This is a genomic window from Plastoroseomonas hellenica (assembly GCF_018129085.1).
Taxonomy (GTDB): domain Bacteria; phylum Pseudomonadota; class Alphaproteobacteria; order Acetobacterales; family Acetobacteraceae; genus Plastoroseomonas; species Plastoroseomonas hellenica.
Genome location: NZ_JAAGBB010000011.1, coordinates 1 through 54451, shown reverse-complemented (window position 1 = coordinate 54451; position 54451 = coordinate 1). Strand labels below are relative to the sequence as shown.

56 protein-coding genes (1 of these 56 cut by a window edge) are annotated in these 54451 nt (G+C 69.6%); 22 read left to right on the top strand and 34 right to left on the bottom strand.

What is annotated here, in order from left to right:
* From GXW71_RS10870 to GXW71_RS10860, 3 genes are all read right to left on the bottom strand, one after another.
* Positions 1 to 203 carry the start of a hypothetical protein gene (locus GXW71_RS10870; RefSeq protein ID WP_211852524.1) on the bottom strand. Its footprint begins 1735 nt before the window's first position, so the window shows 203 of its 1938 coding nt (coding positions 1–203); it begins with the start codon at positions 201 to 203; its stop codon lies beyond the left edge, outside the window.
* A 218-nt stretch (positions 204 to 421) separates the two neighbouring features.
* Positions 422 to 1054 (bottom strand): Vgb family protein, encoded by a 633-nt coding sequence (locus GXW71_RS10865; protein ID WP_211852523.1) that lies wholly within the window; start codon positions 1052 to 1054, stop codon positions 422 to 424.
* 40 nt (positions 1055 to 1094) lie between these two features.
* Complete coding sequence (locus tag GXW71_RS10860; protein WP_211852522.1) at positions 1095 to 2306, bottom strand: helix-turn-helix domain-containing protein; 1212 nt, start codon at positions 2304 to 2306, stop codon at positions 1095 to 1097.
* Positions 2307 to 2389: 83 nt separating this feature from the next.
* Between GXW71_RS10860 and GXW71_RS10855 the strand changes: the two genes are divergently transcribed.
* The 3 genes from GXW71_RS10855 to GXW71_RS10845 all read left to right on the top strand — a co-directional run bounded on the left by GXW71_RS10855 (position 2390) and on the right by GXW71_RS10845 (position 4173).
* The gene (locus GXW71_RS10855) at positions 2390 to 3157 is read left to right on the top strand and encodes a DUF899 domain-containing protein (RefSeq protein WP_246526467.1); all 768 of its coding nucleotides are present in this window, start codon (positions 2390 to 2392) and stop codon (positions 3155 to 3157) included.
* Between the two features lie 64 nt (positions 3158 to 3221).
* Entirely contained in the window at positions 3222 to 3527 is a 306-nt protein-coding gene (locus GXW71_RS10850) for a hypothetical protein (RefSeq protein WP_211852521.1), read from the top strand.
* Between the two features lie 82 nt (positions 3528 to 3609).
* Positions 3610 to 4173 carry a hypothetical protein gene (locus GXW71_RS10845; RefSeq protein WP_211852520.1) on the top strand — a complete coding sequence of 188 codons (564 nt, stop codon included), beginning with the start codon at positions 3610 to 3612 and terminating at the stop codon, positions 4171 to 4173.
* 191 nt (positions 4174 to 4364) lie between these two features.
* Here GXW71_RS10845 and GXW71_RS10840 read toward each other — a convergent pair whose 3' ends face one another.
* Positions 4365 to 5819: a CYTH and CHAD domain-containing protein gene (locus GXW71_RS10840; protein ID WP_211852519.1), complete on the bottom strand. Its 1455-nt coding sequence runs from the start codon at positions 5817 to 5819 to the stop codon at positions 4365 to 4367.
* Between the two features lie 216 nt (positions 5820 to 6035).
* Here GXW71_RS10840 and GXW71_RS10835 point away from each other — a divergent pair, with 216 nt between their 5' ends.
* Positions 6036 to 6761: a hypothetical protein gene (locus GXW71_RS10835; RefSeq protein ID WP_211852518.1), complete on the top strand. Its 726-nt coding sequence runs from the start codon at positions 6036 to 6038 to the stop codon at positions 6759 to 6761.
* Between the two features lie 21 nt (positions 6762 to 6782).
* Here the strand turns inward: GXW71_RS10835 and GXW71_RS10830 are convergent, their stop codons facing one another.
* A complete protein-coding gene (locus GXW71_RS10830; RefSeq protein ID WP_211852517.1) occupies positions 6783 to 7169 on the bottom strand; it encodes a DUF488 domain-containing protein in 387 nt (128 codons plus the stop codon).
* Positions 7170 to 7221: 52 nt separating this feature from the next.
* Positions 7222 to 7572: a GNAT family N-acetyltransferase gene (locus GXW71_RS10825; protein WP_211852516.1), complete on the bottom strand. Its 351-nt coding sequence runs from the start codon at positions 7570 to 7572 to the stop codon at positions 7222 to 7224.
* 349 nt (positions 7573 to 7921) lie between these two features.
* Between GXW71_RS10825 and GXW71_RS10820 the strand changes: the two genes are divergently transcribed.
* Positions 7922 to 8452 (top strand): DoxX family protein, encoded by a 531-nt coding sequence (locus GXW71_RS10820; protein ID WP_246526465.1) that lies wholly within the window; start codon positions 7922 to 7924, stop codon positions 8450 to 8452.
* 382 nt (positions 8453 to 8834) lie between these two features.
* Here the strand turns inward: GXW71_RS10820 and GXW71_RS10815 are convergent, their stop codons facing one another.
* The 3 genes from GXW71_RS10815 to egtB are packed head-to-tail and all read right to left on the bottom strand — an operon-like array spanning position 8835 to position 12081.
* Entirely contained in the window at positions 8835 to 9914 is a 1080-nt protein-coding gene (locus GXW71_RS10815) for a flavodoxin family protein (protein WP_211852515.1), read from the bottom strand.
* 5 nt (positions 9915 to 9919) lie between these two features.
* Entirely contained in the window at positions 9920 to 10879 is a 960-nt protein-coding gene (egtD, locus tag GXW71_RS10810; RefSeq protein WP_211852514.1) for an L-histidine N(alpha)-methyltransferase, read from the bottom strand.
* Complete coding sequence (gene egtB, locus GXW71_RS10805; RefSeq protein WP_211852513.1) at positions 10876 to 12081, bottom strand: ergothioneine biosynthesis protein EgtB; 1206 nt, start codon at positions 12079 to 12081, stop codon at positions 10876 to 10878. Before egtB ends, egtD begins: the two co-directional genes overlap by 4 nt.
* A gap of 238 nt (positions 12082 to 12319) precedes the next feature.
* Between egtB and GXW71_RS10800 the strand changes: the two genes are divergently transcribed.
* The gene (locus tag GXW71_RS10800; RefSeq protein WP_211852512.1) at positions 12320 to 12706 is read left to right on the top strand and encodes a DUF427 domain-containing protein; all 387 of its coding nucleotides are present in this window, start codon (positions 12320 to 12322) and stop codon (positions 12704 to 12706) included.
* 26 nt (positions 12707 to 12732) lie between these two features.
* Here the strand turns inward: GXW71_RS10800 and GXW71_RS10795 are convergent, their stop codons facing one another.
* Positions 12733 to 13437 carry a glutathione S-transferase family protein gene (locus GXW71_RS10795; protein ID WP_211852511.1) on the bottom strand — a complete coding sequence of 235 codons (705 nt, stop codon included), beginning with the start codon at positions 13435 to 13437 and terminating at the stop codon, positions 12733 to 12735.
* A gap of 116 nt (positions 13438 to 13553) precedes the next feature.
* Between GXW71_RS10795 and GXW71_RS10790 the strand changes: the two genes are divergently transcribed.
* A complete protein-coding gene (locus GXW71_RS10790) occupies positions 13554 to 14429 on the top strand; it encodes a LysR substrate-binding domain-containing protein (RefSeq protein WP_211852510.1) in 876 nt (291 codons plus the stop codon).
* Between the two features lie 19 nt (positions 14430 to 14448).
* Here the strand turns inward: GXW71_RS10790 and GXW71_RS10785 are convergent, their stop codons facing one another.
* On the bottom strand, positions 14449 to 15786 hold the full coding sequence (locus GXW71_RS10785; protein WP_211852509.1) for an aminotransferase-like domain-containing protein: 1338 nt from the start codon (positions 15784 to 15786) through the stop codon (positions 14449 to 14451).
* Between the two features lie 102 nt (positions 15787 to 15888).
* Here GXW71_RS10785 and GXW71_RS10780 point away from each other — a divergent pair, with 102 nt between their 5' ends.
* A complete protein-coding gene (locus GXW71_RS10780; RefSeq protein ID WP_211852508.1) occupies positions 15889 to 16125 on the top strand; it encodes a DUF1127 domain-containing protein in 237 nt (78 codons plus the stop codon).
* 208 nt (positions 16126 to 16333) lie between these two features.
* Here the strand turns inward: GXW71_RS10780 and GXW71_RS10775 are convergent, their stop codons facing one another.
* Positions 16334 to 17149, bottom strand: coding sequence for an AraC family transcriptional regulator (locus tag GXW71_RS10775; RefSeq protein ID WP_211852507.1), 816 nt, complete (start codon positions 17147 to 17149; stop codon positions 16334 to 16336).
* A gap of 120 nt (positions 17150 to 17269) precedes the next feature.
* Here GXW71_RS10775 and GXW71_RS10770 point away from each other — a divergent pair, with 120 nt between their 5' ends.
* The 5 genes from GXW71_RS10770 to GXW71_RS10750 all read left to right on the top strand — a co-directional run bounded on the left by GXW71_RS10770 (position 17270) and on the right by GXW71_RS10750 (position 20739).
* Positions 17270 to 17638: a VOC family protein gene (locus GXW71_RS10770; RefSeq protein WP_211852506.1), complete on the top strand. Its 369-nt coding sequence runs from the start codon at positions 17270 to 17272 to the stop codon at positions 17636 to 17638.
* Positions 17638 to 18039 carry an SRPBCC family protein gene (locus GXW71_RS10765; protein ID WP_211852505.1) on the top strand — a complete coding sequence of 134 codons (402 nt, stop codon included), beginning with the start codon at positions 17638 to 17640 and terminating at the stop codon, positions 18037 to 18039. Before GXW71_RS10770 ends, GXW71_RS10765 begins: the two co-directional genes overlap by 1 nt.
* Before the next feature lie 75 nt (positions 18040 to 18114).
* Positions 18115 to 18732 carry a YceI family protein gene (locus tag GXW71_RS10760; protein ID WP_211852504.1) on the top strand — a complete coding sequence of 206 codons (618 nt, stop codon included), beginning with the start codon at positions 18115 to 18117 and terminating at the stop codon, positions 18730 to 18732.
* A gap of 123 nt (positions 18733 to 18855) precedes the next feature.
* On the top strand, positions 18856 to 19923 hold the full coding sequence (locus GXW71_RS10755; protein WP_211852503.1) for an alkene reductase: 1068 nt from the start codon (positions 18856 to 18858) through the stop codon (positions 19921 to 19923).
* Positions 19924 to 20079: 156 nt separating this feature from the next.
* Positions 20080 to 20739: a 2'-5' RNA ligase family protein gene (locus GXW71_RS10750; protein ID WP_211852502.1), complete on the top strand. Its 660-nt coding sequence runs from the start codon at positions 20080 to 20082 to the stop codon at positions 20737 to 20739.
* A 46-nt stretch (positions 20740 to 20785) separates the two neighbouring features.
* On the opposite strand, the gene ggt is transcribed toward GXW71_RS10750, so the two are convergent.
* Positions 20786 to 22474 (bottom strand): gamma-glutamyltransferase, encoded by a 1689-nt coding sequence (gene ggt, locus GXW71_RS10745; protein ID WP_246526464.1) that lies wholly within the window; start codon positions 22472 to 22474, stop codon positions 20786 to 20788.
* 278 nt (positions 22475 to 22752) lie between these two features.
* Complete coding sequence (serA, locus tag GXW71_RS10740) at positions 22753 to 23997, bottom strand: phosphoglycerate dehydrogenase (RefSeq protein WP_211852501.1); 1245 nt, start codon at positions 23995 to 23997, stop codon at positions 22753 to 22755.
* 177 nt (positions 23998 to 24174) lie between these two features.
* Between serA and GXW71_RS10735 the strand changes: the two genes are divergently transcribed.
* On the top strand, positions 24175 to 24387 hold the full coding sequence (locus GXW71_RS10735) for a hypothetical protein (protein WP_211852500.1): 213 nt from the start codon (positions 24175 to 24177) through the stop codon (positions 24385 to 24387).
* 182 nt (positions 24388 to 24569) lie between these two features.
* Here GXW71_RS10735 and GXW71_RS10730 read toward each other — a convergent pair whose 3' ends face one another.
* Positions 24570 to 25700 (bottom strand): branched-chain amino acid ABC transporter substrate-binding protein, encoded by a 1131-nt coding sequence (locus GXW71_RS10730; RefSeq protein WP_211852499.1) that lies wholly within the window; start codon positions 25698 to 25700, stop codon positions 24570 to 24572.
* A gap of 226 nt (positions 25701 to 25926) precedes the next feature.
* Between GXW71_RS10730 and GXW71_RS10725 the strand changes: the two genes are divergently transcribed.
* The 3 genes from GXW71_RS10725 to GXW71_RS10715 all read left to right on the top strand — a co-directional run bounded on the left by GXW71_RS10725 (position 25927) and on the right by GXW71_RS10715 (position 31602).
* On the top strand, positions 25927 to 26919 hold the full coding sequence (locus tag GXW71_RS10725; RefSeq protein WP_211852498.1) for a hypothetical protein: 993 nt from the start codon (positions 25927 to 25929) through the stop codon (positions 26917 to 26919).
* A 3-nt stretch (positions 26920 to 26922) separates the two neighbouring features.
* Positions 26923 to 29922 carry a caspase family protein gene (locus GXW71_RS10720; RefSeq protein WP_211852497.1) on the top strand — a complete coding sequence of 1000 codons (3000 nt, stop codon included), beginning with the start codon at positions 26923 to 26925 and terminating at the stop codon, positions 29920 to 29922.
* A 357-nt stretch (positions 29923 to 30279) separates the two neighbouring features.
* On the top strand, positions 30280 to 31602 hold the full coding sequence (locus GXW71_RS10715; protein WP_211852496.1) for an LLM class flavin-dependent oxidoreductase: 1323 nt from the start codon (positions 30280 to 30282) through the stop codon (positions 31600 to 31602).
* A gap of 113 nt (positions 31603 to 31715) precedes the next feature.
* Here the strand turns inward: GXW71_RS10715 and GXW71_RS10710 are convergent, their stop codons facing one another.
* The 7 genes from GXW71_RS10710 to GXW71_RS10680 form a co-directional block, all read right to left on the bottom strand.
* Positions 31716 to 32480: a metallophosphoesterase family protein gene (locus tag GXW71_RS10710; RefSeq protein WP_211852495.1), complete on the bottom strand. Its 765-nt coding sequence runs from the start codon at positions 32478 to 32480 to the stop codon at positions 31716 to 31718.
* A gap of 96 nt (positions 32481 to 32576) precedes the next feature.
* Positions 32577 to 33254 carry a hypothetical protein gene (locus GXW71_RS10705; protein WP_211852494.1) on the bottom strand — a complete coding sequence of 226 codons (678 nt, stop codon included), beginning with the start codon at positions 33252 to 33254 and terminating at the stop codon, positions 32577 to 32579.
* Between the two features lie 48 nt (positions 33255 to 33302).
* Positions 33303 to 34019 (bottom strand): ABC transporter ATP-binding protein, encoded by a 717-nt coding sequence (locus tag GXW71_RS10700; protein ID WP_211852493.1) that lies wholly within the window; start codon positions 34017 to 34019, stop codon positions 33303 to 33305.
* Between the two features lie 58 nt (positions 34020 to 34077).
* On the bottom strand, positions 34078 to 34875 hold the full coding sequence (locus GXW71_RS10695) for an ATP-binding cassette domain-containing protein (RefSeq protein WP_211852492.1): 798 nt from the start codon (positions 34873 to 34875) through the stop codon (positions 34078 to 34080).
* An 89-nt stretch (positions 34876 to 34964) separates the two neighbouring features.
* Positions 34965 to 36248 (bottom strand): high-affinity branched-chain amino acid ABC transporter permease LivM, encoded by a 1284-nt coding sequence (livM, locus tag GXW71_RS10690; RefSeq protein WP_211852491.1) that lies wholly within the window; start codon positions 36246 to 36248, stop codon positions 34965 to 34967.
* Positions 36249 to 36381: 133 nt separating this feature from the next.
* Positions 36382 to 37686, bottom strand: coding sequence for a sensor histidine kinase (locus GXW71_RS10685; RefSeq protein ID WP_211852490.1), 1305 nt, complete (start codon positions 37684 to 37686; stop codon positions 36382 to 36384).
* Entirely contained in the window at positions 37683 to 38354 is a 672-nt protein-coding gene (locus tag GXW71_RS10680; RefSeq protein ID WP_211852489.1) for a response regulator transcription factor, read from the bottom strand. The genes GXW71_RS10685 and GXW71_RS10680 overlap by 4 nt, the downstream gene beginning before the upstream one ends.
* Before the next feature lie 145 nt (positions 38355 to 38499).
* Between GXW71_RS10680 and GXW71_RS10675 the strand changes: the two genes are divergently transcribed.
* A complete protein-coding gene (locus GXW71_RS10675) occupies positions 38500 to 39309 on the top strand; it encodes a MipA/OmpV family protein (RefSeq protein WP_211852488.1) in 810 nt (269 codons plus the stop codon).
* Positions 39310 to 39493: 184 nt separating this feature from the next.
* Here the strand turns inward: GXW71_RS10675 and GXW71_RS10670 are convergent, their stop codons facing one another.
* The 4 genes from GXW71_RS10670 to GXW71_RS35155 form a co-directional block, all read right to left on the bottom strand.
* On the bottom strand, positions 39494 to 40408 hold the full coding sequence (locus GXW71_RS10670; protein ID WP_211852487.1) for an ABC transporter permease subunit: 915 nt from the start codon (positions 40406 to 40408) through the stop codon (positions 39494 to 39496).
* Positions 40409 to 40533: 125 nt separating this feature from the next.
* Positions 40534 to 42120, bottom strand: a complete 1587-nt coding sequence (locus GXW71_RS10665; RefSeq protein WP_211852486.1) for an ABC transporter substrate-binding protein — start codon at positions 42118 to 42120, stop codon at positions 40534 to 40536.
* A 228-nt stretch (positions 42121 to 42348) separates the two neighbouring features.
* Positions 42349 to 43017, bottom strand: coding sequence for a YoaK family protein (locus GXW71_RS10660; RefSeq protein ID WP_211852485.1), 669 nt, complete (start codon positions 43015 to 43017; stop codon positions 42349 to 42351).
* A gap of 48 nt (positions 43018 to 43065) precedes the next feature.
* Positions 43066 to 43194, bottom strand: coding sequence for a hypothetical protein (locus GXW71_RS35155; protein WP_281417343.1), 129 nt, complete (start codon positions 43192 to 43194; stop codon positions 43066 to 43068).
* A gap of 264 nt (positions 43195 to 43458) precedes the next feature.
* Between GXW71_RS35155 and GXW71_RS10655 the strand changes: the two genes are divergently transcribed.
* From GXW71_RS10655 to GXW71_RS10645, 3 genes are all read left to right on the top strand, one after another.
* A complete protein-coding gene (locus GXW71_RS10655) occupies positions 43459 to 44328 on the top strand; it encodes a Bug family tripartite tricarboxylate transporter substrate binding protein (protein ID WP_211852484.1) in 870 nt (289 codons plus the stop codon).
* A 95-nt stretch (positions 44329 to 44423) separates the two neighbouring features.
* Positions 44424 to 45329, top strand: a complete 906-nt coding sequence (locus GXW71_RS10650; protein ID WP_211852483.1) for a polysaccharide deacetylase family protein — start codon at positions 44424 to 44426, stop codon at positions 45327 to 45329.
* Positions 45326 to 46228 (top strand): polysaccharide deacetylase family protein, encoded by a 903-nt coding sequence (locus tag GXW71_RS10645; RefSeq protein WP_211852482.1) that lies wholly within the window; start codon positions 45326 to 45328, stop codon positions 46226 to 46228. Before GXW71_RS10650 ends, GXW71_RS10645 begins: the two co-directional genes overlap by 4 nt.
* 30 nt (positions 46229 to 46258) lie before the next feature.
* Here GXW71_RS10645 and GXW71_RS10640 read toward each other — a convergent pair whose 3' ends face one another.
* Positions 46259 to 47230, bottom strand: a complete 972-nt coding sequence (locus GXW71_RS10640) for a Bug family tripartite tricarboxylate transporter substrate binding protein (RefSeq protein WP_211852481.1) — start codon at positions 47228 to 47230, stop codon at positions 46259 to 46261.
* Between the two features lie 113 nt (positions 47231 to 47343).
* Between GXW71_RS10640 and GXW71_RS10635 the strand changes: the two genes are divergently transcribed.
* Positions 47344 to 47841: a hypothetical protein gene (locus GXW71_RS10635; protein WP_211852480.1), complete on the top strand. Its 498-nt coding sequence runs from the start codon at positions 47344 to 47346 to the stop codon at positions 47839 to 47841.
* 109 nt (positions 47842 to 47950) lie between these two features.
* Here GXW71_RS10635 and phoB read toward each other — a convergent pair whose 3' ends face one another.
* The 7 genes from phoB to GXW71_RS10600 form a co-directional block, all read right to left on the bottom strand.
* Positions 47951 to 48670: a phosphate regulon transcriptional regulator PhoB gene (phoB, locus tag GXW71_RS10630; RefSeq protein WP_211852479.1), complete on the bottom strand. Its 720-nt coding sequence runs from the start codon at positions 48668 to 48670 to the stop codon at positions 47951 to 47953.
* Between the two features lie 14 nt (positions 48671 to 48684).
* Positions 48685 to 49410 carry a phosphate signaling complex protein PhoU gene (gene phoU / locus GXW71_RS10625; RefSeq protein ID WP_246526463.1) on the bottom strand — a complete coding sequence of 242 codons (726 nt, stop codon included), beginning with the start codon at positions 49408 to 49410 and terminating at the stop codon, positions 48685 to 48687.
* A gap of 16 nt (positions 49411 to 49426) precedes the next feature.
* Positions 49427 to 50272, bottom strand: a complete 846-nt coding sequence (gene pstB / locus GXW71_RS10620; protein WP_211852478.1) for a phosphate ABC transporter ATP-binding protein PstB — start codon at positions 50270 to 50272, stop codon at positions 49427 to 49429.
* Between the two features lie 16 nt (positions 50273 to 50288).
* Complete coding sequence (pstA, locus tag GXW71_RS10615) at positions 50289 to 51194, bottom strand: phosphate ABC transporter permease PstA (protein WP_211852477.1); 906 nt, start codon at positions 51192 to 51194, stop codon at positions 50289 to 50291.
* Positions 51195 to 51198: 4 nt separating this feature from the next.
* A complete protein-coding gene (gene pstC, locus GXW71_RS10610) occupies positions 51199 to 52182 on the bottom strand; it encodes a phosphate ABC transporter permease subunit PstC (protein WP_211852476.1) in 984 nt (327 codons plus the stop codon).
* Positions 52183 to 52247: 65 nt separating this feature from the next.
* Positions 52248 to 53303, bottom strand: coding sequence for a phosphate ABC transporter substrate-binding protein PstS (gene pstS / locus GXW71_RS10605; protein ID WP_367617284.1), 1056 nt, complete (start codon positions 53301 to 53303; stop codon positions 52248 to 52250).
* A gap of 160 nt (positions 53304 to 53463) precedes the next feature.
* Positions 53464 to 54255, bottom strand: a complete 792-nt coding sequence (locus GXW71_RS10600; RefSeq protein WP_211852474.1) for an enoyl-CoA hydratase-related protein — start codon at positions 54253 to 54255, stop codon at positions 53464 to 53466.
* Between the last annotated feature and the right edge of the window lie 196 nt (positions 54256 to 54451).

The following is a 54451-nucleotide window of genomic DNA, read 5'->3' as shown; positions in this document are numbered from 1 at the left end:
GTGGTGTCCACCTGGCCGCGCAGCCGGTTCTCCACCCATTCGCCGAGCATCGCCAGGATCCAGAAGGCGACGGCAAAAGGCAGCGGCAGATAGAGCGGGATCACGAAGGGGGCGATGAAGAGGGCAAAGAAGGCGATGAGGTCCCATGCCAGCCGCAGCAGCAGGACATGGACCGGCTGGTTGGGGCTCGTGCGGTCGGTCATGGCGCCAAACCGCCGCGCCCGGCGGCAATGGAATGTGACCAGACGCCGAGGTTCATGATGCCCCATCCGCAGAGCCAGGCTGCGACCGCTATCGCAACGAATACGACGATGCTCGATTCAGCCGTCGGGCTCCAACGGAAACTTCCTTGGCGGCCGGCCATTGGCGGCCTCGTGAAGTCGACGGGCCTCGGCGCGGCGCCGCGGCCCATCGCGGAGGCTCACTTGGGCCGGCGGACCGCGCGCAGCTTCCCGCTATTGCCGCCGCCGCAGAAGAACCGGTCGCGGCCATCGGATTCGAGGCCGGAGACGCCGGCGCCCTCCGGCATCGCCAGCTCCTCCAGCACTTCGCCGGTCTCTGAATCTATGTGCCGCAGCGCGCTTTCGTCGCCTTCCCAGGTCGCATGCCAGAGCTCGTCCCCGACCCAGGTGACGCCCGTGACGAAGCGGTTGGACTCGATGCTGCGCAGGACGGTGCCGGTTTCCGGATCGATCTGGTGGATCTTCCGCTCCCGGTACTGCCCGACCCAGAGCGTGCCTTCGGCCCAGGCGAGGCCCGAATCCCCACCGCCACCGGGTGCCGGGATGGTGGCAAGCACCTGGCCGCTTTCGGGGTCGATCTTCTGGATGCGGTCCTCCGCGATCTGGAAGAGGTGCCGCCCGTCGAAGGCGGTGCCGGCATGCGCGGGGACATCGATCGACCGCAACCGCTTGCCGCTCTCGGGATCGATGGCGTTCAGCCTGTTGCCGGAGGCGAACCAGACCTGCTTCCCGTCGAAGGTGACGCCAGCCACCTGCTCGACCTCCGGAAAGGGTCCGTATTCGCGGAGGATCTCGGCGTCGGATCGCTTCATGTCTCTGTCTCCTGTCGCTCGGTTGACGCCTCTCTCCTAATCACTCGGGCAGCGGCGCCGGGAGTAACAAGGCGGTCGTGAAACCCGGGACCGATGGCGTCATCCAGCGCTGTGCCCGGCCGCGGCCGAAGCCCTGCACCTTGCCCGAAGCCGCCAGTGCATCCAGCGCGCGCTGCACGCTGCGCTGGCTGGCGCCGAGCGCCAGTGCGAGCGCCGAGCTCGACCAGGCTTCGCCATCGGCGAGGAAGGCGAGCACTGCCGCATGCCGTTCCTCCACCGGCCGTGCCAGCACCAGGACTTCGGCCGCGCGCGGCACCAACGTGAAGCCCCGCTGTGTCGCGCCGATGCCGGCGAGGCTCCGCAGCGCCGCGCGCAGCCGCCCGACCTCGACGCGCAGCCGCGCGCGGTGCGATTCATCGGCCTCCTTCGCGCGGAACGCCCGCGCGACCAGCGCATCCCGCGTCACGTCGCCCGGCCAGGCCTCGGCGAGCGCCCGCGCGATCGCGAAGAGCACCGGGCGCGTGGCAAGCGTCACCGTGGCACCCGCGCCGCGCACTACATGGCGGCAGGCATCCACGATCAACGCGGGGCGGTCCTGCAGTGCCTCCACCTCCTCGAGCAGCAGCGGGCGTTCCGCGCCGCGCGCGATCAGCCGCGCCGCGGGTGCCGCCAGCACGCGCGATGCGCTCTCGACCTCCAGCATCAGCGCGGGGATGCGCGCCTCCCGCGCTGCCTGCCCGGCGCGGACGAGCGCTGCGCGCGCGGGCCCCGTCCGCAGGCGGCGGATCGCGATGCCCGCGGCCACCAGCGCATGGGCCGCGCGCAGGGCGGGCGGCAGCGCGGGGTCGGGCGTGGCGAGCGCCTGCTCGGCGTCGTCCAGCCGTCCGATCAGCAGCAGGCGCCGCGCCGCGAGGTAGCGCGCATGCGCGGCATTCGCGGTATCGCCATGCTCCTCCAGCACCACTCGCGCCGCATCCAGCGCCTTGGCGGGCCAGCCGAGATCGCGGGAGGCCAGCGCGACCTCGGCTTCCGCCACGATGCAGCGCGCGCGGGCGACCATCTCCCGCGCACCGAAGCCGCGCGCCGCGCGCCGCAGCAGCGCCTTGGCGCGATCGAAATCGCCGAGCTGCGCCATGGCGATTCCGCGCAGCGCGAGCGCCGGCGCATCCTCGCGCAGCGCCACCCGGTTCAGCGCGCCGAGCGGATCCCCGGCGGCGAGCGCCCGGGCCGCGGCCGTGATCAGCGAGTCCATCGGAATCCCGCCACACTTGTCACTCCCGCCCTCCCGATCCCCGGTCCTAGTCCATCCCGGCACCACCCACCAAGGAGGGAAGGATGATGACGGAGCCGAGGACCGGGACGCGGGAGGAATGGCTGGCCGCCCGGCGCGCGCTGCTGGCGGCCGAGAAGGCGCTGACCCGCCAGAGCGATGCGCTCGCGGAGCAGCGCCAGGCGCTGCCCTGGGTCAAGATCGACAAGCCCTATCGCTTCGACACCGATGCCGGCGGCGCGACCCTGGCGGAGCTGTTCCGCGGGCGCTCCCAGCTTCTGGTCTACCACTTCATGTTCGGGCCGGACTGGAAGGCGGGCTGCCCCTCCTGCTCGATGATCGCGGATGGGTTCGACGGCTTTGCCGTGCATCTCGCGAACCATGACGTCACCTTGACGGCCGTGTCGCTGGCACCGCTCGCGAAGCTGCGGGCCTACAAGCAGCGCATGGGCTGGAGCTTCCCCTGGGCCTCCTCCTTCGGCAGCGATTTCAATGCCGATTTCAATGTCTTCTTCACCGAGGCGCAGCAGCGCGCGGGCGAGATCGAGTACAATTACCAGCGCGGCGGCCACGCGATGGACATGGCGCCGGTGCCGCCGCCCGTCGCCGAGCTCGCGGCGACCTGCGGAACCGACGCGCCCGGCTACACGCGCGACCGCCCGGGCATGAGCGCCTTCGTGCTGCGGGACGGCGTGGTCCATCACACCTATTCCACCTATGCGCGGGGGCTGGATGGCCTCTGGGGTTCCTACCAGTGGCTCGACCGTGCGCCGCTCGGGCGGAACGAGAGCGGTGTCTGGTGGCGCCGGCATGACGAGTACGGCGATGGCTGACATGATGATGTGGCCCCCCTCGACCGGCACGAGCGGGATATCCGGGGATAGTCGTGGAGCCGCCATGATGATGGCGGCCCAGCGTCAAGCCGCGGCGGCCGGCGCCGGCGGCGGCAAGGCGGCCGCCGGCGGCGCTGCCGACCTGCTCTGCCTCGCGGCCGCGCCGAGCTTCGCGGTCATGGCGCTGCTGACGGGTTTCGGCGGCGGCCCGCCGGATGTCCTCTGCTCGGCCGCGCAGGATGCGTCACCGCTGAGCGGCATGGGCCTGATGTACGCGCTGATGAGCGCCTTCCATGCGGCGCCCTGGCTGAAGCTGGTCTCCAGTCGACGCAGCGGTGCCGGCCGGGCCGTGAACGCTCTCAGGGAATGACGCGTGGCGCCGTGTTGCCTCCCCGAAGGTTCGAGCAGAGATGGGATCTCTGCAACGGCAGCTCCGTCGACAGGATGGCTTCATGGGCGCGGACGGCCTCGCACAAGGAACGCCTTCTTCCGGCGTCTCCGGCATCCGCCGCCTCGCTGAGCCGGGCGTGATATGTCGCGACGATATTGGCCTGCTGTTCCGTGGAATAATCGGACAGGTGGGGCCGGTTCAGCGCGTATTCGTAGACGGCTCCTCGGTCGAAGCCGTGCCTCACGAACTCGCCGACCCTTTCCTGCACGAAATTCCAGCCGGACTGGTACTGCCAGACATGCGTCATTTCATGCAGGAACAGCGCCCGCAGCGCGGGCGGCGCCTGGCTGAAATCACCGGCGTAGCTGGATGGATCATGGATGCGGATGTCGTTCCGCAGGGCGGTGCTGCTGGTGAAATGGCCGAGGATGCCGCCGGGTCTGTCGAAGACGCGGACCGCGGCGTAGTCGATCCTGTTGCCGAAGATGCCGGCGGCCAGCCTGATTTCGCCGGCTGTCAGGAAGCGGCAGGAAGGATCGCCAGCGCAGGACACCATGGGCTGATCCGGCGCGAAGGACGGGCGCCGCTCGGCAGGCGAAGGCGCGATCCCGCACCCGGTCTGTAGGAGAAGGCCCAGCCCCAGGGCAAATCGGGTCAGCATCCTCAATCCTTCAGCGGCGAAGCCTGTACCTGCCGGGATTCTTCCCGCCGTCGTTGCGGGCGCCCCCACGCAAAGTCGGAGCGCTCCTATCATGTCTAACGGCTATCCGAAGGTTGAGAACGGCTCTTCTGTGCCCTGCGTCTGAGGCGCCTTCGTCACCAGAAGGCCTTGGCGTCGAGCAGATCGCCATGCGCCGCCGCGGCCGCATCGAGCAGCCTGGGCTTCTTGCCCTTCCCCAGCAGCGCCTTCGCATCGGGATGCGCCGCGAGGCGATATTTGCCGAGGACTGCGGGAGCCGTGACCAGATCGTTGAGCGCACCGAGCTGGTCCTGCAGCTCCTCGAGCGCGTCAACGAACTTCGCGAGCCGGCGCTGCTCCGGCTTGCCGTTGAACAGCGCGACGAAGAAGGCGGCGGCGTAGCGCAGCTTCTTGGCGTCCTTGCGTAGCTCGTGGCGCGCCTCGTCCGGCAGGTTCTCGAGGTCTCTGCCGTGCTTCTTCACCTTCCTCCGGAAGCGGTCGAGCGCCTCTTCGGCGAAGCTTCGGGCGGGCATGTCGCGAAGCTGTTGGGTCTCAGGATCCTGCAGCCAGTCGCCGATCGCCAGCCATTCGACGAGATCGAGCATCACGGCGCGCGTATGATCGGACGCCAATGCCTTCTCCACCTCGGTGTAGGCGGCGTCGCGGGCCTGGGACAGCCGGTCATGCAGGCTGCCGGTGCCGGCCTGCCGGATAAGCACGTCGATGTTGCGGGCCTCGCCCAGGACCACGCCGAGATTGCGCAACCCATGCCGGAGGCGCGCGGCCTGCCGATCGGTCAGCATGGCCTTGAAGATCGAGAAGCCCGAGCGCAGGCGCCGGATCGCGACGCGCGCCTGGTGCAGCGCCTCGGCCTCGCGCCGCTCGAGAAGAATGGCTTCGTTCAGACGGTAGTGACGCAGGCAGGAGCGTGCGATCGCCTGGAAGGCCTCCGCGGCGGCCATTTCCAGGTCGAGCGCGACCGGTTCAGCCTTGTGGGCCGATTTCGCCGGGCCGAGCAGGCGATAGCCCCGCTCGGCCTTGCTCAGCACGCCGATCCGGATGGGCGCGATCGCATCGATCCCACGCGCCAGCGCGAAGAGCGATGCAGGGGATCCGGTCTTCAGCTCCAACTCGATTTCATACAGCGGTATGATGCGTTCGAGTGCGCGCACCGCGCCGCGATCGATGACGAGCTCGATCCTGGCGCCCTCTTCGTCCAGGATCCAGGTCCGGCGTTCGGCCTGGACCTCGAAGGCCGGCGCGATGACGTCCGGCCGATCCTTCAAAAGCCCTGCGATCGGCGTGCGGCCATCAAGCACCGGCCTGTCGCTGCTGACCGGCCGCTCCCATTCCGGGCGGGCGAAGAAGCCGGCTGACTTGGCATTCTCCGCCTTCACCGTCCGCACGCGCTGCTGGCCTGAGCGACGAATGCGGAGAGACAGGCCGGATTGGAACAGCGCCTGATCGGGCGTGTCGAAATAGATCGCATGCTGGTCCGCCTTCGCCCTTGCCTCTCCGAACAGGTCGGAGGCCGCCAGGACATCGGCGGCACGGCGGGACAGCTCGAGCTTCAGTTCCAATTCCTCGGGCACCGCCAGACCCTCCTCAAGAACCGCGTTGCGCGGATGGGTAAAGCGCGCCCGCCGGGCAGGTTCCTTCGCGCGGGGGCGATGTGCGGGTGTGAACCGCATCGTGAACGCGATGCCTGGTATCAACCGCGTGATTTTACGGTCGTCACCGGCTGCCGCGCCTGGGCAGGGCGTTCCGGACGGCTGCGGCGATGGAACCGGCGAAGGCGTCGGCCGTTCTTGAACGAGATTGCCTCCGGAAGTGATGCGGAAGCGATGTCACAGCATGGACGCAAGGACACTGTCGAGCAGCACGCGGACGAGGCCGAGACCCGCCACGTCCTGCAATGCCTGACGACCGAACACTTCGTGCTGCAGACCGCCCGGGCGGCGACGATCCAGGAGGCGAACCAACGCGCCAACCTGTTCCTGACGTCGGTCTCGAGCGCGACGATCGCGCTCGCCTTCGTCGCGCAGGTCACGCAGATGGGCGCGCCGTTCGTGCTGTTCAGCCTGATCCTGCTGCCCTGCCTCTATTTCATTGGCCTCGTCACCTTCGTGCGGGCGGTCCAGGTCGCCATCGAAGACATGGTGCATGCGCGCGGCATCGCGCGGGCGCGGCACTATTATGTCGAGCTGGCACCGTCGGTGGAAAAATACCTGGTCCACGCCACGCATGACGACGACGAGGCCCTTCTGACCGACAAGGCGCTCAAGCCGTCGCGCTGGCAGTCCTTCATGAGCACGGCGGGGCTGGTGAGCGTGATTGCCAGCGCCATCGCCGGCGTCTTCGTGGGCGTGGTGACGAAGACGCTCCTCGGCGTCACCGTTGGTGCCGTGGTGGTCCCGGGGGCCATCGCTTTCGCGGTGAGTGTCGCCCTTCTGCGGCGGTACCACGTCCGGAGCTGGACCGCCGCCGAACAGAGGTTGCCGGTGCTCTTTCCCAGCGCACCCTCGGGTCCGTGATACGGACCGGTCGGGGCGGGATCAGGCGAGCGTGGCGCCGCGTTCGGCAAGCAGTTCCCGCAGCACCGAGCGATGGCAGCGGGCCTCATCCGCGCAGTAGCAACCGACCGAGAAATCGGCGCCGTGCGAGAGTGCCGCGAGGAGATCGAGCGTGCGCCGCGGCGCGGGCTGGTTCATCTCCGCCCGGAAGGCGCGGATGAAGGCGCGCCATTCCTCCGCCGTGGCGGCGGCCTTGGCCCGCGTCACCAGCGCGGCGCTCGGCGCGAGCTCGGGGTACCAGACGTCGAACCAATCCTCCGCCGCGTAGCGTTCCTTGCTGATGCCGCGGGGCAGCCGCCGCACGGTGCCGATCCGGGTGCCTTCCCGCGGCAGGCGCGGCGTGCCGAGGCGGACGATGCGGATGCTCATGGCGCTGGCGCCGCATGGGCCCGCGGGATCGGGCAGAACTGGTCAGAGCCGGTCATGCGGGGAAGCTAGCATGGCGGGCCGATCCGCTCAGATCATGACGCATGATCGGGCGGGCCGGTGCGCGCCGCGCGACGACCTTGAAGCCGGCGCGCGCGAAGGTCGATGCATAGCCGCTGCCGGAGGCGCTCGGCGAGACCGCGGCATCGAAGGGATAGGCCTCGAGCGCGGGCGCCCCGGCGCGGCGCGCGGCCTCCAGCGCCGCCGCGATCAGTTGGGCGGTGACGCCGCGCCGGCGATAGCCCTTGCGCACATAGAGGCAGGAGAGGGACCAGACCGGCAGGTCGTCCACGCGCCGGAGCCGCCAGGTGCGGTCGAGCCAGGGCACGGCATCGTGTGGCGTCACCTGGCACCAATAGTCACCAAGTGGAATTACGTTTCACGCTTGGAGGAGAAAATAGCCGCTCCGGATCTCGGATGGGAGAGGTCGGGTGTGTCCAAGGCCCGCATGATATTCTGGGTTTACTGCTCGGCCTGGACTCTTCTTGCCGGCTTCGATCTGTACCTCGGGCGCCATCTGTACAACGTCATCCGTGTGGGGGCTGGCACCTGAGGCGAAGTCTTGCCTCGTATCAGCTGCGCCACGTGGCTGCTTTCCCGTCGTCATCGGAATGGACGCGACTTGACCTCAATCTTGGTTGAGGTTTTACAAACCCTGTCGGCTGGCGACACCGCGTCGCGACGGGAGGGCCGACATGACCAAGGATTCGAGGGCGCCGGCGCCGATGGCCGGCGACAAGTTCACCACCATCGAAAGCGCCCATGCGCTCGGCGCCCTGCTGGCGCCGCCGCGGGCCGGCGCCTCCATGCCCTGCGCCATCGCGGTGATCCTGGAATCGCGCGCCTTCGATATCCTGGCGCGGGTGTTGCTGACCTTGGTCTTCTGGTCGGCCGGCATCGGCAAGCTGGTCGATGTCAGCGCCGGCGCGGCTGAGATGGAAGGCTTCGGCCTGACGCCCGGCTGGGCCTTCAACGCGGCGACGCTCACCCTGCAGATCGGCGCTTCGCTGTTGATCATCCTCGATCGCTGGACCTGGCTGGCGACCGGCGCGCTTGCGGTCTTCACCCTGCTCACCATCCCGATCGCGCATCCCTTCTGGGCCAAGGAGGGGGAGGCGGCCTTCCGCGACCTGACGGTGGCGCTGGAGCATGTCTCCGTCATCGGCGGCCTCGCGGTCTTCGCCATCCTGTCGCGGAGCGCCATGCGGCGGCGCCTCTGGGGGTGAGCTGTGCACGCGCACCCGATACACGCCGTTAACGCTTGCCGTGCTCTGACCCTGGCTCGCGCCGCCATCGAAGGGCGGCGGTACAGGGGGATCGCGTGCCGTTCGGCGCCGCGTCCGATCCGCGGATCAGGACAGCGGGAACCGCGCCGGATCGTCCTCCCCTTATCGTATTCGCCGAGCGTCGGGATGCTGATGAACAGCCGCGCCTAGGCTGGGCGGCGGCCCAGGCCTTCACGCTCGGCGCGCGGTGCGGGTCGATCAGCGCGGCGATGACGCGGTGCTGATCGGCAGCCTGCTCCGCTCCGCAGGCGAGCAGGCCAGGCGGTCACGGCTGCGTGGTGCCGTCAGGGGTGTTCAGGCGTTCAGGCGCGCGGCGGCCGCCTCATTTCTGGCGGGGCTGCCGCAACGCCTCGCCGGCCGTGGCGCGCTGCCCCCGGCGCTTCGCGACGACCGCTTCCAGCAGCGTGCGCGCCGCGTTCCGCACCTCCTCCTGGAAAGGCTCATCGGCATCCAGCTCCTGGTGGTTCGTGGCGTAGGGCTTCCAGTAGCCGATGTAGCGATCCACCTCCGCGAGCGTCCCCGCCGGGATCAGATGCATGAAGCGCAGCCAGTCGGAGAGGCTGCGCCGCACATTCTCCGCCCCCTCCACGTCGCCATGCACGATGACCGAGAAGATCCGGCCCTCGAGGTGCCGCGGATAGTCCCACCCCGCGAGCTCGATCGCCTTGGCGCGCGCCGCATCCTTGCCCTGGGTGAGCGTCGGGTCCGGGTTGCCGCCATCCGCGCAGACCAGCCGGTCCATCATCAGCTTCACGGGGGAGGAGACCTGGTACCAGTTCACGGGGGTGACGATCATGACGCCATGCGCCGCGACCCACATCGGATAGATATCGTTCATCCAGTCCTGCACCTGGCCGAGCGAGTAATTCGGATAGCAGGAGCAGGGCCAGTGACAGAGCGCGGGCGAGGTCGAGAAGCAGGCCTTGCAGGGATGGATATGGCGCCCGTATTCGGATGAGAGCCGGTGCAGCTCCAGCACCTCCACCTCGGTCCCCGGAGCCGCGAGCAGGATGTCCCGCGCCATCTGCACCAGGCGGTAGGATTTGGACATCTCGCCCGGGCAGGTGTGCTCGCTGCGCGAGGAGCCGCTGATCAGCAGGAAGCGCGCGGGACCGCCGGCATCCTCGTGTCGGCGCTGCGCGGCCGCGATGGCATCGCGCGCGGCGATCCAATCGGTCGCGAGATCGTAGTCGGGGTCATGGAAGCCGGGCCCTGCCTTGCGCGTATGCGGCGCCTTGCGGTGGTGGCTATAGGCATCCCAGGCGGCGCTGGTGATGCGATCGAGTTCGGGCGCGAGGGCGTCGAAGGCGGGGTCCACGAACTGGCCGCGGAAGCGGCGGCGGAACTCGGCCTCCCCGAGCTGCGGATCGGGCGTGCCCTTGCGCGGCTCGGTCGCGCTCATGCGCCTCAGCCCTCCAGCAGCCAGACGGAAAAGAGGCCGTCCGGATCCGTCCACATCGCCGCCGCCCGCCAGCCGGCCGCGGCCGCCATGTCGCGCAGGCGCTCCGGCCGGTATTTATGGCTGCTCTCGGTATGGATGGTCTCGCCCTGGGCGAAGCGGAAGACACGTCCGGCCAGGCGCACGGATTGGGCACGGCGGGAGACGAGATGCATCTCGATCCGCTCCTTCTCCGCATTCCAGATGGCGGCGTGGCGGAAGCCGCCGAGGTCGAAATCGGCACCGGCTTCCCGGTTCAGCCGCGCCAGCAGGTTCAGGTCGAAGGCGGCGGTGACGCCGGCGGCGTCGTCATAGGCGGCCTCCAGCACCCGCGCATCCTTCACGAGATCGGCGCCGAGCAGCAGGCGCGCGCCAGCGCGAAGGGTGGTGCGGGCGCGGCGGAGGAAGCGCACCGCCTCCTCCGGCTCGAAATTGCCGATGGTCGATCCCGGGAAGAAGCCGAGATGCGTGGCGCTGCCATCCGCCCGCCCGGCGAGGTCGAAAGGCTGGGCGAAATCGGCGACCACCGGCCGCACCGGCAGCCCGGGGAAGGCCGAGGCGACGCGGCCGGCCGCGGCATCCAGCCATTCCGGCGCGATGTCGACGGGGAGATAGGCGGCAGGCGCGGCCAGCGCCCGCAGCAGCAGCACCGCCTTGGCGCCGTCGCCGGGGCCGAATTCCACCACCGCGGCACCGGGCCCGATCGCGTCCGCGATCGCCGGCCCGCATTCCCGCAGGATCCGCGTCTCCGTCCGCGTCGGGTAGTATTCCGGCAGTCGCGTGATGGCTTCGAACAGCGCGCAGCCCTCGGCGTCGTAGAGCCATTTGCAGGGCAGCGTCTTGCGCGCGGCGGAAAGCCCCGCCAGGGCATCGGCGATCAGCGCGGCGCGCTGCGCCTCGGCCGGGCTGCGGGAGAGGGCGCCGCTCACGCCACGTCCTCCGCCAGGCGCAGCCCGGTGAACTGCCAGCGCGCCCCGGGCGGGAAGAAGTTGCGGTAGCTCGGGCGCGTGTGACCGGGCGGCGTCGCCAGCGAACCGCCACGCAGCACCATCTGCCCGATCATGAACTTGCCGTTGTATTCGCCGACCGCGCCGGCCCAGGGCTGGAAGCCGGGGTAGGGGCGATAGGCGCTGCCGGTCCATTGCCAGGCGATCCCCTCGAGATCGGCAAGGCCGGGCAGGGACGCCGCGGCTTCCCATTCCTGTTCGGTCGGCAGGCGCTTGCCGGCCCAGCGCGCGAAGGCATCGGCCTCGTACCAGGAGATGTGCCGCACCGGCAGGTCGGGATCGAGGGGTCGCAGCCCGCCCAGGCCGAACTGCATCCAGCCGCCGTCGCGCTTCTCCCAATGGAGCGGTGCTTCCCAGCCTTCGGCCTCGCGGGCGGCCCAGCCATCGCTCATCCAGAGCAGTGGCTCGCGGTAGCCGCCATCCTCCATGAAGGCGAGCCATTCGCCATTGCCGACCAGCCGGTCGGCGATGCGATAGGGCGCCAGGAAGGCACGATGCCGCGGCGCTTCGTTGTCGAAGGCGAAGCCGCTTCCGTCATGGCCGATCTCGACCACCCCTTCCGGCCCGTCCAGCATGCGCTCCGGGCCGGTGGCGCCGCGCGGTTCCTGCCAGGCTGGGTCATAGGCCGGGTTCAGCGGATTGCCGCCGAGCGCATGCAGGATGTCGGTCAGCAGCAACTCCTGGTGCTGCTGCTCGTGCTGCAGGCCGAGCTCGATCAGTGGCACCGCCTCCTTCGGCGGGTCGCGCAGCAGCGCCGCCATGCCCTCATCCACCGCCGTGCGATAGGCTGCGACCTCGGCACAGGACGGCCGGGTCAGCAACCCGCGCCGGGGCCGCGCATGCCGTGGCCCGGCAGCGACGTAGTAGGAGTTGAAGAGAAGGGCGTAGTCGTCGTTGAGGCGCCGATAGCTCGGCAGGAAGGGCAGCAGCAGGAAAGTCTCGAAGAACCAGGTGGTGTGCGCGCGGTGCCACTTGGTCGGGCTGGCATCCGGCATGGACTGCACCACCTGATCCTCGGGCGAGAGCGGCTCGGCGAGTTCTTCCGTCCGGGTGCGCACGGATTGGTAGCGATCCGAAAGCACCTGCCGGGTGGCACCCGAGGCGCGCGGGTCGATGGCGTTCATGTGGTGGCTGCTCCCCTGATGCCCCCGGGCTTCGCTGGATGGCGCCGCCAGGTCACGGGGCCTGGAGAACGCCGGCCAAGTGGCCGTGGTTTGCTGGGCAACGCCGGGTGTCCGGCGTGGTTTCTGAAGTGCGGCGGATGCAAGGATCGGCAAGGGGCCGGTCGAACCAGCCGGGCGGTGATCGGCGCCACACCCCCGTGTATCCTCCCGTCATGGCGCCACGCCGGAGGAGATTGCCATGTCATCCGAGCCGATCATGGTCCCTGGTCCGGATCACCCGATCACGATCGAGCCGAATCCCAAGCGGGTCATCGTGACGGTGGCCGGCCAGGTCATCGCCGACAGCACCGACGCCCTGACCCTGCAGGAATCCAAATATCCGCCGGTGCAGTACATCCCGCGCAAGGACGTGGCGATGGCGTTGCTGCAGCCGACCGATCACCACACCTATTGCCCGTACAAGGGGGCCGCGAGCTATTTCAGCATCCCGAGCGGCGGAGACCGGTCGGCCAATGCCGTCTGGAGCTATGAGGATCCCTATCCGGCGGTTGCCGCGATCGGTCAGCATCTCGCCTTCTACCCGGATCGGGTGGACGGGATCCGGGAGGAGCCGGCCGGAGGCTGAGGCGGGTCCGGCAGGCGCCTCTGCCGTCAGCCGGCGCGAGGCTGGCGCAGGGCGTCGTCGAGGCTGATCTCGCCTCGGAAGGCCGGGCCGGGCGGCGGCGCTTCGCCGCGCTCGATCGCATGCGCGAATTGCACCGCCGGGTCGCGCTCCAGCGCCTCGAACAGGCGCTGCAGGCCCGGATAGTCCCGGCGGTCGAGTACGTCGTGATACTCCGTCCAGCGTGCGACCCCGATGAAATAGGCGTCGGCCAGGCTGCGCTGGTCGCCGAGCAGCCAGGGTCCATCGCCGAGCATCGCCTCCAGGTCGGCATGCGCCTTGGCGAGCTTGGCGGCGCCATAGGCGCGGAGCGCGGCGCGGGCACCCGGCTCCACCTCGTGCTCCAGGATGTGAAAGAGCGGGCTGAAGCCATTGAAGAAGCTGGTGTTGAGGAAGGCCAGCATCTGGTTGAGCCGGTCGAAGCCGCGCGTGCCCTGGGGGAAGGAGAGGCCGCGGTCGAGGCTCAGAGCACCGAGGTGGTTCAGGATCGCCAGGCTCTCGGCGATGACCTCGCCCTCGGCGGTGATCAGGGCCGGCGTCTCGGCGACCGGGTTGATGCGGCAATAGGCGTCGCTGGTGACGACATCCGGCATCGCGACGCGGCAGAGCCGGTAGGGCCGGCCCAGCCATTCGAGGGCGACGATCGAGCCGAAGGAGCAGCCCGAGGGCACGCCGTAGAAGAGGATCGGATCCATGAAGCCTGTCTTTCCTGCCGGGAAGGCGCTGCCTTCGCTGCCGGGAAGTGTTGGCGTGGACTTCGGGGCTGTAGATGCCGGATCATGGCCTCGAAGTCTCTTCTTGTGGACGATCCATGGTCAACCTCGATGATCTCCGCGTCTTCGTGCAGGCGGTGGACAGCGGCGGCTTCGCCGCCGCGGCGCGGCGGATCGGCGCACCCAAATCGACCATCAGCAAGCGGGTGGCGGCGCTGGAGGAGGGGCTCGGCGCGCGGCTGATCCACCGGACCTCCCGCAGCTTCCTGCTGACCGAGCTGGGGCGCGACTTCTACGGCCATGCCCGCGCCGCGCTGATCGAGGCGGAGGCGGCGGAGGATGTGGTGCGCCGCCGCCTGGCGGAGCCGAGCGGCACCGTGCGCATCACCGCCTCGGTGCCGACCGCGCAATCCCAGCTCGCGGCGCGCCTGCCGGCGCTCGCCGAGGCGCATCCCAAGCTGCTGCTGCAACTGCACGTCACCGACCGCTTCGTCGACCTCGTGCATGAGGGGTTCGATATCGCGGTGCGCAGCCATTTCGCGCCGCTGCCGGATTCCGGCCTGATCCAGCGGCGGCTGTCAGCCGAGGCGATCATCCTCGTCGCCGCGCCGCTCTATGTCGCGCGCCGCGGTGCGCCGGCCGCGTCCGCGGATCTCGCGGCGCATGACGGGCTGCTCGTCGGCGGCGACGCGGTGGTCTGGCGTCTCACCGACGCGGCGGGGCAGGCGGTCGCGGTGTCGCCGCGGCCGCGGCTCATCGCCGATGAATCGATGGTGCTGATGCGGGCGGCCTCCGCCGGGCTCGGCATCGCCTGCCTGCCGGAATCGATGGTGCGTGCCGCGATCGGACAGGGCGCGCTGGTCCGTATCCTGCCCGGCTGCACCGCCGGGACGGTCACGACCACCATGCTGACCACCCATCGGCGCGGCCAATTGCCGGCGGTGCGCGCGGTGATGGACTTCCTGGCGGCGTGATGCCTCAAGTCATCACGCTCTATTCGGAGAAGTCGTACGTCTCGCGCGCATGCAGCATACGCGCGAGCGTGCGCAGGGCTTCCTGCAACTGCTCGAAGGGCGGCGCGGCGAGCGCCAGCCGCACCGCGTTCGGCGCGTGGCCGGCGCCGACGGCGAAGGCGCTGGACGGGGTCAGCGTGATGCCGCGGCGAGCGGCGGCGGCCACGAAGGCCTCGGACCGCCAGTGCTCGGGCAAGGTCAGCCAGAGGTGGTAGGCCCGCGGATCCGCCTGGATCTGGAGGCCGGCGAGGCATTCCGCCGCGGCGCGCTGGCGCCGCCTGGCATCCTCCCGCTTGCGCTTCACCAGCTCGGCGATGGTGCCGTCCGCGGCCATCCTTTCCATGATCATGGTGGCGTGGCCGCTGGCCATCCAGCCGCAGGCGCGGATCGCTGCCATCAGGGTTTCCCGAAAACGCGGCGGTGTGCTGACGAAGCCCAGGGTGAGCCCGGGCGCCACACGCTTCGACAGGCCATCGACGAGCATGCAGTGCTCCGGCGCGAAGGCGGCGAGCGGCGGCTCGTCGGCGAGGAAGCCATAGATCGCATCCTCGATCACGGTGATGCCGAGCGTCTCCGCCAGCCGCGCGATCGCTCGGCGCCGTTCGGCGGGCATCGTCATCCCCAGCGGATTGTGCAGGGTGGGCTGGAGGTAGAGCGCCGAGAGCCGGGTTTCGCGATGCGCCTTCTCGATCGCGTCGGGACGAACCCCGGCCTCGTCGATCGCGAGCGGCACGAGCGTCACGCCGAGCCGCGCCGCGATGCCCTTTACCAGCGGGTAGGTGATGGCTTCGACGCCGCAGCGCCCGCCGGTCGGGACCAGCGTCGCCATGGCGGCGGCGATGGATTGCCGGCCGCCGCTCGTGAACAGGAGCGTATCCGGCGCCGGTTCCCATCCCTCTCGGCGGAGGATGCCGGCAAAGAGCCGCCGCGCCGCCGCGGTGCCGGCGCTGCTGATGGGGCTCAGGGCAATCTGCAGCGCCTCCGGATCATTGAGAGTGGAGAGGCTCTTCGCCATCAGTGCCGATTGCTCCGGCAGGATGGCGAAATTGAACTCGAGGTCGACGCCGGGATTCCCCGGCTCCCGCATCGCGGCGGCAGGGAGCTGGCGCGGCTGGCCGGAGACGAAGGTGCCGCGCCCGACTTCGCCGACCACCAATCCGCGACGCAGCAGCTCCGTATAGATGCGGCTCGCCGTCGAGACCGCTATGCCGCGCTCATAGGCGAATTGCCGCTGCGGCGGCAGCCGGTCGCCGGGCTTCAGCCGCCCTTCGGCGATCTCTTCCGCGAGCCGGTCCGCAAGCGCCACATAGGCTGCCATCGCCATATTGCACCGAGATCAATGTTTCGATTGATCTGAACAATACTCGGCCTAATTGTCCCGAAGCAATGTCATTCGAAGCGTCGCGAAGGGAATGCGATCATGAGCCACACCACGCGGCTCCCGCTGTCATCCGGCTTCTCCTCGGGCCTGCTGCTACCGCTGGCGCGCTGGGTCAGGGACGGCCTGCACGCGCTCGGCCAGGAGCTGCGCCGGCGCGAGGCCATCCGGGTGCTTGGCGAAGCCGAGGACCGCATGCTCGCCGATATCGGCATCACCCGCAGCGCCATCGAAGCGGCGGTGTTGCGCGGGCGGCGTTGGAGAGGATCGCCTCTCTGACGATCCGCCGGTATGGCGGCTAGCCTGGCAATCTCAGCAGGGCATCCGATGATCGCGCTGGGATCGGTGGTGCCTGGTGTTTCGCGGGGCGGAGCCAAGACAGGGTGTCTTGGCGAGCACCGCGGAATGCCAGGCGCCGCCGAGACCAAGCGAGCACGGCTGCCCTGCTGAGATTGCCAGGCTAATCCCTGGTCCCGAAGTCGCGTGCTCACCCGCTTCGGCGGAGGCGCCTGAACGCGGTCGGCGCCATGCCGAAGAGGCGGCGGAAGCGGCGGTTGAATTCCGAAAGGTCGGTGAAGCCGCTGTCGAGCGCGATCGCCAGCACGGCGTCATCCGATCGTCGCAGGCGCAGGGCCGCCCTCCGCAGCCGCTGATGCAGCACGAACTGATGCGGCGTGATGCCGAGCAGGCCGCGGAAGGCGCGAAGGAAATGGAACCGGCTGAGCCCCGCTGCCTGCGCCAGGACATCCAGCGGCAGCTTCCGGGTGACGTCCGCCTCGATCCATTGCGCGATCTCCGCGATGCGGCCGGCATGGCGCAGGTCGGGCGCCGATCGCCGCGGCGCATCCGCGGCGGCGGTCGCTGCCGCCCCGGCCAGCTCGACCGCCACCTCCTCCAGCGCACCTTCCTCGGCGGCGGCCTCGGCCGAGGCGATCAGCCGCGCCAGCCCGGGCAGGGGCGGCAAGGCAGGGCGGGTGAAGGACAGGCGCCGCGCGCCCGGCGTCGCCGCCAGGATCTCCTCGAAACAGGCGGGATCGAAGTGGAAGGCCAGGCAGCGGTCGCCGGCGCTGTGCTCGTGGTCGCAGGCGAAGCAGGCGCCGGCATTGCCGAGCAGCATGGCGCCGGGCGCGAGCGTCGCGGTTCCTTCCGGCGACCGGTAGCGGAAGCTGCCGTTCAGCACCACGGCCACGCAGATATCCGCGTGCTGCTCTTCCTGCACCGGGTCATGAGGGCCAGCGGTGCAACGCACCTCCGCGACGCGCCAGCCGGCGCCGTGCGCCTTCACCGTCGTCGAGAGTGTCATGGCGGCAGAATAGCAATTTTCCCCAAGCGGTGGGCCAGAGGCGTCACGCAGGCTGCGCAGGTCAGCGTGCACAGGGAGGACCCTTGCTCGCGCACCTGCACCATTCGGGAAAGGATCCGCATGTTCGACCATATCGGTCTCAAGGCGACCAACATGGCGGCGAGCCTCGGCTTCTACGACGCCGCCCTGAAGCCGCTCGGCTATCTCCGCTGCTATGACGGCGATGGGCTGGCGGGATATGGGCCAGGCGATCAGCCGATGCTGTGGCTGCATGCCAGCGACAAGACGGGGGCAGGAACCCATGTCGCCCTGTCGGCGCCAGACCGCGCCGCGGTGCACGCTTTTCACGCCGCCGGGCTGCGGGCGCAGGGGCGGGACAATGGCGGGCCGGGGCCGCGGCCCGATTATGGCCCGACCTACTACGCCGCCTTCCTCCTCGATCCCGACGGCAACAATATCGAGGCGGTCTGCATGACCGCGGCAGGTTGATGGCCTCGATCCATTGGGAAGAGCCGGTCCGCGTATCGGCCGAGCATGCCTGGGCGGCGCTGCGGCGGCCAGGCGACGCGGATCGGCTCTTCGCGGGCGTCCTCGTCGATGGCCGGGTCTGCGATGATATCCACACCGTCACCTTCGCCAGTGGCCTGGTGGTGCGGGAGAGGATCATCGATATCGACGATGATCGCCGGCGTCTGGCCTATGCGGTGATCGACGGCGCGTTCGAACATCACGCCGCCTCGATGCAGATTTTCCCGGTCGATGAAGCGAATTGCCGCTTCGTCTGGATCAGTGATTTCCTGCCGGAGGAGAAGCGCGCGGCAGTGCTGCCCTTGGTCCGGGAAGGTTCGCGCGCGCTGGCGCGGAACCTGGAAGCCGGTCTGCCGCCTTAACGGAATATCATCAGCCGGTCGGCGTGACGGCGCGCAGTCCCAGCCCATCTGACGATGAGCAGTCGGAGCCCGTCGATGCGCCGCCCATTCGCCGTCCATCGGTACGCGCGCCTGGCCGCCCTGGTGCTGGCCGTGCTCATGGTCTCCCCTGCCGGCAATGCGGCGGCCGTCAGCTATGGCGTCGACGAGCATTCCGGGAGCATCGAGTTCCTGACCCGCGGCCTCGGCCTGCTGCCCGTGCATGGCCATTTCGGGCATTTCATGGGGCGGCTCGATCTCGATCCGCAGGACCTGGCGCAGACCCGCATCGCGGTGGAGGTCGATGCGGACGGGATCGAAAGCCCCTGGCCTGGTGTCGCGCCGCGGCTGCGCTCCATGGCTTATCTCGATGCGGCGATGTTTCCCCACATCCTGTTCCGCAGCACCGCGATGACGCCGGGCCCGGACCGCCATTTCACCCTGAGCGGCATCCTGACCATCCGCGGCGTCGCGCGGCCGCAGCAGCTCGACGTCACGGCGATGCGGATCGGCGGCGGAGGTTCCGAAGGCACCGTCGCGGAGGTTGTCGCGACGGGCACCCTGAACCGCTCCGAATTCGGCATGGTGGCCGATGACGGGCTGGTCTCCGACGCCATACGACTGACCATCACGTCGCGGATCCGGCTCCCCCGCGGGGCCGCCGTTCCCGGCTGACGATCCGTTCCCTCCGTGCATCCCTCGAATGCCGCGGGCGCCGGCCGTCGCCGCTTGCCGGATGCTGCGGTGCACCCAAATCACGCTGCAACGCGCGTATCCCCGCGCAGGACGATCCCTCCCATGCCCACCCTCCTCGATCCCATCGTGATCGGCGACCTCCGGCTTCCGAACCGCGTGCTGATGGCGCCGCTGACGCGCACCCGCGCGAGCGGCACCGGCCGCGTGCCGAATGCGCTGATGCGCGACTACTACGTGCAGCGGGCCTCCGCCGGCGCGATCATCACCGAAGCCACCTCCGTGACGCCGATGGGCGTCGGCTATCCCCGCACCCCCGGCATCTGGTCCGAGGCGCAGGTCGAAGGCTGGCGCCTGGTCACTGACGGTGTTCATGCCGCCGGCGGCCGCATCCTGCTCCAGCTCTGGCATGTCGGGCGCATCTCCGATCCCAGCTTCCATGACGGCGCGCCGCCGGTGGCACCGAGCGCCATCGCGGCCAAGGGCCATGTCAGCCTGCTGCGCCCGGAGCGTCCCTATGCGGTCCCGCGCGCGCTCGAGACCGAGGAAGTGCAGGGCGTCGTCGAGGCCTTCCGCATCGGCGCCGCCAACGCCAAGGCCGCGGGCTTCGACGGCGTCGAGATCCACGGCGCCAATGGCTATCTCCTCGACCAGTTCCTGCAGGACAGCACGAATACGCGCACGGACCAGTATGGCGGCTCGATCGAGAACCGGGCGCGGCTGATGCTGGAGGTGACGGATGCGGTCGTCGGGGTCTGGGGAGCCGGCCGCGTCGGCATGCATCTCGCGCCGCGCGCGGACTCGCACGACATGGGCGACAGCGACCTGCCGGCGACCTTCGGCCATGTCGCGCGCGAGCTCGGCCAGCGGAAGATCGCCTTCATCTGCGCGCGCGAGGCGGTGAAGGAGCCGCGCCTCGGGCCGCAGCTCAAGGCGGCCTTCGGCGGCGTCTACATCGCCAATGAGAGCTTCACGCAAGAGAGCGCGGAGGCGGTGCTCGCGGCCGGGGAGGCGGATGCGGTCGCCTTCGGCAAGCTCTTCATCGCCAACCCCGACCTGGTGAGCCGCTTTGCGCTGGGCGCGCCGCTCAACGCCTGGAATACCGCGACCTTCTATGCGGAGGGCGCGGAAGGCTATCTCGATTATCCGGCACTCGCCGAAGCGGCGGAGTAGGGCGGGCAAGGAGCCATGTGCGGTGGGCGCCTTCTGCACCCACCGCTACGGCGTGGATTCCGGAAGCGGCCTTGACCCGCCTAAAGGCACGACATAATTAAGAACAAAAAGAGAACTGTAGCCTCCGTAGGCAGGCGCTCGCAAAGGAGATTTGCGATGTCGAGATCGGCCTCGCGGCAATCGGTGTTCGATTTCGGGCCCGAGGCGGCGCAGGCGCTCTTGCGACGAAAGACAGAATGGCGGCGCGCTCATCCGAACTCTGTCTTTCTCGCGGCGAAGCCGGAGCCCGACGCGGCGGCGCAGGGCATGGAAATCGTCCGGGCGCTTTGCGGCCGGCGCGGCATCCTGCGGGAAGGGCGGGAGGAGGAACATTTGCACGCGACGATCCAGCCCATCGGCGCCTATGAGGCGCTGTCTTATGAGACGCGACCGTGTGATGTCGTCGCAGCTCTCTGCGCTGGAGATATGGTGGAAGCGCGAGCGTTCCGCACGGAATTCGATCTTCTCCAGAGCTTCAAGGGCGAGAGGGACCGCCGTGGCCGACCGACCTGGAAGATCGTCCTGTGTTGCAGAAACTGCGCCGTCTGGATGCCGCTAGTCGAGCAGATTGCGGTGGCCCTGCAGCGGGCCGGCTTTCCCGCCACGTCTCCCTTGGGCTTCGAGCCGCATATGACACTAGTCTATCGCGGTTGGCAGATTCCGACGGAAGTACTCGAGCGGCCGGTCGCGTGGACCGTGCGCAGCTTCCTGCTCGTGAACAGCATCTACGGAAGGACCACGCACGAGCACCTCGGCCAGTGGCAATTGAGAGATTGAGCTATCGCTCTTCCTCGGGCGCCACGAGAAAAAACTGCTGCGCCTACTACCGTCCCCCGGCGTGCGGGTCCGGGAAGAAGCGGGTGCCCGCGCGCGCCGGACCGCCGGCGATGCCGATCGGCACGCCATCCGCGCGCCAGCAGGCGGCACCCTCCAGCAGCCCATCCGCGCGCCAGCGCACCGCGCACATGCCGCCGGCGACATGGCGCACCGGCACCACCTCATGCCCCAGCGCCGCGACCGCATCGCGCTGCGCCTCCGGCACGCCGAGCTCGATCTCCACCGCCTGGCCCTGGGTCCAGATGCGCGGCGCCTCCACCGCTTCCTGCAGCGTCATGCCGTGGTCGATCAGGTTCACCACCGCCTGCATCGCCGAATGATAGAGCCGCATGCCGCCCGGCAGCCCGAGCGCGAAATCCGGCTTGCCGTCGCGATAGGCAATCAGCGGGCACTGCGTGCTGGTGATGCGCTTGCCCGGCTGCAGCGACAGCGCATTCCCCGGATGCGGATCGAAGAGGTACATGTAGTTGTTCGGGATGATGCCGGTGCCGGGGATCAGGATGCGCGCCCCGAACAGGCTGTTGATGGTCTGCGTCGAGCAGACGATGTTGCCCTCCGCATCCGCGACCGTCACATGCGTCGTGTTCGGGCTCTCGTTCTGAAGCACCCGCGCCGCGAAGCGCCCCGCGGCGGTCGTCGTGATCTCCTGCCGCCGCAGCGCCGCGTAGTCCTTGGAGATCAGCTTCGCCACAGGCACGTCGACGAAGGCGGGATCGGCGGTCGCCGCAACGCGGTCTGCCGCCGCGATCTTCATCGCCTCCAGCAGCAGGTGCATCGTCTCAGGCGTGCCATAGCCGAGGCCCTTCATGTCGAAGCCCTCGAGCAGGTTCAGGATCTGCACCACATGCACGCCGCCCGAGGCCGGCGGCGCCGCACCGACGATCTCCACCCCGCGATAGCTGCCGCGCACCGGCACCCGATCGACCGTCTGGTATTCTGCCAGGTCCGCCTTGCCGAGCATCGACCCGTGCCGCTCCAGATACTCCGCCGCGATCGCCCCGATCGCGCCGCCATAGAGCACCCCGGGCCCCTCCTTCGCGATCGCCCTGAGCGTCTCCGCCATCTCCGGCTGGCGCAGCAGCGCGCCCGGCGCGATCGCGCTGCCGCCCGGCAGCAGCAGCGCCGCGATCGCGGGATCCCGCGCCAGATCCGCCGCCGTCGACTGCACGCATTCATGCAGGTACTGCGACACCCGGAAGCCGCGCTCCGCATGCCGGATCGCCGGATCGATCACCGTCGCCAGATCGAGCCGCCCATGCCGCTCCAGCGCCTCGCACCAGCCCTTCAGCGTGCCCGGCACCGCGACCGCGCTCGCCCCCACCGCGTTCGCGCGCCCCTCCACCTCCATGTAGTCGGGCCAAGCATCCGACACCGGCCGGTAGCTGTCCGGCCGCGCCGCCGCCGGCGCCGTCGACAGCCCGTCGATGATCGTCTCCCGCCCATCGGCCAGCCGGATCAGCGCCGTCCCGCCACCGAAGATGCCGACCATCATCGGCTCCACGACGCCGAGCGTGAACAGCGTCGCCACCGTCGCATCGATGGCATTGCCGCCGAGCGCCAGCATCTCCGCCCCCGCCGCCGAAGCCAGCGGATGGTTCGCCACCACCATCGCCCGCCCCGTCGCGCTCGCCTTCTCACAGACGAAGCTCGTCCCCGCACGCTCCCGCCAAGCCATCGCGCCCCCCGCATCCTGTTCGGGCACAGCCTCGCGCGGCTGACCACGAGGCGCAATTGGGGGAGGTGGCCGCAGGGGCTCTGCCCCTGCACCCCGCCAGGAGGCTGGAGCCTCCTGGACCTGCCTGACTTGGTGCCATGGCTTGGGAGGGGATCACACGGCGCAATCGCGCCGTGTGATCCCCTCCCAAGCCATGGCTCTTAAGTGAAGGTGGGGTCCGGGGAATGTCTCCATTCCCCGGCGGGGGTTCGGGGGCGGAGCCCCCGAGGCAACCGCCCCTAATTCCGCTCGTAGATCAGGCGGGCGCGGACGGTGCCGGGCAGGGCGCGGAGTTCGGCGAGGATGGCTTCCGCTTCGTTGCGGGCTTCGACGCTGTCGACCACGACGTAACCAAGCTCGGCGGCGGTCTGGTAGTACTGGGCGGAGATGTTCAGCCCGCGGCGGCCGAAGGCTTCGTTGATGCGGGACAGCACGCCGGGCGTGTCGCGGTGCAGGTGGGTCCAGCGGGCGCCGGTCGGGCGTGCCGGGAGCTGGACGTTCGGGAAGTTGACGGCGCCGAGGGTGGTGCCGGTGTCGCTGTATTCGACGAGTTTCTTCGCCACTTCCTCGCCGATGCGGTCCTGGGCTTCGGCGGTGCTGCCGCCGATATGCGGGGTCAGGATGACGTTGGGCAGGCCCTGGAGAGGGGAGACGAAGGGCTCGCCGTTGCGGGCGGGTTCCTCGGGGAAGACGTCGATCGCGGCGCCGAGGAGGTGCCCGCTTTTCAGCGCATCGGCCAGTGCCGGCAGGTCGATGACGGTGCCGCGGGCGTTGTTGATGAGGACGGCGCCCTTCTTCATGCCGGCGATCTCGGCGGCGCCGATCATGCCGACGGTGTCGGTGGTCTCCGGCACATGCAGCGTGATGGCGTCGGACGAGGCGAGCAGGGCGGCGAGGGAGGATGCCTGGCGGGCATTGCCGTGCGGCAGCTTGGCGGTGTGGTCGTGGTAGATGACGCGCATGCCGAAGGCTTCGGCGAGGACCGAGAGCTGGCTGCCGATATTGCCGTAGCCGATGATGCCGAGGGTCTTGCCGCGCACTTCCCAGGCATTGGCGGCCGACTTGTCCCAGCCGCCGGCATGGGCGCTGTTCGATTTCGGGAAGACGCCGCGCAGCAGCATGACGATCTCGCCGAGGGTGAGCTCGGCGACGCTGCGGGTGTTGGAGAAGGGGGCGTTGAACACCGCGATCCCACGGCGCTTGGCGGCTTCGAGGTCGACTTGGTTGGTGCCGATGCAGAAGCAGCCGACGGCCATCAGGCGGTCGGCGGCCTCCAGCACCGCCTCGGTGAGCTGGGTGCGGGATCGGATGCCGAGGATGTGGACCCCCTTGATAGCCTCCTTGAGCGCCGCTCCATCGAGGGCCTTGGGAACCCGGGTCACGGTCGCGTAGCCGGCGCCGCCCAGCAGCTCGACGCCGCTGTCGGCGACGCCTTCCAGCAGCAGGATGCGGATCTTGTCCTTGGGCAGCGAGATGCGGTTCATTGGTGGCCGGTCCGATCAAACCAGTCCTGGGCCTTGACCGGTTCGCCACGAACCAATCTATGCTCCAGGGAAGCGCGTAACTGCCCCCGGACGGGTCTCTTCGCAAGCGCAGCGCGCGGGCACTTGCCCGGTGGCCGGCGCATGGATTAACAATTGTCCATCTATCGGAGTCACGGCATGCCGCCCGCCTCGCGCCATCCGGCGCCGCGTTCCCCGCTCCTGGCGGGCCTCGCCGAGATGACCGCGGAGGAGCCGGCGGCGCGCCGGGCGCTGACGCGTGCCATCGCACTCGGCCGCGCGCTCAAGCTCGGCGAACGCGCATTGGCGCTGCTGGCACTCTCCCTGATCGAGGCGGCACGCCGCGCCGCCCGGCCGCCCGCCGCTATTTAGACGCTGGCCACAAGGACCGGACAGCATTCCCGCGGCCGGAGGCCGCCACCGGTTTCAGCGGGGCGAGCGCAGCGATGCACCGGGGCCGCGAATGCGGCCCCGCGCGCGACCGACCGATGTCGCCAGCGCGCCCTGACAGCGCGCTAGCCAAGGCCGCGAATGCGACCGCCGGCGTTTGAGGCCTACATCTCCGCATAACTTCCGTTGCGCCAGACGTAGAAGACGTAGTCCGGCGCCGTCACATCGCCCTTGGCGTCGAACCCGATATCGCCCAGCACCGTCTGCCAGGGCCCACCCGATTTCAGCAGCGCCGCGAGGCGGCGGGGATCGACCGTGTTCCCGCGCCCCGCGGCGGCGGCAAAGATCTGCACCGCCGCGTAGGTGTAGAGGACGTAGCCTTCGGGATCGACGTTGCGGGCACGGAAGCGCTGCACCACCTCGGCCGCCGTCGGGCGCCGGCGCGGGTCGCTGCTGAAGGTCATCAGCGTGCCTTCGCCGGCGGCGCCGGTGATCTGCCAGAACTCGTTCGTCACCAGCGCGTCGCCGCCGATGAGCGTGACGTTCATCCCCTGCTCCTTCGCCTGGCGCAGGATGAGGCCGGCTTCGGTGTGGTAGCCGCCGACATAGATGACCTGGATGTCGGCGGCCTTCATGCGGCTGACCAGCGCGTTGTAGTCGCGCTCGCCCGGGGTATAGGCGGCATAGAGCGTCTCCTGCACGCCGGCCGCGTTCAGCGCCTTCTTGGTCTCGTCGGCGAGGCCTTTCCCATAGGCCGAGTTGTCATGGAGGATCGCGATGCGCCGGCCCTGCATGTTGCGCGCCATATAGGTGCCGGCAACCAGGCCCTGCTGGTCGTCGCGTCCGCAGACGCGGAAGGTGTTCCACTTGCCCTCGTCGGTGAAGCGCGGGTTGGTGGAGGCGGGGCTCATCTGCAGCACCCCCTCCTCGGCATAGACATCCCGCGCCGGGATCGAGGAGCCGGAGCAATAATGCCCCGCCACGAAGACCACGCGCCGGCCCGCGAGCTGGTTCGCCACACTGACCGCCTGGCGTGGGTCGCAGGCGTCGTCGCCAACTTCGAGCGCGAGCTGGCGCCCGAGCACGCCGCCGGCGCCGTTGATGTCGGTTACCGCCTGCTCGGCGCCGGCCCGCATCTGGGCGCCGAAGGCAGCGTACTGGCCGGTCATCGGCCCGGCGGTCGCGATCCGGATCGGGCCGGAGCCCTGGGCGAGGGCGCCCCGCCCCAGGACGCTCTGCGCACCCACCAGTCCCGCCGCGCCCGCGCCGAGCACGAGTCTCCTCGTGAATGTCATCGCTTCTGTCCCTTCTTGCCCCGCGTCCGTCGGCGAGCGCCCCCATGGCGGCATGCCGACACCGCCTCCGCGGCGACGGTAGCGAGGCGGCGGGCGCCGTTCCAGGACTTCGCGCACTGGACGAAAACGTGAACTGAGGGTGACGCTGGGTATCGGCGAAACGCTCTGGTAATGTCTTCGCAACGACAGTAGTGAGGCCGCTATGCACCCGTTGATCCGCCGCCCTGTGGCCGTTCTTTCCGCCGTGTCGATCCTGGTCGCCGGCTGTTCCACCCAGATGGGCCGCATCGGCGCCGACGACGGCTCCGACCCCTGCCGGTCCCAGCTCGTCCAGCTCGATAGCACGGGCAATTTCTTCGGCGAGGACATCATCCGCGGCGCGGTGATCGGCGCGGCCGGCGGCGCGATCCTCGGCGGACTCGTGGCGGCGGCGAGCGGCGGCCGCGGCCGCAACGTCGCCACCGGCGCCGCGATCGGTGCCGTTGCCGGCGGCGCGGCCGGCGCGGCCGGCGGCTACCTCGCCGCCCGCCAGCGGCAGGCGCAGGACCAGGCGCAGCTCAGCCAGTCCATCGCCCAGGACGTCTCGACCGAGAACGCCTCCATCGACCGCACCCAGCGCGCCTTTGACCTGTTGATGGATTGCCGCTTCGCGACCGCCCAGCGCATTCGCCAGGATTTCGCCGCCCAGCGCCTCCAGCGCGGGCAGGCGCAGGCGATGCTGGCCGAGGTCCGGGGCCGGGTGCAGCGCGACGTGCAGCTTGCCCGCACCATCAATGAGCGCATGGGCACCCGCGGTGCCGAGTTCGACACCGCCTTCGACACCGTGGCTCCGGCAGCCAAGGCCCAGGCCGGCGCCCGTGTCGGCCGCCCGGTGCCGGTCACCGTGCCGCGCGCCGTCGCCCTGAAGCTGCGCCCGGATGCGGGCGCCCCCGAGGTCGGGCAGATCAGCGCCCGCGACCGGGTGACCGTCCGCCCGGCGCATTCCGGCTTCGCCCTGGTCGAGACCGAGAGCGGCCTGCGCGGCTACGCCCCGGCCAGCGCCTTCCCGGGCGCGGCCGGCATGGCGCAGGCGCGCCAGGCCTCGCCTAACGACGCGCCGAACAGCGGCGATGTCCGCCAGCTCGCCGCCACCAACATCGCCCGGCGCGACAACTTCAGCGAGAGCGTCGCGACCGCCGATCGCCTCGCCGCCGGCCAGGGCTTCGAGCTGGCGAGCTGATCGATGCGGGCGCTCCTCGCGTTCCTGGCGGCCCTGCTCTTCGCGGCGGGGACCGTCCGGGCGCAGGAGCCGCCGCAGGCGCCCTACCTCCGGGTCGAGGCCGCGTCCCACACCGCCCCGGTCGCGCGGCTCGCGATCGATGCGTCCGGGCGACTGCTCGCCTCGGTCTCCGACGACAAGACGCTCCGGCTCTGGACCATGCCGGATGGGCTGCCGCGCGGCGTGCTGCGGCCGCCGATCGGCGACGGCGCGGAAGGCGAGCTCTATGCGGTGGCTCTCTCCCCCGACGGCAACCGGGCCTATGCCGCCGGCTTCACCGCCCAGGCCTGGGACCGGCAATTCGCGATCTACGTCTTCGACACCAACACCACCCGCATGACGGGTGTGCTGCGCGGCCTGCCAGCGCCGGTGCAGCACCTCGCGATCTCGGCCAATGGCCGGCAGCTGGCGGCGGCACTCGGCGGCCGCGCCGGCATCCGCGTCTGGGACGCGACCAATGGCCGCCTGGTCTTCGAGGATCAGCAATTCGGCGGTCCGGCCCGCATGGTGGCCTTCGGGCCGGATGGGCGCGTCGCCGCCAGCTCCGCCGATGGCCGCATCCGCGTCTATACGCCGCAAGGCCGCAAGATCGCGGAGCGCGCGCCGGTGCCGGGTGCGCGCCCCTATGGCCTCACCTGGTCGCCGGATGGCTCGCTGCTGGCGATCGGCTTCGAGGACCGGCTGCGGGTGGAGGTGCTGGCCTCGAACGACCTCCGCACCGTCTTCACCCCCGATGTGACGGGGCTGCTGGGGGAGGGCCTGCCGGCCGTGGCCTGGGCCTCGGACGGGCGCGGCGGGGTGCAGCTGCATGCCGCGGGCTATGCAAGGGTGACGCGGGCCGCGACCTCGGTCGCCGGCGGCGGCGCGGCCGGCACCGGCACCCGCGGCGTGTCGCTGCCGGGCGGCGACGGGCGGGGCGTCAACCTGGACAGTGCGGCGGCCGCCATGGCCGGGGCACCGCCGGCGCCGCTGGAATTCGTCATCCGGCGCTGGACGGATTTCGGCCTCGGGCCTTCCACCGACATCCCGGCGGCGCGCGACGCGATCGCGCACCTGCTGGCCCTGCCAGGCGGCGGCCTCGCCTATGCCGCGGCTGATCCGGGCTGGGGCCGGCTCGCGCCCGACGGCACGCTCGCGGCCTCGCCGCAGCCGCCCGGCGCCGATTTCCGCGGCACCGGCGCCGGCATCGCGCTGTCTCCCGACGGCACCCAGATCCGCTTCGCGCTGCGCGCCAATGCACCGAACCTGATCTTCGACGCGATGTCCGGCCGCCTGTCCGCCGGTGAGGGCCAGGGCTTCGTCCCGGCGCGCACCAATGGGCGCCTCAGCCTCGTCGACTACCGCAACACCAACCGCCCGCGCCTCGGCCAGACCCCGTTGCGGCTGGGGGAGGGCGAGTTCTCCCGCTCCGGCGCCCTGCTCGACGGCGATCGCGGCGTGCTGCTCGGCACCGACACCCATCTCCGCCTGTTCGACGCCACCGGCCGGCTGGTCGATGCCGCGGTGCTGCCGAGCGCCGCCTGGGGCGTCGCGGTCGCCGGCAATACCGCCGTGGTGGCGCTCGGCGACGGAACCTTGCGCTGGTTCCGGATCGAGCCGCAGCTCGCCGAGCAGGCCGCGGTCTTCTTCCACGTCCCGACCCTGCGCTGGGTCGCCTGGACGCCGGAAGGCCTCTTCGAGCATGCGCCGAATGGCGGGCAGGAGCTGGTCGGCGTCCATCTGAACGGCAACCGCTCGACCACGCCGGAATGGGCGAGCTTCCAGCAGGCCTATCGTGCCCTGCACGCGCCCGCGGCGCTGCGCGCCCGCATCGCCGGCAACAGCGCGCTGGCCCAGGAACGCCTGGCCCAGCTTGGCGACGTGCGCGCCCGCATCGGCCGGCTGCCGCTGTTGGCCCCGGGCACCGCCTGCGCGGTGACCGATGCCGGCTGCCAGCCCGTCACCTGGGATGGCGGCGCCCTGCCGGACGGCGCGCGGGCGCTGCGCCTGTCCTTCATCGCGACCGATCGCGGCCTCGGCCTCGGCCCGCTCGACATCCTGGTCAATGACCGCATCGCCGCCCGCGCCGAGCCCAGTGCCGGCCAGGCGGAGGTCGAGGTGCCGCTCGATCCCGGCCCCAACCGCATCGCCTCCCGCCTCTATGCCGAGGACCGCACCCTCTTCGCCGAAGGGCCGGCGCTGATGATGCGCCGCCCGGGCGAGCCGGAACCCTCCGCCAGCGCCGGCCGCCTGATCGTGCTGGCGATCGGTGTGAACCAATACGCGGTGCCGGCGATGAACCTGCGCTACGCGGTGCCCGATGCGCGCGTGGTGGCGGAGACGCTGCGGACCGCCGGCGCCGGCGTATTCCGCGACGTGCAGACCACGGTGCTGATGGACCGCGAAGCGACCCGCGCCGGCGTGCTCGCCGCGATGGACCGCGCCGCGGCGACCGTGCAGCCGACCGACACCTTCGTCCTCTACATCGCCGGCCACGGCATCCGCACCGAGCCCGACCAGCGCTTCCTCTTCCTGCCGCATGACGTGCGCGATGTCGGCAACATGGAAGGCCTGCGCCGCCAGGGCATCGACGACAGCACCCTGGTCGCGGCCCTGGCGCGCATCCGCGCCCGCGACGCCTTCCTGCTGCTCGACACCTGCCATGCCGGGCAGCTCACCATGGATCAGCTCTCCGCACTCGGGAACGAGACCGGCCGCTTCCTGCTCGCCGCCAGCTCCTCGGTGCAGGAAGCACTCGATTCCTACGACGACCGCAACGGCGTCTTCGCCTACGCCTTCCGCGAAGGGCTGATGGGCCGCGCCGCGGCGGATGGCGAGGGACGCATCAGCGCACTCGCCCTCGGCGAATGGGTGATGCGCCGCGTGCCCCAACTCGCCGCCGAGAAAAACCACCGCCAGGACGCGGTGTTCCGCACCGCCCAGCGCGACCTGCGCAGCTTCCCGATGGGGCGGGTGGCGCGGTGAAGCCCCCGGCAGGGCGCTGCCCTCCCGGACCCACCCGCCAGGAGCCTACAGGGTCGACGTATACGTCGACGGACCCCGGGTCGCCCGGCGCGAGTGCGCCGGGCGACCCCTTGCCAATCAGAGCACCAAGTGAAGCAGGTCCAGGAGCATCTATGCTCCTGGCGGGGACCCAGGGGGCGGAGCCCCCTGGGCTCTGCCGCGTCATCCAGCCCAGCGAGGAATTTGCCGTGCGGGGGGCGTGCGGGAGCATGGGTTTTCGCGGGGTGGCGCCGATCGGGGAAAGCGCCTGGGTGTGCTTGCTGCCTTGCGAGGCCGACGCCATGTCGCGGGTAACAGAGCCATCGCGAGGCCATTCCCATGCCCACCCGCCAGCTTCATCTCGGTGCCTTCATGCGCCCGGTCAGCATTCATACGGGCGCCTGGCGCTATCCCGGCGCCTGGCCTGACGCGAATTTCAGCTTCCCGAAGATCAAGCGCCTGATCCAGACGCTCGAACGCGGCAAGTTCGACGCCTTCTTCATGGCGGATCATTTGGCGCTGCTGAACATGCCGGTGGAGGCGCTGAAGCGCAGCCACACCGTGACCTCCTTCGATCCGCTGACCCTGCTGCCGGCGCTGGCCGCGGTGACCGAGCGCATCGGCCTGATCGCGACGGCGTCCACCACCTACAACGATCCCTATCATGTGGCGCGCAAGTTCGCGTCGCTGGACCACATCAGCGAAGGGCGCGCGGGGTGGAACCTGGTCACCACCGCGAACCCCGATGCGGCGATGAATTTCGGCCATGACGCGCATATGGCGCATGGCGAGCGCTACAAGCGGGCGCGGGAGTTCTTCGACGTGGTCACCGGGCTCTGGGATTCCTGGGCCGACGACGCGGTGATCCGCGATGTGGAAAGTGGGATCTTCTTCGACCCCGACCGGCTGCATGTGTTGAACCACAAGGGGCCGGAGCTTTCGGTGCGCGGGCCGCTCAACATCGCGCGGCCGGTGCAGGGCTGGCCGGTGATCGTGCAGGCGGGTTCGTCCGAGGCCGGGCGGCAGATCGCGGCGGAGACCGCGGAGGCGATCTTCGCCGCGCCTGGCACGCTCGCCGACGGGCAGACCTTCTATGCGGATGTGAAGGGCCGCATGGCCGCACTCGGCCGCGACCCGGAGCTCCTGAAGATCCTGCCCGGCTGCTTCGTCGTGGTCGGCGACACGGTCGCGGAGGCGCGTGCCAAGCGCGCGCATCTCGACAGCCTCGTGCACTACGACAGCGCCATCGCCTCGCTCTCGATCTCGCTCGGCGTCGATGCCTCTCGCTTCGATCCCGACGGTCCGCTGCCACCGATCCCGGAGACCGAGCAGAGCAAGTCCGGCCGGGAGCGCGCGATCCGCCTGGCGGAGCGCGAGGGGCTGACGGTGCGCCAGCTCGCGCAGCGGCTCGGCGGCTATGCGGGGCTTTCGATGGTCGGCACGCCGGAGAGCATCGCGGACGAGATGGAGCAATGGCTGGAGGGTCGTGGCAGCGACGGCTTCAACATCATGTTCCCCCACCTGCCGACAGGCCTCGATGAGTTCGTCGATAAGGTGGTGCCGGAGCTGCAGCGCCGCGGCCTGTTTCGCCGCGATTATGAGGGCAGGACGCTGCGCGACCACCTCGGCTTGCCGCGTCCGAAGAACCAGTTCTTCGACTGACGGCCGGCGCATCCGGAACGCCGGCTCGCGGCCCCGTCTGGCCTCAGCCGGCTTCCAGCTTCTGCGCCTGTTGCCTGCGACGGGCCGTATCAATGCTGCTTTGGGGCCGGACGTCAGTATCCGCGCAACAGGCGGGAGGCCAGCCGCTCGGGCAGGCCCGCCGCCCTGACTTTCGCCGCTGCCGCTGCGGTGTCGTAGTCGACTCGGAGGCAGGTGAGCTCTTGGGTCTCGACCTGGAAGAGAGCGTAGAAAGCGGCAGGATTCTCATCGCGAGGTTGCCCAACGGCACCGAGCACGAGCAGCCAACGGCTATCCCGGGTCAGGCCGATCGGCGTGCCAGTCGGCACCCGCAGCCGCTCCAGGTCAGCGGGGCCGCCGGGCGCGATCGCATCGAGGCCTAGCAGCCTGAATAGCCGGGGCTTGTGCGTATGTCCGACGAAGGTCAACCGCGCCTCCGTCGCATCGAGGCTCCGCTGCGCGGTCTCCACATCACTGACGTAGCGCCAGGCTCGAGGTGCCGAAGCGTCCGCATGGACGTACAGGCGATCATCTTCCGATACCTGCATCGGAAGCTGATCGAGGAAGTTGCGGCAGTCGTCATCCAGGACGGATCGCGTCCAGGCGATGGCGGCTTCTGCGTCCGCGGTCATCTTGGACTGCTCGGAGATGGCGGCATCGTCGTGGTTGCCGCGGATCGCGACGGCGCCGCGTGCGACGTATTGCGCCGCGAGCTGCGTCACGGCGACGGGGTCCGCGCCATACCCCACGAGATCTCCGAGGAACACGAACCGGTCCGCGCCGCGCCGTTCTGCATCCTCCAGGCATGCCCGGAAGGCCTCCAGATTGGCGTGCATATCCGTGAGGAGTGCGATCTGCATGCCGTTGCCCTTCTGACGGTATGTCCAAGTCTGCGGATTCACCGCGCCGGTCCCGGCCGGCGTAAGCCATCCGGCGGCACTAATCGCCGACGGCCATCAATTCGGACTGCGGCGCCTCATCCGGGCTTCGCTTTCCGCGGTCGGCAATGGCCAACGCTTCTTCGGGATCAATCCTGGCAAATCGGCGAGGGCTGCGGAAAGTGCTTCGGCGCTCAGGCCGGCGGCTCCGGCGCCGCCGATGAGTTCCGACATCCCCCATTCCCACGCGAACGTCATGGCGTCCTCCGCCGCGGCGTGGGAATGCGGCGGCGCCCAGTGCCGCAACGCCGGCCGGATCGCCCTGGGATCCAGCGACTTCAGACGAAGATGGGCGGCTACCTGGCCTCCCGACTTCGTCTCCGGGATCTCCCAGGGCCGGTTGCGGCCAGCGGCCTCGTACAGCATCTGCAGCCAGCCATCGTCCCAGTCTCCGGAGCCTGTGTCCGTCGCCAAGACCTCGCCGGAAAACGCGCCGTCGAGAACTTCGCACACTGTATCGACATCCATGCCATCTCGCAGAAGGGTGTCCATCGTGAGGCCATGTGCCGCGACTGACGCGAGATCCCAGCGCCAGGACTCGGAGCGCCAAGCATCGGAGGGACGGATGAGGATGCTTCGGGCGTGCAGACGCACGACACCGTTCTCCGCCTCGGCTCGCGCCCAGCCGACCTCAATGGGATAGCACCCCGCGGTGATGCCGGACGCTTCGACGTCAATGAAGATTGGGGAGAGCATCCTTCCGTCCCGCGAAAATGGCCGCATCGCAGAGGCAAGTGAGCGCGATCAATGGCCCCCCAAGTAGGCAGCGCGTATCTCCGGCCGCGACAATAGCTCTCGGCCAGGGCCCTCCAGGGTGATGCGGCCGGTCACCAGCACATAGCCGCGATGCGCCAAGCGGAGCGCCTGGTTGGCGTTCTGCTCGACCAGCAGCACGGTCAGGCCTTCGCGTTCGTTCAGCTCGCGGATCGCGGCGAAGATCTGCTTGGCGATCAGCGGCGCGAGGCCGAGCGAGGGCTCGTCCAGCAGCAGCAGCCGCGGTCGTGCCATCAGCGCACGGCCGATCGCCAGCATCTGCTGCTCCCCGCCGGACAGCGTGCCGCCGCGCTGGGTGGCGCGCTCCTTGAGTCGGGGGAACAGGGTGAAGACATGCTCCAGGTCGCGCGCCGGATCATGGCCCGCGATCTCCGCGCCCATGATCAGGTTCTCCATCACCGTCATGCGCGGGAAGATGCGGCGGCCTTCCGGCGCCTGCGCGATGCCGCCGCGCATGATCGCGTGGGTCGGCTGGCGGGTGATGTCCTGTCCGTCGAAGAGGATCTGGCCCGAACGCGCGCGCGGGTCGCCGCAGATGGTCATCAGCAAGGTGGACTTGCCGGCACCATTGGCGCCGATCAGCGTGACGATCTCGCCGGCATGGACATGGACCGAGACGCCCTTCAGCGCCTGAACGGCGCCATAGGATGCGCAGACCTCCTCCAGCGCGAGCATCGGCTGGCTCATGGTTTGGCCCGCCGATTCAGCTCTCCGCGCCATTCGGCGCTCCGACCATCGGACGGGCTCATTCCCCCTCATCTCCTTCGCCGAGATAGGCGGCGATCACGCGGGCATCGGCGCGGATCGCGCTGGGCACCGCATCGGCGATCTTGCGCCCGTGGTCCAGCACCACGATACGGTCGGAGATGCCCATCACCACGCTCATGTCGTGCTCGATGAGCAGGATGGAGCAGCCGCCGTCGCGGATCTGCCGCAGCAGCATCGACAGTTCATCGCTCTCGCGCGGGTTGAGGCCGGCGGCCGGCTCGTCGAGGCAGAGCAGCGCCGGCTCCGTGCACATAGCGCGCGCGATCTCGAGGCGCCGCTGCGCGCCATAGGGCAGGGCGCCCGCCGGATCATCGGCGCGTTCGAGCAGCGCCGTCGCGTCCAGCCAATGCCGGGCGCGCTCGATCGCCTCCCGCTCGGCCGCAGGATAGCGGGAGAGGCCAAGCACAGCGCCGATGCCGAGGCCGGTCGCCGCCATCAGCCGGTTGTGCTGCGCGACCAGCAGGTTCTCCAGCACCGTCATGCCCTGGAACAGGCGGATGTTCTGGAAGGTGCGCGCAACGCCGGCGCGCGCGATGCGATGCCCGGCAAGCCGGTGCAGCGCCGCCTCGCCCAGTGGTCCGTGCAGGGTGATGGCGCCGGCGCTTGGCCGGTAGAAGCCGGTGATGCAGTTGAACAGGGTGGTCTTGCCGGCGCCGTTCGGGCCGATGATCGCCGTGATGTCGTTCGTCTCAGCCGTGAAGGAGACATCGTCCACCGCGACCAAGCCGCCGAAGCGCATGGTCAGCTCCTCGACGCTCAGGATCGGCCGGCTCACGGCGGCGCTCCGACCATCGGACGGGCTTGTTGTCTGGCCCGGCCGATTCAGCTCTCCGCGCCCTTCGGCGTTTCGACCATCGGACGGGCTCATCCGTGCCCCTCGCCGACCAGCGACCCGCTGATCGCCTTGCGCTTTCCGAGTGCGACCGTTGGCGTGCGGGAGGAGACGAGGCCGCGGGGACGCAGCACCATGATCACCACCATGGCCGCGCCGAAGACCAGCATCCGCCATTCTTCGAGGCCGCGGAATACCTCGAAGCCGCCGATCATGATCAGCGCCGCGAGCGCGATGCCGATCTGGCTGCCCATGCCGCCCAGCACAACGATCGCCAGGATGATGGCGCTCTCGATGAAGGTGAAGCTTTCCGGGCTGATGAAGCCTTGGCGGGTCGCGAAGAAGGCGCCGGCGAAGCCGCCGAACATGGCACCGAGCGCAAAGGCGGTCAGCTTCGTCGTGGTGATGTTGATGCCGAGCGCGCGGCAGGCGATCTCATCCTCCCGCAGCGCTTCCCAGGCGCGGCCGAGCGGCTGGCGGCGCAGCCGGATGCTGACCCAGTTGGTCAGCAGCGCGAGGCCGAGGATCAGGTAATAGAGGAAGATCACCCGGTGCAGCGGGCTCGGCTCCAGTCCGAAAAAGCCGGCGAAGGTATCGGGCTCCCCGCTCATGTTGAAGGGCAGGCCGAAGAAGGAGGGGCGGGGAATGCCGCTCATGCCGTTCGGCCCGTTGGTGAGGCTGACCCAGTTCACCAGCACGACGCGGATGATCTCGCCGAAGGCGAGCGTCACGATCGCGAGGTAGTCGCCGCGCAGCCGCAGCACGGGGAAGCCGAGCAGCACGCCCCAGAACCCCGCGAGGATGCCGGCCAGCGGCAGGCAGATCCAGAAGGACAGCCCGAAGGCGTGCGCCAGCAGCGCATAGGAATAGGCGCCGACCGCGTAGAAGGCGACGTAGCCGAGGTCGAGCAGTCCCGCGAGGCCGACCACGATGTTGAGCCCCCAGCCCAGCATCACATAGGTCAGCACCAGGACACCGAGATCGAGCTCGTAGCGTCCGGTTCCGGGGATGAAGGGCAGCATCACGGCGACGCCCAGCAGCAGCGGCGTCAGCAGCTTGCCGGCGCGGCGCAGCGGCTCCTCCCACCAGGGGCTGGCGGTCGAGGCCACGGGGATGCGCCGGCCGAGCCACAGCACCAGCACGAAGCGCGCCAACGCCGCGAGCGTGATCAGGATCGCGGCATCGGACCAGCGCGTGCGCAGGAAGAGCGCCCCGTTCGGCGCCACGTCGGTGCGCAGCGCTACCATGGGCAGGAACAGCCCGGCCGCAACCAGGCCGGTGACCGCAGCATCGCGAAGCGCGAGGCGGAATCTCATGTGAACCGGCACCGGCCGGGGATCGGGGTCCTGGGAATGCGCGGGCTCCGAAACATGCGTGGCAGGCGATCTTACACTCGCTGCCGCCAGCAAAGCCCAGCGGAGACTGCGTGAGAAGGAGAGAAAGCGACTGTTACGCCGGGAAGCGGATCCGGAACAGCGCCCCGCTCGGCTCGCCGTCGCGCAGCTCGATCGTCGCGCCATGGGCGCGCAGCGCCTCGCGGACGATATAGAGACCGAGACCCGCCCCGGTGCCGCCACCAGCCCGCTGGAAGGGCTCGAAGACCCGCTCCCGCCATTCGGCCGGCACGCCGGCGCCACGGTCGGCGACCTCGACCACACCGTCGTGGCGGATGCGGAGTTCCGCCAGCCCTCCCTTGCCGCCGTGCGACAGCGCATTGCCGATCAGGTTCGACAGCGCGCCGCGCAGCGCCTGCTCGTCGCCGAGGATATCGAGCCGCGGCACCTCGCTTGAGAAGGCGATGGAGCTGCCATCCTCGATCGCGAGCGGCCCCATATCCGCGACCACGTCGCGGGCGAGGGCCACCAGGTCCAGCGATTCCCGCCGCGCGCCGCCATGATGCAGCCGCTCCAGGTCCAGCAACTGGTTGGCCAGCAGCGAGAGCCGGCGCACGTCCTGGCGGAGCTTGTGCTTGGCCGCACTCTCCGGCAGCTCATCCAGGCGGATGCCGAGGATCGCGACCGGCGTGCGCAGCTCATGCGCGGCATTGGCGACGAAGCGGCGCTGGCGCTCATTCTCCTCCTCGAGCCGGGCGAAGGCGGCGTTGGTGGCGTTGACCAGGGGCAGGATTTCGGCCGGGACCTTCTCCACGGGCAAATGCGGTCCCTGCTGGCCCGGCGTCAGCGCCGCGGCGGCCCGCGCGGCGTGGCGCACCGGCCGCAGCAGCAGATGCACCAGCCCGATGATCACCGCGGTGGTGCAGAGGCCGGCGACCAGCAGGATCAGCGCGATACGCCACAGCCGGTCGGTCAGCCAGCCCCGCAACCCGGCCCAGAAATCGCCTCGCTGCCCGCCGAGCAGGATGGCCACCCGACCGGCCGAGGTGGAGACGTAACGGGTCGTTCCCTCCAACGCGCGCCAGGCTTCTTCCGAATCGCCTTCCGACTTGTCGATCCGGTCGACGCCGCCGCGCAGCAGCGTGTCGCCATCGGTCGCGAAGAACCAGAAGCCGGGATTCGCCTCCATATAGGCCGTCAGCACCGGCTCCGGCCGCAGCACGAGCCGCCCCCCGGGCTCACGCCCGATCGAGGGGGCAAGCAGCCGCACCGCTTCCTCAGCCGCCAACCACTGCGAGAGGGGGGTTCGGCTTTCGCGCAGCGGCTCGGTCAGGATCCCACCGATCAGCACCAGGGCCTGGAAGGCGACCAGCCCGTACACCAGCCGCCGGGCCAGGGAATTGCAGCGGGTCGCCCTCATCCAGCCTTCACCAGATAGCCGACGCCGCGCAAGGCGTGGATCACCACGCCCGCCTCGCTCTCCGTCAGCCGGCGGCGCAGGCGCGAGACATGGGCATCGAGTGTATTCGACAGTGGCGCGTCGTCGAAGCCGAACAGCGCCGCCTCGATGGCGTCGCGCTGCACCACCCGGCCGGCGCGGCGCAGCAACAGGTCGAGCAGCGCCAGCTCCCGCCGCGGCAGGTGCAGCGGCTGGCCGTGCACGCTGGCTTCGCGATGCGCCGGGTCGAAGCGCAGCGCGCCGAGCGCCAGCGGCTCCACCGCGCCGTTGCCGCGGCGGCGCGACACCGCGCGCAGCCGCGCCAGTAATTCGTCGATCTCGAAGGGCTTGGCGAGATAGTCGTCGGCGCCGGCATCCAGACCTTCGACGCGTTCGGCGATCAGCGCCCGCGCGGTCAGCAGGATGACGGGGGGCGGGTCGGGCAGGGCGCGGATCGCGGGCAGCAGCGTCACCCCGTCGCCATCCGGCAGCCTTCGGTCGAGCAGCACGGCACGGAACTCCGCTTCCTGAATGGCGGCGCGTGCCTGATCGAGGTCGGGCACCCAATCCACCACGAAGCCACGCCGGGTCAGGGCGGCGCGCAGCGCCACCGCCAACTCGGTCTCGTCCTCGACCAGCAGGATGCGCATGCCCCCTCCGCGAAGCGCCCCTTCCACTATCCAGGCTCCGCATTGCCGAAAGCTGACGGAAGCGGCGTCAGCTTTCGGCAATGCAACATGGCTATCCGGGCACCGGACTTGAACCGCCGGGAGCCGGAATCGGATGAACTTGTCAATGCGCTTCGCCCGCCGCCTGGGCAGCGGCCCCATGCTGGGGGTGCTGGCCGGCATGGCCGTCGGGGGGGCCGCGCCGGCGGCGCGCGCGCAGGAGCCGGAGGCGCCGGGCTCCTTCAGCCTGCGGCTCGGTGCCGGCGTCGGCTTCGCGCCGGCCTATCCCGGGGCCGAGGCGATCATGGCCTCGCCCTTGCCGATCATCGATGCCCGTTGGCGGACCGGCCTCTCCGTCTTCGACACGGTCTATCTGAGCACGCAGGACGGGCTCGGCGCCGTGGTGCTGCGGACCGGGCCGTTCAGCATCGCCGGTGGCGTCGGCTTCGCGCCGGGGCGTGACGAGGATGCGTCCGCGCGGCTGCGCGGGCTCGGCGACATCGACGCCGCCGCCCGCGGCTATGTGACTTTCCGCGCCGATCTGGGCCAGGTCGACCTGTCGCTCCGGGTTGACCGCTATTTCGGGGAGCAGGAGGGCACCACGCTCACCTTCGGCGCCGCCTATCGCCAGCCGATCACCCCGGCGCTGACCCTGATCGGCCGGGTCGGCGCGGTCTGGGCGGATGGCGAGCAGCAGCGGCTGTGGTTCGGCATCGACGATCTCCAGTCGCGGCGCTCGGGCCTGCCGACCTTCCGGCCGGGCTCTGGCTTCCGCAATGTCAACGCCAGCCTGACCGGCCGCTACGCGATCTCCACCTCCTGGGACATCTCCGCGACGATCGGCGTGACGCATCTGCTGGGCGACGCCGCCGACAGCCCGATCACCCAGCGCGAGACGCAGCCCTTCGGGATGCTCGGCGTCTCCTATCGGTTTTAGCATCTGGCGCATCCGATTCAGACCTTCGGGCCTAGCGGCCCTCCGGTCATCGGATGCGCGGTTGGTTGGGCGCATCCGATTCAGACCTTCGGGCCAAGCGGCCCTCCGGTCATCGGATGCGCGGTTGGTTGGCGCATCCGATTCAGACCTTCGGGCCTAGCGGCCCTCCGGTCATCGGATGCGCTCAGACCTTCTCGACCTCCTGCCGGCCGAGCAGCCCGGTCGGCATGAAGATCAGCACCAGCACCAGGATCGCGAAGGCCGCGACATCCTTGTACTGAACGCTGAAATAGGCGCTCCAGAAGGTCTCGATCAGCCCGATCAGCAAGCCCCCCAGCACCGCGCCGGGCAGGCTGCCGATGCCGCCGAGCACCGCTGCCGTGAAGGCTTTCACGCCGGCGAGGAAGCCGATGTAGAAATCGATCACGCCGTAACGCAGCAGATAGAGCGTGCCGGCGACCGCGGCGAGTGCCGCGCCGATCACGAAGGTCAGGCTGATCGTGCGGTCGGTGTCGATGCCGAGGAGGGCCGCCATCTTCCGGTCTTGCTCGCAGGCGCGCATCGCGCGGCCGAGCGAGGTCCGGGTGACCAGCCAGGTGAAGACCGCGAGCACCACGATGGTGATGGTGACGATCATGATCTGGATGGTGCTGACCTGCACCGCAAAGGTGCCGTCGCGCATCACCTCGAAGCCGCCGCGCACCACGGGCTCCAGCGGCTTCACCCGGGCACCCTGGGAGACCTGGACGTAGTTCTGCAGCAGGATGGACATGCCGATCGCCGAGATCAGCGGCGCCAGCCGGAAGCTGCCGCGGAGCGGCCGATAGGCGAGGCGTTCCACCGACCAGCCATAGAGTGCGGTCACCGCCATCGAGACCAGCAGCACGAGCAGGATGGCGGCGGGCCCTTCCATCAGCCCGCCGGTGAGCAGCATGACGACGGTGATCAGGGCGACGAAGGCGCCGATCATGAAGACGTCGCCATGGGCGAAGTTGATCATGCCGATGATGCCGTAGACCATCGTATAGCCGACCGCGATCAGCCCGTAGATCATGCCGAGCGAGACGCCGTTGATGAGCTGCTGCAGCGCGTAGGCCAACGCGCGTCCCCCTTGTGATTCGATAAGCCGACCCTATCGCGCCCCGCCGGGCCGGCGAAAGCTGAAACGGCGCCTTCGCGATTCGGGATCCGCGCCGCCGGCGCAGGTCCCGCAGGCATCTCGCCTCAGCCGCGCCGGACGTTCCAGAAGGCGTAGATCGCGGGGATCGCGCCGGTGATGCCGCGCCGCCAGGCGGTGGAGCCGAAATACTGGCCGGTCGGCAGGTAGGGCGCTTCCTCCAAGACCAGCCGCTGGACACGCTCGGCGATGCCGCGCTGCGCGGCCATGTCGGGCGCGTCGAACCATTCGGCACGGGCCGAGTCCAGGGCGGGAACCGTCGGCCAGCCGAACCAGGCGCCTTCGCCATTGGCACGCAGGAACTGCATGACGCCGGGGTTGATGCCATCGAGCCCGTTCCAGGTGGTGTGGAACATGTTCCAGCCGCCCTGCTCCGGCGGATCCTTCTTGGCGCGGCGCTGCACCAGCGTGCCCCAGTCGGACACGACGTAGTCCACATTCATGCCGAGCCGCACCAGCAGGTCGCGCCCGACCTCCCCGAGTGCGGCCAGCACCGCCTGGTCGGTCGGCGCCATCAGCACCACGCGTTCGCCATTGTAGCCCGCCTCCCGCAATTCGCGACGGGAGCGTTCGATGTCCCGCGGCCCGGTGATCGCCTCGATCCCGGCATCGTTGGCCAGTGGTGTTTCAGGGGTGAAGACGCCGACGCCGGCGCGCCAGAGTGCGGGGTCGACACCGGCACCGGCGGTCATGAAATCCGCCTGGCTCATCGCCCGCAGCACGGCGCGGCGGACGGCCGGCTTGTCGAAGGGGGGATGCAGGCAATTGAACACGCCGGTGCCGAAGGTGCCGAGTGGGCTCGCGCGTTGCACGATCACCTCGCGGGAGCGCGCGAGCGCCGGCAGCAGGTCGTTCGGCGGGTTCTCCCACCAGTCGACCTCACCGTTGCGCAGCGCGGCAGCGGCGGTGCCGGGGTCGGGCATGACGGTCCATTCGACGCGGTCGAAATGCACGCGCTTGGGGCCGGCGGCCCAATCGGCTTCGCCGCCTTCGCGGGGGCGGTAGGCCGGGTTGCGCTCATAGGCCACGCGGGCGCCGACCACACGCTCATTGGGCAGGAAGCGGAAGGGGCCGCTGCCGATGGTCTCGGTGATGGGACGGCTGGGGTCGGCGGCTGCGATGCGCTCCGGCATGATGAAGAGGGCGGAAGGGCCGATCTTGGCCAGCGTCTCCAGCATCGGGCCGAAGGGGCGCTGCAGGCGGATGGTGAAGCTGCGGTCGTCCGGCGCCGCCATCTCCGCAACGCGGCTCATCAGCACCTGACCGAGCGCATCGCGCTGCGCCCAGCGGCGGATTGAGGCGATGCAGTCCCGGCCGCGCACCGGTTCCCCATCATGGAACAGCAGGCCGTCGCGCAGGCGGAAGCTCCAGAGCTTGCCGTCCTCGTCGACCGTATGGCCTTCGACCATCTGCGGCTGCGGCTGCAGCCGGCTGTCCATGCCGTAGAGCTGGTCATAAACCATCAGCGCGTGATGGCGCGTGATATAGGCGGTGGTGACGACCGGATCGATCACCGTGAGATCGGTCTGCGGCACGTATCTCAGCACGCGTGCCGCCGCCGGCTGCGCCAGCGCAGGCCGGGCGAGGCCGAGTGCCGCGGCACCCAGCATCAGATCACGTCGTTTGAAGGTCATCGGCTACCCCATGTGTCAGGCGGGCCGAGGCTGGCAAGTCTCCCGGGGGCATCCAAGCAAAGCGGAGAGTGTCGGCGCAACACTCTCGGCGCGGCATCCCGACCGCCCGGCCGGCACCTGCTTGTTTGCGCGCCAAGCAAGGGAGGCCGTGCATAAGCGGCGGGCGATCGCCCCGATGGCATGCCTGGATACAGCCGGGATCGCGGCCCCGCAGATGGGCGAGCCGGCTTACTGAGCCGTGGCGAGCCGCGCGGTCGCCAGCCCGAGCAGGGGCGGCAGCAGGAAGCACCAGGTGCCCGCGACGTAGAAGAGCAGCGCCGCGGCCGCGCAGCCGGCAGCGAAGCAGAGCACGCTGTTGGCCAGCTGGCCGATGCGGCGCCGCGCCGCGAGTTTCTCGTCCTCGGGCAGGCCACGCACGAGATCGACGGCATCGATGACGATCTGCGTGGTGCTGCCGGTCATCAGCGTGGTCGGCGGCATGCTGCCGAGATGGATGCGATGCACCCCGTTCTGCACCGCCATGGCGGCGACCAGGACCATGCCGGTGAGGATCGCCTGCCAATGATCGCCATCGGCGAAGGGGCCGAAGGCCGCGGCGAGGATGCCGCCCGCGAGCAGCAGCAGGACCTTGGTGCCGAGCAGCACCGGCAACTCGCGTCGGCCCCGGCGGGCCAGCGCGACGCCCGCGAGGCGTACCAGGGCGATGACCAGGCAGAACACCGGCAGCGCCGCGAGCTTGGCGATGATGCCCGAAGTGCCGAATGCGAGGGCTGCGCCGATGGTCACGAAGTTGCCGGTGACATGCGCGGTGAAGAGGCCGTGCAGGGCCAGGAAGCCGGCGGTGTCCACATAGCCGGCATTCGCGCTGAGGAGAGAGGAAAGGCGCGTCTCGTGCATGGCGATCCCTTGCAGCCGGGCTGGCGCGCCTTTCCTAGCCGAATATGCTCAAACGTGTGCCGCCATCGCGCGTCCGGTCTCGCGGGTGCCGAGGCGGCCGCCGACATCGCGCGTGGTCTCGCCGGCGCTGACCGCGCAGACGACGGCGTTCTCGATCGCGGCGATGACGAGACGCATGGCGGGAAGGCTCCTCAACCTGACCTGGGATCAGGCGTAGTCTCCGCCGGGGATGCGCATCGGCCAAGGGCCTGTCTGGTGCCGTTCCGCAACGGGCCCGGCCGCGCTATAGGATGGCAAGTCATCTTTTCCGGGAGTGAAGCCCATGACCCAGACCAGGCTCCCGCGGCGCGCCATGCTCGGTGGGCGCTTGCCACGCCCTTCTTCGCCCGCGGCGTCCGGGCTCAGGGCGCCGACTGGCCCACGCGTCCGATCTCGCTGATCGTGCCCTGGGCGCCAGGCGGCTCGAACGACGTCGTCGCGCGCCTGCTCGCGCCGCATCTCTCCGAGCGTTTCGGGCAGCAATTCGTGATCGAGAACCGGGCCGGCGGCGGCGGCGCCATCGGCATGGGCCTGGTGTCACGCGCGCGGCCGGACGGCCACCAACTGCTGGTCTCCTCGGCCTCGAACCACGTCTTCCATGCCCTGATCTCACCCGATCTCGGCTACGACCCGCGCCAGGCCTTCTCCGGCATCGCGATGTGGGTCGATGTACCGAACGCGATTGCCGTGAATCCCTCGCTCGGCGTGAACAATATCCAGGAACTGTTGGCGAAGATCCGCGCGACGCAGGGGGGCCTGTCCTTCGGTAGTTCCGGCACCGGCAGCAGCAACCACCTCGGCGGCGAGCTGTTTCGGATGATGACCAACACCGACCTGACCCATGTGCCGTATCGCGGCGGCGGGGCGGCCATCACCGACCTGGTCGCCGGCACCATCCCGATGGCGGTGATGAACCTGCCGACCCTGGTCGGCCCCGCAAGCGACGGCCGTGTCCGCATCCTCGGCGTCTGCACGGAGACGCGGGTCAGCTTCCGCCAGGATATCCCGACCGTCGCGGAGCAGGGCGTGCCCGGCTATTCCGTGCGCTCCTGGACCGGTCTGTTCGCGCCGCGCGGCACGCCGCAGCCGGTGCTCGACCGGCTCGCCGCCGCCTCCCGCGAGATCATGGAACTGCCGGCCATCAAGGCGCGGCTCGCGGATATCGCCTCCGAACCGATCTGGATGTCGCCCGCCGATACCGATGCCTTCGTGCGCCGGGAATTCGACCGCTGGACGCCGATCGTGCGCGCCACGGGCATCACCGCGAACTGATAGCGCCGGCCGGATCGCCGGCGCGTCATACCGCGGGCAATTGACGCATCGCCGCGGACGGGCCGAGAGTCCGCGGCGATGACGGGAGGGACAGGATGAAGCTGCCGCGGCATGGGCGCTACGCGCATAGCGCGATCAAGGATCGTCCCACCTATGAATGGCCGAACGGCACGCGCCTCGCGCTGACCATCTGCAACAACATCGAGCATTTCGCTTATCGCGCGGGGCTCGGCAGCGACAGCACCGGGCTCTCCGCCGTGCAGAACCAGCGGCCCTATGCCTGGCGCGACTACGGCAATCGCGTCGGCCTTTGGAACATGCTGGAGGTGCTGGACGAGCTCGGCGTCCCTTCCGCGCACAACGTCAATGCCGCGGTGCTGGAAGCCTGCCCGGAGATCGCACCGGCGCTCAGGGCCCGCGGCGACGAGTTCATCGGTCATGGCCGCAGCAATTCCGAGCGCCAGGACGGGCTGTGGGAAGAGGATGAGCGGCGGCTGATCGCCGAGAGCCGCGACGTGCTCGCACGCCATGCCGGCACCTCGCCCAAGGGCTGGCTTGGCCCCTATATCGCGCAATCCACTGTCACCCTCGACCTGCTGAAGGAGGAGGGCTTCGATTACGTCATGGACTGGCCGGCCGACGACCAGCCCTTCTGGATGGCGACGCGCGCCGGCCCGATCCTGTCGGTCCCCTATTCGGTCGAGGTGAACGACAGCCCGGCGATGATCGCGCGCCATCACACCGGCCGCCAGTTCGCGGAGTTCATCGAGGACCAGTTTGCGATGATGCTGGCGCAGTCGGCGAAGCGGCCGCTGGTCTGCTCGATCGTGCTGCACCCCTTCATCATCGGTCAACCTTCTCGCCTGAAGCCGTTCCGTGACGCGCTCGCGCGCATCCTGGACCAGCGGGCGAAGCTCTGGCTGGCCCGGCCCGGGGAGATCGCCCGCTATGCCGCGGAGCTGCCCAAGGGCGTCGTTCCCGGATCGGAGCTGCTGCCATGACCGACCAGGATGTCGGCCGCGCCCGCGACTTCGTGGGCTATGGCCGCAATCCGCCCGATCCGCGTTGGCCGGGCGGCGCCCATGTCGCGGTGAACTTCGTCATCAACTACGAGGAGGGGGGCGAGGCGGCGGTGCCCGACGGCGACCCGCATTCCGAGAATGCGCTGACCGAGGGCAGCACCGCACCGGTGAAGGGGCGGGACCTCGCCGCCGAGAGCATGTTTCTCTATGGCAGCCGCGCCGGCTTCTGGCGCCTGCACCGCATGTTCACGCGGCGTGGCCTGCCTTGCACCGTCTTCGCGGTGGCGCGCGCGCTGGAGCGCAATCCCGAGGCCTGCGCGGCGATGGCCGAGGCCGGCTGGGACGTCGCCGGCCATGGCTGGAAATGGGAGATCCATGCCGGCATGGACGAGGCGACGGAGCGTCAGCGCATCGCCGACGCCACCGCCGCCATCGGGCGCTGCATCGGCACGCCGCCCGCCGGCTGGTACACGCGCTATGCGCCGACGCTCGCCACGCGCCGCCTGCTGCTCGATGCCGGCTACGAATACGACAGCGACGCCTATGACGACGAGCTGCCCTATTGGGTGAAGGTCGGTGCGCGGGACCAGCTCGTGCTGCCCTACTCCCTGGTTCACAACGACGTCCGCTTCGCGCGCCAGGGCATGACCAGCGGCGATGAGTACTTCACCTATATGCGCAATGCCGTCGAATGCGTGGTGCGGGAGGATCCGCCGCGCATGCTGAGCTTCGGCCTACACAACCGCATCATCGGCCATCCCGGCCGCGCCGCGGGACTGGCGAAGCTGCTCGACTGGCTCGCCGCGCGCCCCGATGTCTGGATCGCGCGGCGCATCGACATCGCGCGGCATTGGAAGGCGGTGCATCCGGCGGCGTGATGCGCCATCCGGCGGCGGGCTTCCGCCGGGCTACTCAGTCCGGATATTGGCGGCCTGCGCCACCTCCCGCCACCGCGCCAGCTCCTCGCGGAGCAGCGTCGCGAAGGCGGCGGGAGTGTCGGGGGCGGGCCGGGCGCCCTCGCCGGCCATGATGCGCTGCATGGCGGGGTCGGCAAGCGCCTCATTCGCGGCGGCGTTGAGGCGGGCGGTGACCTCCGGCGGCAAGCCCCTGGGGCCAAACAGGCCCCACCAGATATCGGCCTCGTAGTCGATCCCCGCCTCTCGCACGGTGGGCGCCGGGCGGGTGCCCTCCGGCCGGCCCGGCGCGGTATAGGCGAGGAGGTGGACCCGCCCCTCCCGCGCCGGCGCATTGGCGCTGGCGACGGTGGTGATCAGCACCTTGATGTGGCCGGCCACCAGATCCGTCACCGCCGGCGGCATGCCGCGATAGGGGATGTGGTTCATGCGGATGCCGGCGCGCAGGCAAAAATACTCGGTGATGAAGTGGTTGATGCCGCCGGGGCCGGAGGAGCCATAGTCGATCCCCCCGGGATTGGCCTTCGCCGCGGCCACGAGCTCCTGCACCGTGCGCGGCGGGAAATCGGGGGCGGTCAGGATGAAGAAGGGCGACCTGGCCAGGAGGGCAATGGCCTCGAAATCCTCCGGCAGCCGATAGCTGGTGCGCTGCACGATGGACGACGTCGCGAAGGAGGAGGAAGTCACCATCAGCGTGTGACCATCGGCGGGCGCCTGGGCGACCATGGTCGAACCCAGGACGCTGCCGGCCCCGGCGCGGTTGTCGATCACGACCGGCTGGCCGAGCTTCGCCTGCAGCCGCTCCGCCAGTGGCCGGGCCACCACGTCGTTGGAGCCGCCGGGTGGGAACGGCACCACGATGCGGATCGGCCGGTTCGGCCAGGGGGCTTGGGCGAGGGCGGGGCGGGCGAGCGGCGCGGCGGCAAGGCCGGCCAGCAGGGCCCGGCGGGGCGTGATGATGGTCATGGGATCGGTTCCTCCAGGGCGCAGTCTCGCCCGCTCTGGAGGGGCTGCGAAAGGGGGCGCCTCAGCTTTGGTTAAGCCCCGCCATGGCAGGCTGCCCCACCCTGGAGACACGGATGGACGCTGCGCGCCCACATTTTGACTGGCCGCTGGAGCAGCTTGCCGAACATGCGGCGCAACATGCTGCGAATCGCCTCGTGCTCGACCGGATCCAGGAGGAGCTGTCGCACCGGCCCGGCCATCGTGCACGCCGCCTGGAGAGCAGCGTGGAGCATCGTATCGCGCTGCTCGACGGTACCGCGCGGGAGGAGGAGATGCGCGGCACGCTCGCCGCCGCCGCCATAACCATCGAGCATCTGCGCCGACGCCTGGCGGAAGCTGAATACCGGGCCGAGGAGGCGGAACGCCTGGCGCCGCAAGGCGCATCGCCGCATCACCGCGTCTTCCTGACCGCCGATGCGCCGCTCTGGTTGATCAGCGAGGTGCGCCGCGCCTTCCGCCGACGCTACCATCCGGACAAGCAGGTGGATCCGGAGGCGCGACGCCGCGCGGAAGTCGCCTTCAAGCGGGCGGAGGCGGTCTTTGCCTCCCTGCCTGCAGCACCCGAGGAATAGGCGGCCTGGCCGAAGCTGGGATAGACCGCCCTACGGCGATCTGCCGATCATCTGCATGGCGAGCAGATTCATGCCTGCGGGCTTAACCGCCCTGCGGCGATCTGCTCTCTCAACCTTCCTCGGCGTCGAGCGCGTAGCCGGCGGCGCGCACGGTGCGGATCAGGTCGGCTTCGCCCGGCGCGTTGATCGCCTTGCGCAGTCGGCGGATATGCACGTCCACGGTGCGCGGCTCGACATGGATGTCGCGCCCCCAGACCGCATCCAGCACCTGCTCACGGGTGAAGACGCGCCCGGGATGCAGCAGGAAGAATTCCAGCAGCCGGTACTCGGTCGGACCCAGATGCAGCGGGCGCCCGGCGCGGGTCACGCGGTGCGCATCCTGGTCCATCGCCAGATCCTGGTAGCGCAGCGTGCCCTTTTCCGGCACCGCGCCGGAGCGGCGGAGCAGGGCGCGGATGCGGGCCAGCAGCGCCTCCATGGCGAAGGGCTTGGCGATATAGTCGTCGGCGCCGGTGTCGAGTGCGCGCACCGTGTCCTGATCCTCGGTGCGGGCGGTGACCATGATGATCGGCAGGTCGCGCGTGGTCGGACGGCGCCGAAGCTGGCGGCAGACCTCGAGGCCGGACATGGCTGGCAGCATCCAGTCGAGCAGCACGAGATCCGGCTTGGCCTCGGCGACGCGCAGCAGCGCCTCCTGCCCGTCGGTCGCTTCCTCGACCGTGAAGCCCTGCTTTTCGAGGTTGTAGCGCATGAGCGTCAGCAGTGGCGCTTCGTCCTCGACCACAAGGATCGTGGGCCGTGCGGCGCCGCCGGTCAGGGCGAGGGACATGCGTGTCTGGCCTTTCAGGCTTCGGGCGGACGTACCACCGCGAAGGCGGAGCTGTCCGATTTCGGTCGGTCTTCCGGCAGGCTGTCGCCGCGCACCGCGTAGTGCACGGTCTCCGCGATGTTGGTCGCGTGGTCGCCGATGCGCTCCAGGTTCTTGGCGATGAACAGAAGATGGGTCGCGCCGGTGATGTTGCGTGGATCTTCCATCATATGCGTCAGCAACTCGCGGAAGATGCCGTTGTAGATGTCGTCCACGGGCTCATCGGCACCCCAGACGCGGGCCGCGGCCTCGGCATCGTCCTGGACCAGCGCGTCGATCGCGGCGGTCAGGTTCTCCTGCACCAGCCGTGCCATGCGGGCGAAGCCGTTCAGGCTGCCGATCACCGGCAGCGTCGCCAGCACGATCGCCCGCTTGGCGCCGTTCCGGGCATAGTCGCCGATGCGCTCCAGGTCGTGGCTGATCTTCATCGTGGCCACGATGAAGCGGAGGTCGGAAGCCATCGGCTGGCGCAGCGCCAGCAGGCGCACGCAGAAGGCTTCGATCTCCCGCTCCAACTGATCGAGCTGGGCGTCGCGCTTCACCACCTCGGCGGCGAGTTCGCTGTCGCGGCGGGTCAGCGCGGTGGTGGCGTCGGCCACCTGCTGCTCGGCCAGGCCGCCCATGCGCGCGACCATGTCGCGCAGGCGCTTCAGGTCTTCTTCGTAGCTGCGCACGATATGCTCCGGCATTTCCTGGGTCATGGCTCCCGGCCTTTCCTCAGCCGAACCGGCCGGTGATGTATTCCTGGGTACGCTTCTGCTTCGGCGCGGTGAACATCTGGGCCGCCGGCGCGATCTCCACCAACTCGCCAAGATAGAAGAAGGCGACCTGGTCGGCGCAGCGCGCCGCCTGCTGCATGTTGTGGGTGACGATCGCGATGGTGAAGTCGCGCTTCAGCTCGTCGATCAGCTCCTCGATCTTCAAGGTTGAGATCGGGTCGAGCGCCGAGGTCGGCTCGTCGAACAGGATCACCTCCGGCCGCACCGCGATGGTGCGCGCGATGCAGAGGCGCTGCTGCTGGCCGCCCGAGAGGCCGAGGGCGGAGCGGTCCAGCCGGTCCTTCACCTCGTCCCAGATAGCGGCGCGCGACAGCGCCCATTCGATGCGCTCATCCATCTGCGCCTTGGACAGGCGCTCGTGCAGTTTGATGCCGAAGGCGACGTTGTCGTAGATCGACATCGGGAACGGCGTCGGCTTCTGGAACACCATGCCGACCTTGGCGCGCAGCTCGTTCACGTCGACCGACGGCGCGATCATGTTGCGCCCGTCCATCAGCACCTCGCCGGTGGCGCGCTGGCCGGGGTAGAGGCTGTACATTCGGTTCAGGACGCGCAGCAGCGTGGACTTGCCGCAGCCGGACGGGCCGATCATGCCCGTCACCTGCTTCTCCGGCAGGTCGAAGTTGATCGACTTCAGCGCCTTCGTCTCACCGTAGAAGAAGTCGAGATTGCGCACGGAGACGCGCGCCGTGGCGTTGATGGCGGCATCCGAGCGGGCCTGCAGGCCGCCGAAGCTGGAGCTGGAGCTGGTTTCCGTCGCGACGGTTTCGGTGGAGGAGCTCATGGGTCTCTGTTCCCTATCAGCCGCGGGTCTTGAGCAGGGTGCGGGCGGCGACATTGATCGCGAGCACACCGAGCGTGACGATGAGAGCGCCGGTCCAGGCGATGGCGATCAAGTCGGGGAAGCCCGAATTCGCCTGCTGGTAGATGGCGATCGGCAGCGAGGACATCGCGGAGCCGAGATTGAAGCTGTTCACGTTGTTGCCGAAGGATGTCAGCAGCAGCGGCGCAGTCTCGCCGGCGATGCGGGCGATGGCCAGCAGCACACCGGTGACGATGCCAGACATTGCCGCCTTGTAGCAGACCAGCATGATCATCTTCCACTTCGGCGCGCCGAGGCCCATCACCGCCTCACGCAGCGTATTGGGGATGAGCTGCAGCATGTCCTCCGTCGTGCGGACCACCACCGGGATGACGATGACAGCCAGCGCCAGCACGCCGGCGATGCCCGAGAAGCCGCCCATCGGCAGCACGATGAGCTGATAGATGAAGAGGCCGATCAGGATCGAGGGCGCCGAGAGCAGCACGTCGGAGACGAAGCGCACCGCATTGCCGAGCGCCGAGGCGCGGGCATATTCGGCCAGGTAGGTGCCGACCAGCAGGCCGATCGGCGTGCCGATCAGCGTCGCGAGCACCACCTGGATCAGGCTGCCGGTGATGGCGTGCATCAGGCCGCCCCGCAGCGCGGTGTCGTCGCCATAGGTGGTCGGCTGGAACTCCGTGGTGAAGACGTGCAGGTCGAGTGCCGGGATCCCGCGCCAGAGCAGCGTGAACAGGATCGAGGCCAGGAAGAACAGGCCGGCCAGCATCGCGGCGATGCAGAGGAGGCGGACCAGCTTGTCCATGAAGCGGCGGCGGGCGCCGAGGCGACGCGCCACGTCGAGGTTCTTGACCGGCGCCGCGGGGATCATCGAGGTCGCACTCATCGGATCAGGCCTTCAGCCGCGAGCGCAGCAGGTAGCGCGAGGCGGCGAGCACGAGGAAGGAGATGACGAAGAGCAGGAAGCCGAGCGCCAGCAGGGAGGACTGCTTGAGGCTGCCCATCAGGCTTTCCGGGAACTCCATCGCGACCACCGAGGCGATCGTCGTCGAGGGATCGAAGAGCGAGGTCGCCAGGCGGTTCGCATTGCCGATCACAAAGGTGACCGCCATGGTCTCCCCGAGTGCGCGCCCCAGGCCCAGCATGATGCCGCCGACGACCGAGATGCGCGTGTAGGGCAGCACCACGTTGCGCACCACCTCCCACCGCGTGGCGCCGAGGCCATAGGCGCTCTCCTTGAACACCGGCGGCACCTGGCTGAACACGTCGCGCATGGTGGCGGCGATGAAGGGCAGGATCATGATCGCCAGTACCAGGGCCGCGGCGAAGAGCGAGGTGCCGGTGAAGCTGTTGGAGGCGAAGAGGAAGCCGATCAGCGGCAACTCGCCCAGTGTCTCCCCGAAGGAAAGCTGGATGTGCTGCTGCACGAAGGGCACCAGGACGAAAAGGCCCCACATGCCGAAGATGATCGACGGCACGGCGGCCAGCAGCTCGATCGCGGTGCCGATCGGGCGCTTCAGCCATTCAGGCGCCAGCTCGGTCAGGAAGAAGGCGATGCCGAAGGCGACCGGCACGGCGAAGATGATGGCGAGCACCGAGCTGACGACGGTGCCGAAGATGGAAATGAAGGCGCCGTAGTTCTCGCGGCCCTCGACCGGGTTCCAGGCGGTGCTCCAGAGGAACTGGAACCCGAAGGCCTGGAAGGCGGGAAGGCCGCCGATGAACAGCGTCAGGATGATGGCGCCGAGGATCAGCAGCACCAGGATGCCGGCGCCGCGGCAGAGCCATTCGAAGATGCTGTCGCCCAGACGGCCGGCGGTCTTGCGTCCGGTGGGGGCAGGGGGCGCGTCGGCGCCGATCACGGCCTGGCTCAAGCGGGGGATCCTTGCGGGTCGGAGAGGGGCCGGGGCGCCCGCCTGGGCGCCCCGGCCGGTTCAGCTCAGGCGGTCCAGATCGGCTGGCCGGCCGGATTCTTCACCTGCGCAGCCCAGGCGGCGCGGACGCGGCCATGCACGGCGTCCGGCACCGGGATGTATTCGAGGCGGCGCGCTGCCTCGGCGCCGTTCTTGAAGCACCAGTCGAAGAACTTCATCGTGTTGAGGCTGCCCGCCACCTTGTCCGCGGCCGGGTTGGTCGGCAGCAGGATGAAAGTCGGCGAGACGATCGGCCACACATTGGCGCCGGCCAGGTCGATCAGGTCCGCGGCGAACCCCGGCGCGCTCCAGTCCGCGACCTCGGCGGCGGCCAGGAAGTTCGGCATTTCCGGCCGCACGAAGTTGCCCGCCTTGTTGCGGAGCTGCGTCGTGATCAGGCGGTTCACCGTGGCATAGGCGTTCTCGGTGTAGCCGATCGCGCCCGGGGTGTTGCGGACGGTGTTCGACACGCCCTCATTGCCGCGGGCGCCGTTGCCGACCGGCCACTGCACCGAGGTCGCCGCACCCGGGCCGCTCTTCCACGCCTCGGAGACGCGGGCGAGATAGGTGGTGAACACGAAGGTGGTGCCCGAAGCGTCGGCGCGGTAGGTCGGCGAAACCGGCAGGTTTGGCAGCCGGATGTCGCGGTTCAGCTCGACGAGCTTGGCATCGTTCCAGCGGGTGATGCGGCCGAGGAAGAGGTCGGCCACCACTTCCGGCGTCAGGCGGAGCGCATTGTCCGCAACACCCGGGATGTTCACGATGAGCACGACCGAGCCCATCACCGTCGGGAACTGCAGCAGGCTGCGCTCGGTGAGCTGGGCTGCGGTCAGCGGTGCGTCGGTGGCGCCGAAATCGACGGTGCGGTTGGTGATCTGGTTGATGCCGCCGCCCGAGCCGATCGACTGGTAGTTGAGCGTCACACTGAGCGGCTCGCGCGCCGCCTGGCCCCAACGCTCATAGACCGGGCGGGGGAAGGTGGCGCCGGCGCCAGTGATCGAGGCTGCCTGGGCGAAGGCCGGGAGGGCGGGCGCCGCGAAAGCTGCCGCGCTGGACGCGAGAAGGAAGGACCGCCTGTTCACTGTCGAAATCTCCGTGCCTGTGTGGCGGTTCCCGCTTTGGGAAGGGGCTTGCCGCCTTCGGTGGCCTTCTAGGTCCGTGGGAAGACCACCGGATTGCAGATCGATGAAGCTTCGATGACAGTCCGCCCGACAACTACCATAGGTTGTCGGGTTCCCAGGCTCACCGATACCAGGCCGGGCGCCGCTTTTCCCGGAAGGCCGCCAGCCCCTCACGCCCTTCTGCGGAGGCGCGTTGGGTCCAGCTTTCATGCGCCAGCATCGCCATCTGGCGGGGATCGAGCGTCAGGCCGTTGGCCGCCAGGAAGCTGTCCTTGGTGACCGCGATGGCCGTGGGGGCGGAGAGCATCGTCTCATCCAGGATGGTGGCGAGCCTGCCATCGATGCCGTCCTTCTCCACCACCTCATGCACCAGCCCGATGCGCAATGCCTCGGCCGCCCCGAAGCGTTCCCCGGTCAAGGCATAGCGGCGGGTGTGACGGAGCCCCATCGCATTGACCATGTGGGTGGAGATCGGGGTCGGCGCCACCCCGACCCGGACCTCGGTCAGGCCGAAGATCGCATCCGGCGTCGCCAGGGCGACATCGACGCAGCAGACCATGCCGCAGCCACCGCCGAAGCAGGCGCCATGGACCAGCGCGAAGGTCGGCCGGTGGAATTCGTTCAACAGTTGCATCGCACGCGTGGTGCCCATGGAGGCCCGGTAGGCCTGCTCCGGGGTGTAGGTCGCGGCCCGGGCCAGCCAATCGAGGTCGGCGCCGGCCTGGAAGTGCTTGCCGGCCCCCCGGATCACCAGGGCGCGGACCGCCTCGTTCTTCGTCAGCGACTCGAGGCCCGCGATCAGCGCGTCGAGCAGATCCTCGTCATAGGCATTGCCCTTGTGCGGGCGGTTGAGCGTGGCGGTCGCGATGCCGCGATCATCGATCGCGAGCAGGACGGGGCTTTCGGTGGCCATGGCGCTTCTCCCTTGCGGCAGCGCCAGATGTGCCACGTCACGCTGGAATGGGGGAGCCGGCGCCAGCCAGGAGGCGGCGCCGGCCGCCCGCATTCAGTTGCGCGGCGTGGCGGGCGTGGTCGCGGCTGGCGGCGTCGCCGGAGCAGTGGGGGTGCGCGGCGTGGTGGCGCGCGGCGTGGCGGGTGCCGTCGTCCCG

Bases quoted from the DNA above. Each gene is read 5' to 3' on its own strand.
- GXW71_RS10660 (WP_211852485.1), bottom strand. From the start codon at position 43,017: ATGCACGAGACGCGCCTTTCCTCTCTCCTCAGCGCGAATGCCGGCTAT.
- GXW71_RS10720 (WP_211852497.1), top strand. From the start codon at position 26,923: ATGCGGGCGCTCCTCGCGTTCCTGGCGGCCCTGCTCTTCGCGGCGGGG.
- GXW71_RS10665 (WP_211852486.1), bottom strand. From the start codon at position 42,120: ATGACCTTCAAACGACGTGATCTGATGCTGGGTGCCGCGGCACTCGGC.
- GXW71_RS10770 (WP_211852506.1), top strand. From the start codon at position 17,270: ATGTTCGACCATATCGGTCTCAAGGCGACCAACATGGCGGCGAGCCTC.
- serA (WP_211852501.1), bottom strand. From the start codon at position 23,997: ATGAACCGCATCTCGCTGCCCAAGGACAAGATCCGCATCCTGCTGCTG.
- GXW71_RS10795 (WP_211852511.1), bottom strand. From the start codon at position 13,437: ATGGATCCGATCCTCTTCTACGGCGTGCCCTCGGGCTGCTCCTTCGGC.
- GXW71_RS10860 (WP_211852522.1), bottom strand. From the start codon at position 2,306: ATGGACTCGCTGATCACGGCCGCGGCCCGGGCGCTCGCCGCCGGGGAT.
- phoB (WP_211852479.1), bottom strand. From the start codon at position 48,670: ATGTCCCTCGCCCTGACCGGCGGCGCCGCACGGCCCACGATCCTTGTG.
- GXW71_RS10815 (WP_211852515.1), bottom strand. From the start codon at position 9,914: ATGAGCGCGACCGAGCCGCGCAAGGGCACGCCCGATCCGCAGCTCGGG.
- GXW71_RS10735 (WP_211852500.1), top strand. From the start codon at position 24,175: ATGCCGCCCGCCTCGCGCCATCCGGCGCCGCGTTCCCCGCTCCTGGCG.
- GXW71_RS35155 (WP_281417343.1), bottom strand. From the start codon at position 43,194: ATGCGTCTCGTCATCGCCGCGATCGAGAACGCCGTCGTCTGCGCGGTC.
- livM (WP_211852491.1), bottom strand. From the start codon at position 36,248: ATGAGATTCCGCCTCGCGCTTCGCGATGCTGCGGTCACCGGCCTGGTT.
- GXW71_RS10850 (WP_211852521.1), top strand. From the start codon at position 3,222: ATGATGATGGCGGCCCAGCGTCAAGCCGCGGCGGCCGGCGCCGGCGGC.
- GXW71_RS10635 (WP_211852480.1), top strand. From the start codon at position 47,344: ATGGACGCTGCGCGCCCACATTTTGACTGGCCGCTGGAGCAGCTTGCC.
- ggt (WP_246526464.1), bottom strand. From the start codon at position 22,474: ATGGCTTGGCGGGAGCGTGCGGGGACGAGCTTCGTCTGTGAGAAGGCG.
- GXW71_RS10845 (WP_211852520.1), top strand. From the start codon at position 3,610: ATGGGCGCGGACGGCCTCGCACAAGGAACGCCTTCTTCCGGCGTCTCC.
- GXW71_RS10730 (WP_211852499.1), bottom strand. From the start codon at position 25,700: ATGACATTCACGAGGAGACTCGTGCTCGGCGCGGGCGCGGCGGGACTG.
- GXW71_RS10865 (WP_211852523.1), bottom strand. From the start codon at position 1,054: ATGAAGCGATCCGACGCCGAGATCCTCCGCGAATACGGACCCTTTCCG.
- GXW71_RS10645 (WP_211852482.1), top strand. From the start codon at position 45,326: ATGACCGACCAGGATGTCGGCCGCGCCCGCGACTTCGTGGGCTATGGC.
- GXW71_RS10705 (WP_211852494.1), bottom strand. From the start codon at position 33,254: ATGCTCTCCCCAATCTTCATTGACGTCGAAGCGTCCGGCATCACCGCG.
- GXW71_RS10785 (WP_211852509.1), bottom strand. From the start codon at position 15,786: ATGGCAGCCTATGTGGCGCTTGCGGACCGGCTCGCGGAAGAGATCGCC.
- GXW71_RS10790 (WP_211852510.1), top strand. From the start codon at position 13,554: ATGGTCAACCTCGATGATCTCCGCGTCTTCGTGCAGGCGGTGGACAGC.
- pstA (WP_211852477.1), bottom strand. From the start codon at position 51,194: ATGAGTGCGACCTCGATGATCCCCGCGGCGCCGGTCAAGAACCTCGAC.
- GXW71_RS10640 (WP_211852481.1), bottom strand. From the start codon at position 47,230: ATGACCATCATCACGCCCCGCCGGGCCCTGCTGGCCGGCCTTGCCGCC.
- pstB (WP_211852478.1), bottom strand. From the start codon at position 50,272: ATGAGCTCCTCCACCGAAACCGTCGCGACGGAAACCAGCTCCAGCTCC.
- GXW71_RS10765 (WP_211852505.1), top strand. From the start codon at position 17,638: ATGGCCTCGATCCATTGGGAAGAGCCGGTCCGCGTATCGGCCGAGCAT.
- GXW71_RS10715 (WP_211852496.1), top strand. From the start codon at position 30,280: ATGCCCACCCGCCAGCTTCATCTCGGTGCCTTCATGCGCCCGGTCAGC.
- GXW71_RS10800 (WP_211852512.1), top strand. From the start codon at position 12,320: ATGTCATCCGAGCCGATCATGGTCCCTGGTCCGGATCACCCGATCACG.
- GXW71_RS10675 (WP_211852488.1), top strand. From the start codon at position 38,500: ATGCGCTTCGCCCGCCGCCTGGGCAGCGGCCCCATGCTGGGGGTGCTG.
- GXW71_RS10855 (WP_246526467.1), top strand. From the start codon at position 2,390: ATGATGACGGAGCCGAGGACCGGGACGCGGGAGGAATGGCTGGCCGCC.
- GXW71_RS10830 (WP_211852517.1), bottom strand. From the start codon at position 7,169: ATGAGCATCCGCATCGTCCGCCTCGGCACGCCGCGCCTGCCGCGGGAA.
- GXW71_RS10600 (WP_211852474.1), bottom strand. From the start codon at position 54,255: ATGGCCACCGAAAGCCCCGTCCTGCTCGCGATCGATGATCGCGGCATC.
- egtB (WP_211852513.1), bottom strand. From the start codon at position 12,081: ATGAACGCCATCGACCCGCGCGCCTCGGGTGCCACCCGGCAGGTGCTT.
- GXW71_RS10710 (WP_211852495.1), bottom strand. From the start codon at position 32,480: ATGCAGATCGCACTCCTCACGGATATGCACGCCAATCTGGAGGCCTTC.
- GXW71_RS10775 (WP_211852507.1), bottom strand. From the start codon at position 17,149: ATGACACTCTCGACGACGGTGAAGGCGCACGGCGCCGGCTGGCGCGTC.
- GXW71_RS10685 (WP_211852490.1), bottom strand. From the start codon at position 37,686: ATGAGGGCGACCCGCTGCAATTCCCTGGCCCGGCGGCTGGTGTACGGG.
- phoU (WP_246526463.1), bottom strand. From the start codon at position 49,410: ATGACCCAGGAAATGCCGGAGCATATCGTGCGCAGCTACGAAGAAGAC.
- GXW71_RS10820 (WP_246526465.1), top strand. From the start codon at position 7,922: ATGACCAAGGATTCGAGGGCGCCGGCGCCGATGGCCGGCGACAAGTTC.
- GXW71_RS10750 (WP_211852502.1), top strand. From the start codon at position 20,080: ATGTCGAGATCGGCCTCGCGGCAATCGGTGTTCGATTTCGGGCCCGAG.
- GXW71_RS10760 (WP_211852504.1), top strand. From the start codon at position 18,115: ATGCGCCGCCCATTCGCCGTCCATCGGTACGCGCGCCTGGCCGCCCTG.
- GXW71_RS10680 (WP_211852489.1), bottom strand. From the start codon at position 38,354: ATGCGCATCCTGCTGGTCGAGGACGAGACCGAGTTGGCGGTGGCGCTG.
- GXW71_RS10700 (WP_211852493.1), bottom strand. From the start codon at position 34,019: ATGAGCCAGCCGATGCTCGCGCTGGAGGAGGTCTGCGCATCCTATGGC.
- GXW71_RS10755 (WP_211852503.1), top strand. From the start codon at position 18,856: ATGCCCACCCTCCTCGATCCCATCGTGATCGGCGACCTCCGGCTTCCG.
- GXW71_RS10650 (WP_211852483.1), top strand. From the start codon at position 44,424: ATGAAGCTGCCGCGGCATGGGCGCTACGCGCATAGCGCGATCAAGGAT.
- GXW71_RS10780 (WP_211852508.1), top strand. From the start codon at position 15,889: ATGAGCCACACCACGCGGCTCCCGCTGTCATCCGGCTTCTCCTCGGGC.